Origin of the sequence: Ruminococcus flavefaciens 007c, from assembly GCF_000571935.1 — a bacterium.
GTDB classification, from domain to species: domain Bacteria; phylum Bacillota; class Clostridia; order Oscillospirales; family Ruminococcaceae; genus Ruminococcus; species Ruminococcus flavefaciens_F.
Genome location: NZ_ATAX01000028.1, coordinates 292,494 through 350,164, shown reverse-complemented (window position 1 = coordinate 350,164; position 57,671 = coordinate 292,494). Strand labels below are relative to the sequence as shown.

The following is a 57,671-nucleotide window of genomic DNA, read 5'->3' as shown; positions in this document are numbered from 1 at the left end:
GAAGTTTTCGTATCCGAATCTGTAATAGAAATTGCGGAATCTTTTTGTTGAGCCTGTAGTTGTATTTATCAGCCTGTATATATCCGAAAAGCCGCCGCTTTTTCTGCTTTGTTTTTCGGGGATATTACCGAGGTACATATTTTCGGTGCCTGTTTTTGTTTTGACAGCACTTATACCGCATTTTCTTGCGCAGATATAATCAGCCATTGCATCATTTCCGATATGTACCATTTCATCTGCACGGATACCGAGATCTTTCAGCACAAAGCCGTACAATCCGCCGTCACGCTTGGAAGCTCCGACATCACAGGAGACATAAAGCTTTTCATAACCTTTTATACCGCATCCGGCGAGTATTTTTTCCATCATTTCGGACGGAAGATACATATCGCTGACGAGTATGACCTTCTTATTTTTCAGGCATTTCTTGTATGTTCCGATAAGCGCGGGATTTGGCCGACAGACCAGCATTTCATATGAAAGCTCCTGCATACAGAATCGTTCGGCATCCTTTTCGGATATGCCTGCAAAGCTCCTGTATATATCCCTTATATTTACTTCTCCGCCGTTTTTTTTCTTCCTTGCTTTTTGTTCGGCTTCGATACGCTTTCTGCTGAAATCAGGGAATTTTAGCTGTTTTCCCATAAGTCTGAAAACATCTGTCGGTTTAGCAACGTCCCTTACGATCAGCGTATCAAAAATATCAAAAGAAATATATTCTGCCGACTCAAGAAGCTGAGCAGAGCGTCGGCCGCTGCTTCTTGTCTTTTCGTCAAGGAAGGATTTGACGGCCTTCTTTGCTTTACTCATTTCAGTTCATCTCCGTTATTGCGCAGAGCCCGTATATAAAAATACGGCAGCTCTTTCCTTTCCTGTTATGCGAATATTAAAATTACTGTTTCAAACAGTCCTGCAGAGCTGATATCAGATGCGGATATGGTCTGCGATCTGCCGTATAATAGCCAAAATACTTTCTAATATTTTATCATAGAAGACGCAGTATGTCAACCGAAAGAGGTGTACAGCAGGCACGTTGTTTATACTATTTCAGATTACATCTGTTGTTTTCATTTCTGTTCTTTCTGTTTGTCAGTGGGTACCTCGTAAAAGAACAAGCCCTCGGAACAGGCAAGCTGAGAAAGCATATCCTTCAGCTTGCCGCTTACGTTGTAAGCTGTCATATACAGGTCGCTGCTGCTGAGTGAGAGCATTGCATCACACTCCGGCATTATGATATTGATGTATCCGATGTCTCCGCCGAAGCACTTTTTCAAAAGGACAAGCAGTTCTTCTGCCTGAGGATTTTCGGCCGCAGAGTCCTCTGTAATTACAGTGAAGTCATAGTAGCAGTATAGTTTCAGTATGATAGCAGTCAGTTTTCGCTCAAGCTCAGACCTGTTTTGCTGAAAGTATTTCTCAACGGCAAAATAGCGGTTATCAGCCTTCCGTGGAACTGTCTTCGGGAATATGTCTATCAGATATGTATTCTTATCTATGAGAGCGTCAATTCTGTCTCTTAACTCCATTGCTATGCTCCTTTCATTTTTCCATATACACGAATTCCAGTTCATCATTCACGGCTTTCCGTGCAAATATCGTGTAGCCCAACTTCTGATACAGACGGATATTATCAAGACTTCTCGTACTTGTGAAAAGCTCATACCGCTTATTCGGAAAACATTTCTCTATTTCTGACAGTAGCATTGTACCATAGCCTTTATGTTGATGGTCTGGGTGCACCATGAGCTTGCCGATATAAACCGTTCCGTCGATTTCTTTTGCACGAACTGAGCCGATAATAGTATTTGTATCGTCAACTATTTTAAGTATTACTCCGCTATTATATTCTTCAACAACTTCATCAAGAGTTTGTTTCAGCGGAGGAATGTCCCTGCTTCCGAACAGGTATGCTTCGCTCTGATAGGCAAGGTATTGAAGCTGTAATATCTCTTGAAGGTCGCCGCGTTCAGCTCTTTTAATTTCGCACATAACATATCCCCTCGAAAAATGTATTTACAAGATTATACCATATTTCGCTTTATTCATCAATAGTATTTGCAAATAAATACGTATTTTTGCAGCAAATATATAATACGCAAAAAGAGCCTGCAAGCTCCGGTGTGACCGGGCATACAGGCTCTGTTCTTGTTTTTTGTTATTTTCCGCTTTCGCCGTAGTTTGAAAGCACACGGGCAGAGGGATCGTTTACGTTACAGCCCTCCCATTCCTTGTTCGGCATCCAGAAATCAACAACCATTTCACTGTTGTTCGGATAATATTTCTCGAATATTTCACGGTAGAGCAACGACTCCTTGGTGAAGGGCTTTGCGTGAGAATACTTTGTACAATCCAGCTCGAATTCCTCGTCCAGATAATAGTTTTCGGCGTATTCCTTGAGATAATCCACCATTGAATGACCTACCGCATCGGAGAAAGCAGCCTTTTCACGGTAAAGAATATCGTGGGGGAGATAATCTCCTTCAAAAGCCCTGCGGAGCAGATACTTGCCCTTATTGTACTTGTTCAGCTTCATTTCGGGATCGACAGCCATTACATATTTCACGAAATCAAGATCTCCGAAGGGCACTCTTGCCTCCAGTGAATTTACGGATATACAGCGGTCTGCACGGAGAACGTCATACATATGGAGCTCGCGGACTCTCTTGACGGACTCCTTCTGGAAGGCCTCTGCCGAGGGAGCGAAGTCAGTATATTTATATCCGAAAAGCTCGTCGGAGATCTCGCCTGTGAGAAGCACACGTATATCGGTCTGTTCGTGTATTGCCTTGCAGAGCAGATACATTCCCATGCTTGCGCGGATAGTAGTTATATCGTAAGTTCCCAGGAGCTTTATGACTTCATCAAGAGCAGCTATAACATCATCTTTTGTGATTATGATCTCTGTATGGTCGCTGCCGATGTAGTCTGCGACCTGTTTTGCATATTTAAGGTCGATGGCGTCTGTGTTCATGCCGATAGCAAAAGTCTTTATGGGCTTATCGCTTTTTTTCTGGGCGATAGAGCATACAAGAGAGGAATCAAGTCCGCCCGACAATAAGAATCCCACCTTTGCATCGGAGTCAAGGCGCTTCTCAACTCCTGCCACCAGCTTATCGTGGATATTCTTGCATACCGTATCTATATCGTCGTGTATCACACTGTCAACGGCAGTTATATCGCAGTAACAGTGGAATTCGCCGTCCTTATAGTAATGTCCTGGAGGGAACGGCATTATCTTTTTGCATATCTTTACAAGGTTTTTGGGTTCGCTGGCAAAAGCCATCGTACCGTCGTCGGACCTGCCGTAATAAAGAGGGCGTATGCCTATGGGATCTCTTGCGGCAATGAATGTCTTTTCGGTGCTGTCGTATATCACGCAGGCGAATTCCGCATCGAGCATAGCGAACATATCTGTGCCGTATTCCCTGTACAGCGGCAGAAGTATCTCGCAGTCGCTGTCGCTTCTGAAAACATAACCCATATTTTTAAGACGTTCGCGGAGCTCGCGGAAGCCGTACAGCTCACCGTTGCATACCGCAAAATCTCCGTCCAGTTCAAAGGGCTGCATTCCTTCGGGGGTAAGTCCCATTATGGACAGACGCTGAAATCCCAGTATGCCGTCGGGCACCTTTACTATCCTCTGATCGTCAGGGCCACGTGAGACCGTAGCCTTTAATCCTTCCATTACTTTTCCTGTACCGCCGCTCAAGCCGCAGTATGCCATTATAGTACACATTTTCTTTTCCTCCGGATCAATGTAAATAAAAAAGACGTTTCAGCAGACAGATAGCCTGATGAAACGTCTTTGTTCTTGAATAATATATTAGCACTTTAAAACTGCATTGTCAAGAGGGATTAAAAAAAATCCTTGAATTTCGGATAAAAAAAGTGATTTTGTCATTTGCTCAATGCTTTTGGTGTTTAAATTGAAAAATTATGTTGATTTCTGACAAATTTCAAAAAAGCTATTGACAAATGCTGTGGCAGGGGCTATAATGGCATTGTAAACAGCAAGGGCGCTGCGGACGATAAGTCTGCGGCGCTGTTTTTGGTTTATAGCGCTAATTCCATACACAATGGGGTGTATGAAGTCTCTGTACTTCTGCACCCCGTTTTTTATACAATCTGATAACAAAGGCGTTTGAGGAAGCGTATAAAATGCTGTATATATATTAAGGAGGTATTTCTATGGACTCTCAGACAATCTTACAGCAAGCCATGGACGAAACAGGCGGACTTGTCTTCGGCGTATGGTTTCTTATCGGTGCCGCACTCGTATTCTTTATGCAGGCGGGTTTTGCAATGGTGGAAACAGGTTTCACCCGTGCGAAGAACGCAGGCAATATCATTATGAAGAACCTTATGGACTTCTGTATCGGTACAGTAGTTTTCATCCTCATAGGTTTCGGTCTTCTCTTCGGTGAAGATCTGGTAGGTATAATCGGACAGCCCGGATTTGACATCTTCACTTCCTACGGCAGCTTCGACTGGTCAAACTTCGTATTCAACCTTGTATTCTGTGCAACAACAGCTACTATCGTTTCAGGTGCAATGGCTGAAAGAACCAAGTTCCTTTCATACTGCGTATACTCAGCTATCATCAGTGCAGTCGTTTATCCTATCGAGGCTCACTGGGGCTGGGGCGGCGGCTGGCTCAGCCAGTGGGGTTTCCACGATTTCGCAGGCTCGGCACATATCCACATGGTCGGCGGTATCGCAGCTCTCGTAGGCGCAGCTATCCTCGGTCCGAGAATCGGTAAATTCCACAAGACAAAGAGCGGTGAGATAAAGGTAAACGCTATCCCCGGCCATAACCTTACAATAGGTGCTCTGGGCTGCTTTATCCTCTGGTTTGGCTGGTACGGATTCAACGGCGCAGCTTGTACATCAATAGATCAGCTCGGTTCGGTATTCCTTACAACAACAGTTGCTCCCGCTATCGCAACAGTAACCTGTATGATATTCACATGGATAAAATACGGCAAGCCCGATGTATCAATGTGTCTTAACGCTTCACTGGCAGGACTTGTTGGTATCACAGCTCCCTGTGATGTAACAGACTGTCTCGGTGCTTCAATTATTGGTATCGTTTCGGGACTTCTCGTATGCTTCGGTGTATGGTTCCTTGATTATAAGCTCCACATCGATGATCCTGTCGGTGCAGTAGCAGTTCACATGATGAACGGTATCTGGGGCACTATCGCAGTTGGTCTTTTCGCAAATCCCGAGGTTCCCGGTTATTCACTGGCGGATCAGAACGGCAATCAGCTTGCAGGTCTGTTCTACGGCGGCGGCTTTGACCTCCTGGGCAGACAGCTCACTGGCTTCGTAGCAATCGCAGTATTCACAGCTATCTCAATGGCAATAGTATTCTATGCTATTAAAAAGACAATCGGTCTCCGTGCTTCAGAGCAGGAAGAGATCATTGGTCTTGATGTTACAGAACACGGTCTTATATCCTCTTATGCAGACTTCGCTCCTGCACTTACAGATATCGGCATGAAGGGCTACACAAAGGACGACGCAAAGAGCGTAAAGAAGGTAGGCACTCCCGAGGCTCCTGCTGTTACAGTTGATGAAGCAGTAGAAGTAAAGAATTATTCCGTACCTGCCGCCGACGGCAGCACAAAGCTCACAAACATCGTAGTTATATTCAAACAGCAGAAGCTCCAGCAGTTCATCGAGGCTATGGAGGCTATCGACGTAAAGGGTATCACAGTGACCAACGTTCTCGGCTGCGGTATGCAGAACGGACAGACAAACTATTACCGTGGTACTACTGTTGAGATGAATCTGCTTCCCAAGGTAAAGGCTGAGATAGCAGTATGCGCTGTACCTGTGGAGAAAGTAATAGCTGCTGCAAAGGCTGCTCTTTACACAGGCAACTTCGGTGACGGCAAGATGTTCATTTACGACATTGAGAATGTAATTAAGATCCGTACAGGCGAGGAGGGCTACAACGCTCTTCACGATTCTGCGGAATGGGAAAAAGCATAAGCTGAAGAGGGCGTCTGCGGGCAGTACAATGGGTGACCGTCCGCAGACCGCCTGAAAAATCCAATATCAGGAGGTCATTATAATGGAAAAGATTACAGATTTTTTTGGTTCAATGGTATTTGATGACAGGATAATGAAAGCAACGCTTTCAGATAAAGTATACAGATCACTGAAAAGAACGATAGACAAGGGAACTCCCCTGGATATATCCGTTGCCAACGCCGTAGCGGCTGCTATGAAGGAATGGGCAGTTGAAAAGGGCGCTACACACTATACACACTGGTTCCAGCCAATGACAGGTGTAACGGCAGAAAAGCACGACAGCTTCATCTCTCCCGCACCTGACGGCAGGGTTATCATGGAGTTCTCGGGCAAGGAGCTTGTAAAGGGCGAGCCCGATGCTTCGTCATTCCCTTCCGGCGGACTTCGCGCCACATTCGAAGCAAGAGGATATACAGCATGGGATCCTACCTCATACGCCTTCATCAAGGACGGCACTCTCTATATCCCCACGGCATTCTGCTCATACACAGGTGAAGCACTTGATAAAAAAGTTCCGCTCCTGCGTTCAATGGCAGCTCTGAACAAGCAGGCGCTGCGTATCCTTAAACTCTTCGGCAATGACAAGGTAAAGAGCGTAAAGACTTCTGTCGGTCCCGAGCAGGAATACTTCCTCGTTGACCGTGAGATGTGGAAGAAGAGAAAAGACCTTATTATGACAGGACGTACACTCTTTGGTGCTATGCCTCCAAAGGGACAGGAAATGGACGATCACTACTTCGGTTCTATCAAGCCGAGAGTTGCCGAGTATATGGCTGATCTCGACAAGGAGCTTTGGAAGCTTGGTATCCTTGCTAAAACAAAGCATAACGAAGTTGCTCCCGCACAGCATGAGCTTGCTCCGATTTATGATACAACAAATATCGCTGCTGACCACAACCAGCTCACAATGGAGGTAATGCAGAAAGTCGCTCTCAGACACAATCTCGTATGCCTGCTCCACGAGAAGCCTTTTGCAGGTGTAAATGGCTCAGGCAAGCACAATAACTGGTCTATTTCCACGGATCAGGGTGAGAATCTCCTCTCTCCCGGCGAGACACCTGCCGAGAACGCTCAGTTCCTGCTGTTCCTTGTGGCTGTCATCAAGGCAGTTGATGATTATCAGGATCTGCTGAGACTTTCCGTTGCTACCGCGGGCAACGATCATCGTCTCGGTGCAAATGAAGCTCCTCCCGCTGTTATATCCATATTCCTCGGTGACGAGCTTTCGGCAGTTCTCGACGCCATAGAGTCCGACAAGCCCTACGGCGGAACAAAGAAGGAGAAGATGCAGCTTGGTGTTGATGTTCTTCCCAAGTTCAGCAAGGACTCCACCGACAGAAACAGGACCTCGCCCTTTGCGTTCACTGGCAACAAGTTCGAGTTCCGTATGCTCGGTTCTTCCAACAGTATCTCCTGCGCAAACATTCACCTCAACGCAGCTGTTGCAGAGGAGCTTAAACAGTTTGCCGACAAGCTTGAAAAGGCAAAGGATTTCAATAAGGCACTCCATGACCTTATCAGAAAGACAATAAAGGAGCACAAGCGTATCATCTTCAACGGCAACGGCTACGATGACGCATGGATCAAGGAGGCAGAAAAACGCGGCCTGATGAACCTTAAAACCACTGCTGACGCAATGCCTCATATCTGCGACAAGAAAAACGTGGATATGCTCACCTCTCACGGAATATTTACCGAAGCAGAGATACAGTCACGCTGCGAGATCATGCTCGAGAACTACATCAAGACGGTAAACATCGAAGCTGTCACCATGGTAGATATGGCACGCAAGGAGATAATCCCCGCTGTTGCGAAATTCGCTGCTGATACTGCTTTTGCGGTATCCGTAAAGAAGAGCGTATCAAAGGCTGCCTGCAAGTATGAGACGTCCGTGGTCACAGAGCTTTCGGAGCTCATTGACGAAATGGATGCGGCAACAGGCAAGCTCGAAAAGGCAATAGCTGATTTCAAGAAGCAGAGCTCTATCATCAAGGCTTCCGAATTTGTCCGCGACACCATGCTTCCCGCAATGGATAAGCTCCGCAGCGCTGCCGATAAGGCAGAGACAATAACAGCCGAGACATACTGGCCGTTCCCTGCATACGACAAGCTCCTTTTCGGAGTATGATATTATAAGAGTCCGAGAAAAGTCTTTTATATAGACATACCCTTGATATACAGCACACCCGCAGAGCCGGCAGCATCATGCAGCCGGCTCTGCGGCTTTTTAGCTTCAGGGCGTTTTTCATTCATAAATAAATATTGAAAATTTACAGTTTTTCGGTTATAATGATTGAAAGAGAGGTGAAGAGTTTGAGCAATATAGTAATACTTGTAGGCAGCGTGAGAAAAAACGGCAATACCGCACTTCTGGCGCAGAGCTTTGCCGAGGGCGCTGCCCTGCACAATAACGTGGAGACAATATCTGTAGCCGATCATAAGACAGCCCCATGCACAGGCTGCAACGCCTGTTTTGTGCGTGAGGGAAATGCCTGCTTTCAGAAGGACGATATGACGCAGATATACGAAAAGCTGCGCAGTGCGGATATTGTCGTTATCGCTTCACCTGTTTATTTCTACGGTGTCAGTGCGCAGCTGAAGGCTGTTATAGACAGGCTGCATAATCCCATAAGGAACACCTTCCGCCTGAAAAAGCTGGGATTGCTGCTTGTGGGAGCTGCTGATCTTCCGAACCTTTTTGATTCCATAATCATGCAGTACAGGATGACCATGGACTATTTCGGACTTGAAAGCATAGGCTCTGTCCTTGTGCGCGGAGTCAAAAATATCGGAGATATAAAAGGCGCTCCCGAACTGAAGGAAGCGTATGAGTTGGGAGCTTCGTTAAAGTAAGTCATACAATGTCAGGGGCGGAGGTGCAACTATGAGCAGATGGATCGCAGAATGCCTTATATTGTCGGCACTGGCGGCAGCAATGCCGGCTGCTGTGCCTTTTGCTGTCACTGCTGCGGAGCCGTCGGCGGAGCTTCCGAAAGGCTGGCTTCTGTGGCACAGCTACAGTGATTACTCAGCTCTTGACAGTCAGCTGTATCTGCGTGATCCTGACGGCAGGACGGAGAATATAAGCGGTGATTTTATTCACCCTATGAACGGCAGCTTCGGCACATCTCCCCATCAGATAACCTTTATGGCTATCGACAAGGAGACTGACGAGTGGGACATCTACATAAGAGAAAACGGCAGTATCACAAACCTCACGAAAAACAGCGGCTTCCGCAATGAGGATCCGAAATTCTCTCCAGACGGCAGGACTGTGGTTTTCAAGCGCGGCCGCTGGGACAATGAAAAAAACGATTTTGTGTACGATCTTGCTCTGCTTGAGCCGGAAACAGGAGACATCAGTATGCTTACTGCGGACTCCGACGAGGAAGCTATGCCCTGCTTTGACAGTGACGGCAGCGGCATATACTATGCGGATTATTCAGGCGGTATGAGCTCCATACGTTACTATGACACCGAGCGGCATGACACCTGTATTATTTATGGAAATAACAGCGTTTCTGCTTATTATCCCGTTGTCAGCGGTCAAAGGCTTTATTTCACAAAATGGTATTCTGCGGATGACCGCTGCGATCAGATAGTGTATTTTAACGGCACAGATGCGGTGCCTCTGCCGTTTGATTCGGCCGATTATGACTGCTCCGATGCCTGTCCCGTTGATGAAGACAGAATGATATTCAGCAGCACCATGAGTGGCGGCTATGATCTGTATTATTATGACGGAAGCAGCGTCTTTGCGCTGTCGGAGCTGAATTCCGACAAGAACGAACTGGGTGCGGACTTCTATTCCTATGAGGAGTATCTCGAAAACAGCTTCGTCAGAGGTGATGTGAATGATGACGGCGAGTTCGGTGTGGCGGATCTGGTGATATTTCAGAAATGGCTGCTTGCGGATAAGGATACGAAATTGAAGAAATGGCGGGCTGCCGACCTCTGCAGGAACAACAGGCTTGACGTATACGACCTTGTCCTTATGAGAAAAGAACTGCTGATGAAATAATATATCAAAAGCCTCGGGAGTAAGCTTCCGAGGCTTTGCTTTATTGTTCTGTTCACTGCTCTTTGGTGATGTTCCTTACCCACTTGTATTTCATATAGTGCCTGTAAACTGCGGGTATCTTAACGAATTCATCCAGAGTGAGGATGAAAGCGACCGCAAGCACGGGCAGCTTCAGCACAAAAGCGCCTATCATTCCCATGGGGACCACCACTACCCAGAGTGTTATCACATCACACCACATACCGAATTTAGTATCTCCGCCCGAGGGGAAAATACCTCCTATTATCGTGGAGTTCAGCGAATTGCCGATAATGTAGTATGCCGCCATGAACATCATGTATTTCAGATAGTGCTGAGCCTGAGGTTCCAGGTGTATGAAGTACAGGACGATAGGAGTTATTGCAAGAATTACGATTCCTGAAGCTGCGCCTATAAGTATGGAAAAGCGCACAAAGCTGCCGCCTGCCTTTCTGGCTTTTTCAAGCTCATTCCTGCCGAGCATACCGCCGAGGATGATGCCCACACCCGAAGCTATGCCCCAGCACAGGCTGGCGATGATACTGCGGACAATACTCGCTATGGAATTGGCAGCTACCGCGTCAGAGCCGAGATGTCCCATTATCACCGAGTACATGGTAACACCTCCGCCCCAGCCCAGCTGGTTTATCAGCAGCGGTACGGTATACTTCCAGTAGTCCTTATGGAGCTCCCTGTTTTCCGAATGTATCACAAGTCTCATATGGAGCGGAGGACAGTGTTTCCTTGCAACAGAGACCGCGACCATGACCGTTTCAAACGCCCTTGCAAGAACGGTTGCGAGGGCAGCTCCCTCTATGCCCATTTTTGGGAAAAAGCCGATACCGAAGATCAGCAGGGCATTGAGGATTATATTCAGTACCACCGAAAGAGAACCGATGACGGAGCTGAGCTTTGCCTTGTCGCAGACCTTCATCATTCCGAAGTAAGTCTGAGTGAAGGCTCCGAGCAGATAGGAAGGCGAGACGGCCCGCAGATAACGCGCTCCCGCCTTTATAAGCAGCCTGTCAGAGGTGAAGATGTGCATTATCAGATCGGGTATCAGAGCGGCGCTCAGTGTGAATACAAGCCCAGTAAGAAGAGAATAGCGCATTGTCACAGCCAGGACTTCCTCGGCTGTTTTTTTGTCGCCCTTGCCCCAGTACTGAGCTGCGAGGACAGTCAGTCCGAAGACGAAGGCTCCGAAAAACAGACTGACAACAAAAGAGGTCTGTCCTGCAAGAGACGATGCGGAAAGGGAATCCTGATCAAGGAATCCGAGCATAAAAGCATCACTGGCCGTAACAAGTGATGACATAAGGTATTGGAACGCTATCGGAGCAACTATGCCTGACAGCTTCTTGTATATTGCTTTATCGTAAGTCATATTTCTCCTTTTTCTTTGTAACTGTTATACTGTTATCTAATTGGCGGATAAGCAGTATTACTATAATAGCACAGATCATACGAAATGTAAACAGATTTTTTGCGGAAATGCTTTTCCCTGCGTAAAAAACAGGTACCAGCAGGCCATGATAAAGAAAGCTCCCCCGCAGGGAACAGCCTTCGGGGGAGCTTTCTGTACAGTATTATAAATATATTTCACAGCGGCAGTGAGACAAAGAAGGTATTGTATCCGTTTTCACTTTCGGCCCATATTTTACCGTTATGCTCACTGATGATACTGTCGGCTATGGAAAGTCCGAGACCGTAGCTCTGACCGTCATTCCTTGCTTTATCCACGCGGTAGAAACGTTTGAAGATATTCTGACATTCCTCTCTGGAAAGAGGAGTTCCGAGTCCTGTCACCGACAGCACGCAGTTAGCGGACTGACGCTTCAGCTTTATTGTTACCTTTTCGGCGGGATCGGAATACTTCAGGGCATTGTCGAGCAGGATATTAACCACCTGTCTGAGCTTGTCCTTGTCGCCCTCGATACCTATACCCTTGTCTATATCTGCCGAAAGCTCCGTATCGTTTTCATAGAACAGCGGCTCAAATGGCAGTATACTGTCATTTATCAGCTTGCTGAGGTCGATGCTCTCCTTCTTTACGGGAGTTCTGTTATTATCGAGCCTTGCCAGCTCAAGAAGGCTTTCCACCAGACCTCTCATACGCTTTGACGTAGAGAGGATATTTTTTGCGAAGCTGTTCCTGTCTTTTTCGGAATAGCTCTTATCGTTCATCATTTCAGCATTTGTCATGATGACGGTAAGAGGAGTTTTCAGTTCGTGGGAAGCGTCCGCTATGAACTGCTTCTGTTCGTTCCATGTTTTCTCGACGGGCTTTGTTACCCATTTTGCAAGGAGCAGGCTTATTAGGAAGAATATGACATACCCGATGAGCCCGATTATTACGGAGTTTCTTACGAGGCCTTTTATCATGGCTTTTTCGCTTGATACGTCGGCAAATACGATAGCCTTTCTGAATTCGCTGTAGGATTTGAAGTATCTGAGGTTATAGTCCGTCAGCACTCCTGTTTCCTTTGATGTTTCATCGGCCTTATCAACGAGCTTCCTGAGCATATCCTTGTCCGTGAGATCGAAATAATCACTGCCGAAGGCAGTTATCTCACCGCTTTCCGATATATTTACGGTGAAGAAAGGCAGCCTTATATTATCGGGGATATTGTCGGGCTTGTGCATGGGTGCCGAGGCAGGCGGACGGAACGCCATTGTTCTCATCATCTGTACGCTCTCTCTTTCGATATTCTGCTTTGTAAGGTGGAGCAGAAGACCGAATATCACAATAAACAGCACAGTGACGATACTCATGATGACAGCAATGAATTTTATTTTCAGACGTTTCAGCATTTTTCTTCACACTCCAGATGATATCCGAGTCTCCTTACCGCTTCTATTCTGACATCCGAGCCTATACTTGCCAGTTTTTTTCTCAGGAAGCCCACATACACCTCAACATGGTTTTCGACCGCATTCGAGTCATATCCCCAGACCTTTGTCAGCAGAGCTTCTTTTGAGATGTGATTTGTACCAGAGGTCATAAGTATTCGCATGACCTCAAATTCTCTTGCGGATAAGCGTATACTGTTCTCGCCGCATATCAGGGAAGCCGACTCCAGATCGAGACGGGTATTCCCGAAAGCCAGCTCATTCACCTGTGAGCCCTGTCTGCGCAGAAGAGCATTGACGCAGGCGAGGAGCTCCCTTGCGTCAAAGGGCTTTGTGAGGTAGTAGTCTGCCCCCGAATCGAGCCCCTGGACCTTGTCTTCAACATCAGACTTTGCGGTCAGCATAAGTATGGGAGTGGGATTGTGTCCCGCTCGGACTGCCTTTGCTACCTGATAGCCGTTCTTCTTCGGGAGCATTATGTCAAGGATAATAAGGTCGTATATACCGAGCATGGCGTACTGCTCTCCGCTTTCGCCGTCGTAGACTACCTCCGCCTCGAACCCCTTTGACTGAAGCATGAGCTTCAGAGAATCCGCCAGCACCTTTTCGTCCTCTATTATAAGTATTTTCAAGTCGATACCCCCTTATTGCTTTTATATTATTATAATACATCATATAACTGAATTCAAGCTGAAAAACAGGCATAGCTCTGTTTTTTCACTCAACTTTCACTTTGATGTTACATCATTCACACTTGTTTTCAGCGTCAATTCAGCGTAGAAATGTATAATTGAAGCATAGAAGGGAACAAACACGAAAAGAGGTGAAACTATGGATCTCAGACACGAGATAAAGCATGAGATCAACTATTCCGATTTAATTACCATCAGACAAAGACTCAGTGCAGTTGCTTATCCGGATCCTCACACCATAGACGGAAAGTATTTTATACGAAGTCTTTACTTCGATAATATTGCGGACAAGGCTCTGATGGAAAAGATAAACGGACTGAGCCGCCGCGAAAAATTCCGTATAAGATATTACAACGGAGATACCTCGGTGATACATCTTGAAAAGAAAAGCAAGATCGACCATCTCGGCAATAAGCAGAGCGCACCGCTGACGGCACAGCAGGCACAGAGTATAGTTGACGGTGATACGGAGTGGATGCTCAGCTCGGAATATCCGCTTGTCCGCGAGCTTTACTCAAAAATGCAGACGGAGGGCATTGCCCCGAAGACTATCGTGGATTACACCAGAGAGCCGTTCATTTATCCTGCGGGAAATGTCCGCGTGACTCTTGATTACAACATCAGGAGCGGTATGAGGTGTACGGATTTTCTCGATCCCCACTGTGTGACGATTCCTGTATCGGATTCCATTATCCTTGAAGTCAAATGGGACGGTTTTCTTCCCGATATAATCAGGGACGCAGCAGCCCTTGCAGACAGGCGCGAGGGAGCTTTTTCAAAATATGCAGCCTGTCGTATTTACGGATAAAACATAAAGGAGTAATTTATTATGAGTTTCAGTGATATTTTCAAGTCTAATTTTATAGACAATGTGACCAGCGTCAGCATTCTCGATATGGCAATAGCACTTGCTCTTGCCTTTGGTCTGGGAATGTTCATCTTTCTGGTATACAAAAAGACCTATTCGGGAGTAATGTATTCGGCAAGCTTCGGCACTACTCTCGTGGCACTTACCATGATAACAACTGTTGTTATCCTTGCAGTCACAAGCAATGTAGTTCTTTCACTTGGTATGGTCGGTGCGCTTTCCATCGTCCGTTTCCGTACAGCTATAAAGGAACCTCTTGATATTGCGTTCCTGTTCTGGTCCATCGCAGTAGGTATCGTGCTTGCGGCAGGAATGATACCGCTGGCAGTTATCGGCAGCGTTATAATCGGAATCATACTTCTTGTATTTGTCAACCGCAAGGCTCATAAGAACCCTTATATCGTAGTTGTACGCTGCGACGGTCACGACAGCGAGACAAAGGCAAAGTCATTCCTTGACGGCAAGGCAGAGAGATGTGTTGTCAAGAGCAAGACCGCTCAGAAGGGCGCAGTTGAGCTGAATATGGAGATCAGGCTGAAGGACGACAATACCGATTTCATAAATACACTTGCGGATATGGAAGGTGTACAGAGCGCAGTTCTCGTAAGCTACAACGGCGATTATATGGGATAAGGGTGTGATATAATGTCAGCACATAAGAACATAGACAGGATATGCATAGCCATTACAGTTCTGACTCTTGTTATAGCCTTTATTTTCTGCAACGGACAGGTGCTGGGCATAAAGAACCTAGCACACGCTGCGGGCTATGAGGACAGGATCTTCGATCATTCAAGGGTACATACAGTTGATATTGTCATAAACGACTGGGACAGCTTCATCGAGGGCTGCGAGAGCGAGGAATACTCAGCCTGCAGTCTTGTTATCGACGGTGAGGCTGTAAAAAATGTGGGTATAAGAGCAAAGGGCAATACCTCTCTCAGCTCCGTAAAGAACATGAACAGCAGCCGTTACAGCTTCAAGATAGAGTTTGACCAGTACGAAAACGGAAAGTCCTATCACGGACTTGACAAGCTCTGTCTCAACAATATCATTCAGGATAATACCTACATGAAGGATTATCTTGCGTATACTCTTATGAACGATTTCGGCGTGGACGCACCGCTTTGCAGCTATGCCTATATCACAGTCAACGGTGAGGACTGGGGACTGTATCTTGCTGTTGAAGCTGTTGAGGAGTCCTTCCTTGAAAGGAACTACGGCAGCAATTACGGCGACCTCTACAAGCCCGACGCTATGAGCTTCGGCGGCGGCAGAGGAAACGGCAAAGACTTTAGTATGGGGAATTTTATGAATAAAGACGGAGAAGATAGAGACAGCTCCGACAAATCAGACGATAAAAACAACAGTCAGCCCACACCTCCTGATTTCGGCGGCGGAATGCCCGACTTCGGAGGAGAGATGCCCGACTTTGGCAATATGCCGGACTTCGGCGGAGATATGCCGGATTTTGATCCCGAGAATATGCCCGAGGACTTTGATCCCTCAAAGATGTTCGGCGGCGACGGAGAAAACTTCGAAAAAGGCGGCAAGGGCGGTTTCGGTATGGGCAGTGAGCACCTGCGGAAAGAGCCTTTCCGCCGTCGTCGAGAGTTTTAAGGCCGCTCTGTAATGCAGCAGAGCCGTTCTGTGCAGCCTCAAGACCGCTGCTGAGCTGACCGAGGCCTCCTGATAACTGCTGAGCGCCCGTGCTGACGGAAGCTGCGCCTGCATTGAGAGCGCCTCCCTCTGCCATTGAAGCGGAGATCTGTTTCTGACCGTCTATGGTCTGCTGTAATGTGCCTATTGCCACAGCCAGCTCCTGTGAAGGAGACTGCTGATATAATGCCTGCAATGCTGCCAGAGCCTGTTCATTGGCAGCGATAGTGATATCAAGTGAAGAACTTGCCTGAGTGAGGCCTGCGGACAGCTGAGAAGCGCCGTCGTTAAGTGCGGCCGCACCGCCTGCCAGTGTATCTGCGCCTGTTTTTGCAGCGGTAATGCCCTCTGCCAGTGTATCTGCGCCGCTTTTAGCCGAGGTTATGCCCTGTGAGAGCTGACCTGCCGAGGCGGAGAGCTTTTCAGCGCCGCCGTTGAGAGCAGCTGCTCCCTCCGAAAGCTTTGATGAGCCGTCCTTGACCTGCCTGCTGCCGTCTGTGAGAGCTCCCATGCTGCCTGTGAGAGTATTCACCCCTGTCTGGAGAGCGGCCGAGCCCTCGTCCAGCTTGGTGAAGCCTGCGGTGAGAGCGTCGGAGCCTGTCTTGGCGTCCTGAAGGCCGCTGCTGAGAGCATCCGCGCCTGCCGTAACCTGTCCGAAGCCGCCAACCAGTGCAGCAGAGCCGTCCTTTGCGCTGTTTATGCCGTCAGAGAGCTGCTGAGCACCGCTGCTGACCTGTCCCAGACCGTCCTTGATCTTGGACGAGCCGTCTTTTGCGCTGCCCAGACCGTTTTCAAAGGTGCCTGTGGAGTCTGAGAGCGTCTTCGCGCCGTCAGCCAGCTTCTTAGCGCCGCCGTCCAGTTCGGAAGCACCGTTTTTCAGCTCCAGCGAGCCTGCAAGCAGCTTATCTATGCCGCCCGTAAGGTCGCCTGCACCGTTGTTGAGCTTCTTTATGCCGTCATAGAGTGCAGCTGTGCCGTTTGTTAGCTTCTCGGCGCCGTCGCTGAGCTCCTTCAGCTTATCCTTCAGATCTCCGAAGTCTGCGGCGTTGTCCACATCGAGCTGTGAGAATATCTCGTTGGATACCACCGTAACGGAGGTATTCATCTCGAAGTTGGTAACGTCTGCGGAAAGCTCGAAGCTCTCGGGTATCTCTATATCCAGACCTTCTATCCTGCCAAGGTCGAGGCTCTTTCCGAGTCCGGGGAATGCCATGCCTACTGATATGAGCTTTTCACCGTCAGAGATGACCTTTCCGTTGGTGACCTCAACATTGACGTAATGCTCTGTACTGAGAACCGCTGCACTTGCAGCGAGGAAGGGCACGTATATGTCCTTCTTCACGCCGCCGATCTCCTTTGTGACCTTCTGCTTGTTGGTATATGTCCAGCGAATGACCAGATGGCCGCTTTTGCCCTTTATACTTTCGGGAGTGACCTTCTTGCCGTCCAGGAAGTATTCCATATCCACCTGAACAGGGAGCTCCTTGTCGGTAGTGCCCTTGTAGTAGATATCATCGCCGTCGGCCTGCCAGCTGACCTTGTCGCCGCTGATGTCAAAGGTCTCGTCGCCCTTGACGTTAACTATATCGCTGAGGTCTGATATATCCTGTATGCTGCTGAGAGCGGGAGCATTTTTCAGCCAGTCGCTGACAACAACGTTTTTTACGGAAGAATCGCTGTTGCAGAGTACATAGACCGTCTCGTCCTTGTAAGCGTTATCTCCGTTACTCTTTCTTGATCCTGTTTCGGCAGCAGCCTCAGCGCTTTCGGTCTTTTTTTCGTTCTGGGATTTGCTGCTGTTATTTGCATAGGCGATAGAGCCTGTTGCACCTGCGGAAACTGTGACAGCGACCATGGCTGCCATGATCTTTGTAAGCTTTTTCATATCTGTCTCTCCTTTGATCACACTGTACCGAATATATGGCGGCGCTTTCCATGCGCCTTGTCCTTTGGGATGAAGCCTGCGCTGGTCCTACAGATGATCTTGTCAAAGACCATGAAAATGGACGGGAGCACGGTTATTACTATGAACATCGAGATGAGAGCGCCTCTTGCAAGGAGCATACACAGCTCGGATATAAGACCTATATCGGAGTACAACGCAACGCCCACAGTAGCTGCGAAGAAGCCCAGAGCGGAGGTTATTACCGACTTTATCGAAGCGGCAAGAGCTGTACTTACCGATTCCTTCTTGGTTTTGCCGCTGCTGCGCTCCGTGCGGTATCTTGTGGTCATCAGGATAGCGTAGTCAACGGTGGCGCCCAGCTGGATAGTACCTATAACGATAGGTGCTATGAACGAGAGCTTTGAGCCTGTGAAGTAGGCTGTGCCGAGGTTTATCATTATAGCCAGCTCTATTACCGATACGAGTATAACAGGCAGCGATAACGACTTGAAGGTTAAGGCTATAATAAGGAATATAGCGCCTATGGACAGGAGGTTTACTATCTTGAAGTCCCTGTTGGTTATGCTTATAAGATCCTTTGTGGCAGGAGCCTCACCTATGAGCATACTGTCGGGATCGTATTTAGCAGCTATGCTGTTGAGCTTGCTCACCTGTTCGTTGACCTCGTCGGAAGCAACCTCGTACTCGGAGCCTATGAGCATCAGCTGCCATTCATCGCTTTTGAGTATGCTTTTGATCTCCTCGGGTACTGCCTCCTCGGGGATAGCGGGACCGATGAGAGTATTGAGACCCATTGAGAACTGTACGCCGTCAACCTTTTTCATTTCGCCGAGCATTTTATTTGCGTCCTTGGGGCTCATATCAGCTCGTACCATGAGGATATGGGTGCTGTTCATATTGTAATCCTCTGCGAGCTTGGTATTTGCGATAACGCTGTCCAGTGTCTTGGGAAGGGTGCTGTCCAGCTTGTAGTATACATCGTAGTGGTTGTTGCCGAAGGCGGCAGGTATAAGAAGGACTATGCCCAGGGTAAGGAATACCCATGAATGTTTTACTATGAATGAAGAAGTGCGGCTGAAGGCAGGCAGGAAGTCCCTGTGAGAAGTCTTTGATATTGCCTTTTCAAATATGAGTATCATTGATGGGAGCACTGTTACGCAGGCGATAACGCCGCATACAACGCCCTTTGCCATTACTATGCCCAGGTCAAGACCCAGGGTGAATGTCATGAAGCACATTGCCAGGAAGCCTGCCACAGTGGTGAATGAACTTCCCACCACAGAGGTTATGGTCGCTGCTATGGCGTGAGCCATAGCCTCCTGCTTATCCTCATAGTATCTCAGCTGTTCCTTATAGCTGTGCCAGAGGAAAATGGAGTAGTCCATGGTAACGCCCAGCTGTAGCACCATAGCCAGAGCCTGAGTTATGAAGGAGATCTGACCGAGAGCGATATTCGAGCCCAGATTCCACACCACCGCGAAGCCTATGCTGAGCATGAAGAATACGGGTATCAGGAAGGAATCCATAGTTACTGTAAGGACTATGCTTGTGAGGATCACTGCGATAACAGCATATATAAGCGTTTCCTTCTGGGTTATGTTCTTCATATCCAGGGTGATAGCGGACATACCGCTGACGAAGCATTGCTTTGACGCTATGCTCCTCATCTCCTCCACAGCGGCAAGAGTACCGTCGCCCGAGGTGGTATCGTCGAAGAATACAGCCATCATGGTATTGTCTCCGCTGTTGAAGAAATCGTATATATCCTCGGGGAGCACTTCCTTGGGGATAGTGCAGTCCGTCATGGACTGATAGCATATAACGTCGGAAACATGGTCTATAGCCGCTATCTTATCGGCAGTGGCCGCCACGTCCTTGTCATTCATGCCCTCCACCATGACCAGCGAGAAGCCTCCCTGACCGAAGTCCCTGAGGAGAATATCCTGTCCCACCATCGTATTTATATCCTTCGGAAGATAGGAGAGGATGTCGTAATTGACGCGGGTATTTATGTACCCTATTGCAGAGGGGATCATCAGAACAACTGCCACTATGAGTATAAGTACGCGGTGTTTTGCGATCCATTCACCGAATTTCAGCATCATATCATCCCTTTTCATGTATTTTGCGTCTGAGTATATCTGACTTTGTATATAGTATATTACAAAAATGACCGATAGTCAACCATTGTGGAACAAGAAAATGACTTTCAGTCAATTTTTTGTATACCTGCACAATTCAAAACCTTCAAAGGCTTGACTGTTGGTCATTTTTACTGCCTTGACAGAGCCTGTTTTTCGGGATATAATAAGAATAAACCACAGCTTGCATTTGCATGGTACACAGTGTGTGCCCGCCGCGCAGGATAGCTGCGCAAGAAAGCCGCTCCGGACGGCAGGAAATTAAAAGCTAATGGCACAGGAAAGGTGTGTAGAAAATGGGAAAGGTGGACATCAACAAGAAGCATAAGGAAAGCTCACTGCTGAAAACAGCTTTTGAATTTTTCACAACAAAGGGCTTCAGCAAGACATCTATAACCGATATAGTAGAAAAGGCAGGAGTGGCAAAGGGAACCTTTTACCTTTATTTCAAGGACAAATACGATATACGCAACAAACTCGTATCGCATAAATCGAGTCAGCTTTTCAAGAACGCCATAAATGATCTGGGCGACAAGCTGAATGAACTTCCCTTTGAGGAGAGGATAATCAGTCTGATAGACAATATAATCAATCAGCTCAACAACAACCAGTCACTTCTCACGTTCATATCCAAGAATCTGAGCTGGGGCATATTCAAGAATGCCATAACCACGCCAATATCAGACGACGATGTGGATTTTGCCGAGATATACCAGAAGATGCTCGAGGACGCCCCCAACGGGCTGCGTGATCCCGAGATAATGCTGTTTATGATAATCGAGCTTGTGAGCTCTACCTGCTATTCGGCCATACTCTACAAGGAGCCCTGCACTATCGCGGAGCTGAAGCCTTATTTGTATGAGTCTATAAGGCTTATTATTGCGCAGCATGAGGGAAAAAGAAAATAATGCCAGAATAAAAAGGCGCTGTAATTGTGGATACTTACAATTACAGCGCCTTTTTTTGTATAAAACGCAGAAGCCGAAAATATATTTTTTGAAATTCAATGGTTTTCCGTTGAATTTCAGTCCGTTTTCGTCCCTTTACAGAGGGGCTTTTGTGCCGGGAATAAAAAACTGCCGCACATAAGTGCAGCAGTTATAATGCTTATTAAACAGCGGCCTTGTCGTTTTCGGGCTTTTCTTCGGCTTTATCGGGAACGCTGACCTTCTCGATGTCTGCGCCCAGTGCACGGAGTTTGCCTTCCATGCAGTCGTAGCCTCGTTCGATATGGAAAATATCCTCGATCTCGGTAACACCGCTGGCAGCAAGACCTGCAATGATAAGAGCTGCGCCTGCTCTGAGGTCGCAGGCCTTAACGGGAGCGCCCATGAGCTTGCCGGTGCCCTCTATAAGAGCCACCTTGCCGTTTACGGTTATATCGGCGCCCATTCTTCTGAGCTCGTCAACGTAACGGAAGCGCTGCTCCCAGATATTTTCTGTGATGATGCTTGTACCCTCTGCCAGACAGAGGAGAGTAGCGATCTGAGACTGCATATCCGTAGGGAAACCCGGATGAGGAGCTGTTTTTACGTCGGTCTTTACGAGAGGACCGTCTACCCATACTCTTATGCTGTCGTCGAACTGCTCTATATTCACGCCTATTTTTTCAAGCTTTTTGGTGATGGACTCAAGGTGCTTGGGGATAACATTCTTTATGAGAACATCGCCCTTTGTAGCAGCAACAGCTACCATGAAGGTACCTGCCTCGATCTGGTCGGGGATCACTGCGTAAGTAGCTCCGTGGAGGTGTTCAACGCCTCTGATCTTGATAACGTCGGTACCTGCGCCCATGATATTTGCGCCCATAGAGTTGAGGAAGTTTGCGAGATCAACAATATGCGGTTCCTTGGCGGCGTTCTCAATGACAGTAAGGCCTTCTGCCTTAACAGCTGCAAGCATGGCGTTCATAGTAGCGCCTACGGTAACTACATCGAAGAAGATCTGGTTGCCGCTGAGCTTGTCTGCGGTAAGGTCTATCATACCCTGGCTGAGGGTATACTTTGCGCCGATGGCTGTGAAAGCCTTCAGATGCTGATCTATGGGGCGGTCGCCGAGAGGACATCCGCCGGGCATGGATACTCTTGCCTTATTGTACTTGCCGAGGAGCGCTCCGAGGAAGTAGTACGAAGCACGCATTTTTCTTGCATACTCATAAGGAACGCAGAACTTATTTATAGTTGTGGGATCGATCCTGTAAGTATCCTTACCTAAACTTGTTACCTCTGCACCCATCTCTCTGAGTATCTTGATACAGATCCTCACGTCGCTGATGTAGGGGACATTTTCGATAACACATGGTTCGTCTGAAAGGATCACAGCGGGAAGTATGGCAACAGCCGCATTCTTGGCTCCGCTTATGGTAACTTCACCCTCAAGGCGTCTGCCGCCTTTAATAATAAACTTATCCAAAGACTTTCTCTCCTTATTTTTCGGGTTATTTATATCTGCTCCCGAATTTCTTTCTTTTGTTCCTCGGCGCATTACGCCGACATATAAATTAATAAGCACATGGCTTAAAAATCATCACTTATAATCGGAAATATTCCAGTGTATTTCCTCATTGCCGTAAGTAGTTACGGTCATTTTCTCGACAACGATGTCCTTCAGCGGTTTGCCGCTGCTGTCGGTTTCGGCGTTCTGTATATCGAAAACGATATCCAGACCGTCAAAGACCTGTCCGAAGACTGTATAGCTGCCGTCGAACCAGGGCAGGCCGCCGTATTCCGAATAGATCTTCTTTTCATCGTCGGTAAGGGCATAGCCGCCGTCCTCCAGCTCCTTCAGTTCTTTTTCGTCCAGCTTTTCACCTGTAACGATGAAGAATCTGCTTCCGTTTGTATTGGTAGAGCCTTCATTGGCGTAAGCAACAGCACCTGCGGCGTTTATAAGATGGGGATCGGCGTCGGCCTCGTAGCCCTTTTCAAATATAGAGCTGCCGCCTGTGCCTTCACCTGTGGGATCGCCTGTTTCCACCAGTTTGTCCTTGCGAACCTTATGGAAGATGAGATTATCATAATACCCCTGCTGTGCAAGAGTAATGAAGCTCTCGACGCCCTTTTCGGCATACTCGGGGAAAAGCTTTATCTTTATTTCGCCGTCGTAGCCCTTGACCTTCATGGTCACTATAGTTTCGCCCTCTCTCGGGGCAGTGAAGTTTTTGATGTCGATACTGTCCTTTGCGGAGGCTTCCTTTATCGCCTCGGGATCAAAGGCTTCGTATTCGCTGATGTACCAGTGTATATCCTCGCCGTTGTACTCGCCGACCTTTACGGAGTTGATAACAACATCCTTGAGGGGACTGTCGTTCTGCGGATCCACGGATACATTCTGTATCCTGAAGATCACATCAAGTCCGTCTATGACCTGACCGAAAACGGTATAGCTGCCGTCGAGCCACGGTGCGCCGCCCGCTGTCTTGTATACCTCTCTGGCATTGTCCGTGAGGACATAGCCTTTTGCAGCCAGCTCGTCCAGCTTGCTGTCGGTATACACAGTGCCTGTGACCACATAGAACTGGCTTCCGTCAGTGGACGTACTGCCGCGGTTGGCATAGGCAAGAGCGCCTGCTGCATGGATAAGGTGAGGATTGGTGCCTCCGTCGAACTTTCCGCCCCAGATGCTTTCGCCGCCGGTGCCGTTTCCGAGAGGATCGCCGCCCTGTATCATAAAGTCGCTGATGACTCTGTGGAACTTCAGACCGTCGTAGTAGCCTTTTTTAGCCAGCTCTACGAAATTCTCCACGCCCTTGTCCGCATATTCGGGAAAGAGCCTGAATTTAACGATGCCGTAGTCCTTTATATCCATTTCGATGATGGTATCGCCCTTTTCGGGGTCTGTGAAATTTGCAATGTCAACATTTTCGACAGTGGGAGACTGAGTTGTTGCCTGTTCTGTGGTGGTAACAGCCTCTTCTGTCACGGATAAGCTGCTTTTTTCAGTGGCAGAGCCGCCCTTTTTGTCTGTACATGAGACCAGTGCGGAAGCTGCAACAGCTGTGCAGACTGCGCCTGCCAGCATCTTTCCGAGCATAAATATCCACTCCTCAGAATAGATTATCATGTTGTTATTATGAGCAATTATACTTCAACTTATATATTATACATCAAAAAAACTGATTTGTAAATAGTTTCCGTGATTTTTTGTTATTTTAGGACAAAGGGTTTCTACGGTAAGATGATAAAAATCTGGAATATAACGGAAGAGAGAGTCTTATTTCTTTCCCGTATCTTCGTCCTTTTCGGAGTAGGTGCCTATGGTCACTGACTTTATAATAACGTCCTCTTTCGGGAACTTGTATATGCCTGCGTTGTTGGTTTCGAGGGAGGCCAGCTTCTCCACAACGTCCATGCCGCTGTAGGTCTGTCCGATAACGGTCATTTGCTGTGAGAAATTAGGCACGCCGCCGTGCTTGATAAAAGCTTCTGCCAGAGCCTCGCTTTCGGAGGACTCTCTCAGCTCCTTCTGGAAATCCTCGTCGAAGGTCACTGTATTCAGAGTAAGGAAGCGGCTTCCGTTATAATAAGTGCCGCCGCCGAAGCATTTTTCCTTGAAGGACTGCTTCAGGGTAGTGGTCATTACGCAGACAGCGCCCTTGAAGGGCCAGAGGTTCTGGTTGAGCTCGCGTTCCACCAGCTCATGGGAACTGTCGTTGGCGGAGCCGTCCTTGTTGGGAGCGCCTGCGGCAGAATAGACTCCGCTTTCCGAATGGAACACATAAGTATTATTATAGTATCCCGAGTTTGCGAGCTCGGTGAAATTTGCCACTGCATTGGGAGAATACTGGGGATAGAGCACGAATCTGTACTCGCCGAGAGAGGTGTCCACGACAGCGATGGGATCGCCTTCCTTGGGGGCATTGAGCTGCACCAGCTCGATAGTTTCGGGATCTATGGTGATGTAGCTGTTGTTTCTTGCCCTCATAGTGCCGCCCAGCATTACTGCCAGGGAGCTGACTCCCATAATGAGCGTGAATATCAGGACGAGCCTTACTACGTGGTTTTTCTTGAACATGGTATTATCCTTTCCGTTGCATACTATTTTCATTATACATACTGTGTCCTAATTTGTCAATATATAAATAAAAGGACTTTTTCGCAAAGCAGCGTAAAAAATAAAAAGGCTGCTATAAAAGCAGCCTTTTTATATTAGGTATAGAACCGGAACTGGCAAAATAATAACGACCTTCATTGACACCCTCTCAAAAGCCAATCAAGGTCGCTATTGAGTTGGCTTCTGCGCACCCTCTATACGCAGTTGCCTTACGGCAGGCACAAGATCCGTAGTGCCATATATCCCTTTGCATTGCGATCACTACTGTCAAAATGTTTTAAGCGTTAAGGAAACTGCCTTAGGCGATTAAACATATTATAGGCATTAATGTTTAATAACAGTTGTGAAAAGTAAGAAGTTTGCTTGGACTGGTTAACACATATACATACGGTGGAGTTTGAAACCGTATTGAGCAAATCAGGATATAATTGCCGATTTTGTTACAGGACACATAATATATCTAATTGTAATTATGTGGTGGGGAGAAGTCGATTTATCGACTTTTTCTCTTCCAACAATTGTATTATAAAACATAGAAGCGGGAAGTTCAATTGATTATATTGCTGAAAATTAGCACTATATTGCTAAAAATAATTCAATTATTTATATTGATAATATATGAACAAAATTGCTGATTTTGCTAATTAATAATTCAGAAATATGGCGTAATTTTTTAGGCGATTTGTACTGGTAGTATAATTTCGCCAAAAATGAAAATGCGGGAAATACGTTATTTTCGAGGATGTGCGGGTGTTCGTGGCCTAAAACGACATTTTTTAACGATAACCAAAAATTGCGCACCTCATTTTTGAAATGTTCTGAGGTTAAAAGATATACAAAATTCTTTGTGAAAATTTTTAGAGATTTTTTTGAATATTTTTCATATAATTTTTTGTTTTAACGATTTTTGTGCTGTCGTGAACACAGAAAAGCTCTGAAGCAGCAGCCCCAGAGCTCGTTATCATATTATTCCGTTGGCAGCATCTTCTATACGCTGATGGTAGTAGTCCGACTGCCACGGGAAGTCGAACTGCTTGAACAGCCCGAGACAGCTCACGGCATTCTGCAAAGCCCCCTCAAGGCCTTCCTCATCTTTGGCTTTGGCAAAAATATAGACTACAGTAATAAATATCTCCAGCAGGGTTGTGTCCTTTGCTCCCTGGGGCTTATATCCGAATTTCAGCAGCTTCAGCGCAGGGGGATAGTCCTTTGCCGCGCAGTCTGTCAAAGCCAGAGCCATATACAGATCCGCCTGTCTCTGCAATGAGACCTTGCTTGTCTGTTTCTGAAGGAAATTGATATTTTTGGTACGGAAATCCACGGCCTCGCGCCAGTTGCCGATCTTGCTTATTGTTTTCAGCATCTCTACGCAGAAAGCGAATTTTTCATCGCCGCTGAGTTTTTTATCTTCAAGTTTTTCGAGATAGAAATAGGAAGTCTTATAGTCGTGTATTCTGTCATAAAGCGAAGCAAGCTGGATAACATCAAAATATGAAGGCTTTTTGGCGTTATCTATAAATGCATCGGAATATGCCTCGCATAGATCTTTTGTATAACCCTTTTCGGCAAATAAATTATATACGTCAACGTACTTTTTCATGTCTGTTCCGGAGGACAGCAGAGAAAAGCCGATCTTTTTACGCTCCATAGGTGTTATCATATATCTTCCCTCCTATCATATGAGGATCATAATAACATAATATAATGAGTAAAAACAGTAAATTATTCTGTCCTGTTTGCATATTCAATTTTAACACAAATTTATTACTTAGTCAACATTTGTTGTCAGTTAAAAAATAAAACTGTTGATATGCACAAAAACGGCGCTGAATTTTTTCCTAATCAACATATTGAACTAAAGAATGTTTTAAGCTTATTTCAAGAATTTGTGGTATAATAATAGTAGAGTGGAATGGTATACGTTTATGACGGCCATTGTGTGGAACTCCTTTTCTGCGGATCAGCGCGGATAAGGTGCAAAGGGGGTAATTTTATGAGACTTCTCGTGGTTGAGGACGAGATGCAGCTTGCCGACGCTCTGTCGGAGATACTTAAACGTAATATGTACAACGTTGATACTGTATATAATGGGATAGACGGACTTGATAATGCAATGACAGGTGTTTATGATTGTATCATACTTGATATAATGCTTCCGGGAATGAACGGAATCGAGGTTCTCAGAAAGCTAAGACAGGAGCATATCAGCACTCCCGTGCTGCTGCTCACTGCCAGAAGTGAGATCGAGGACAAGATAAACGGTCTCGACTGCGGTGCGGACGACTACCTTACAAAGCCCTTCGTTACGGGAGAGCTCCTTGCAAGAGTGCGCGCTCTTACAAGGCGCAAGGGCGAGATCGTGGACGAGGCAAGGCTGGACTATAAAGGCCTTGAGCTCAATAAGAATACCTGCTCTGTTATGTGGCAGGGCAACGATGTGAAGCTTTCCCTCAAGGAGTACCAGATAATGGAGCTGCTTATCTCCAATCCCCATCAGATACTCCCCAAAGAGCGTATAATCGAGAAAATATGGGGCTATGAGAGCGACGTGGAGTACAATAATATTGAGGTCTACATATCCTTCCTCAGAAAAAAGCTTTCCGTCATCTCAGCCCCCATACAAATAAAGACCGCTCGCGGTATCGGATATTCACTGGAATAAAAAAGGAGGAATGCGGATATGTTCAAAAAAGCACATGATCAGATGTTCAGAAAAGCTCAGATGAGACTCTTCTCCATGATCGTGAGTATTCTCCTGGCAGTATTCTTGGCCCTTGTAATCTCTATCAACGTCATCACAAAGGCAGTTATGAGAGGACAGTCAAAGGAAGTCCTGCATCAAATAGCTGCGGGTATCGAATACACCGATAAGGAATTCAAGTTCACTCCGCCGGCTAACGGATTGGAGGTTAAGGTGGAAAAGTCTACATCTCCTCCCAAGCCTACAGATCCGCCCGCAACGGACGAGAGCACTACCGCTGAGGATGTCACCACCACAGGCAAGCCTGCAACTACTGCCAAGCCTACGGAAACCGATCCGGCCACCGAGGCTGAAGATAACAGGGATTACGACGAGCCCGAGAGATATGATGATTCTCAGGAGGATCAGCAGGATCAGGAGCAGGATCAGGAGCAGGATCAGCAGGAGCAGCAGCGTCAGGAACAGCAGCGTCAGGAACAGCAGCGTCAGGAGCAGCAGCGTCAGGAGCAGCAGCGCCAGGAACAGCAGCGTCAGGAGCAGCAGCGCCAGGAACAGCAGCGTCAGGAGCAGCAGCGAAAAGAGCAGGAATCAACCTCTTCTGCCACTAATCCCAATGGTGACTGGAACTACTGGGGCGCATGGGGGCAGAACGGCGATAATAACCAGGGCTGGGGCAACGGCGGTCAGGCCTGGGGCGCATGGGGGCAGAACGGCGAAAATAATCAGAACTGGGGCGACGGTCAGTATTACGGATACGGCGTATATCCTCCCGTAAATCCGTGGGCAGTCTGGCCATATGTTCCCTGGGGACAGTGGAACGGCGGCGCTCTCAAGGCATACAGCGATGAATATGAGAAAAGAAACTTTGATACAGAGGCTTACCGCAGGGAACACGGCGGCGAAGTAAATGACATCGCCGACGAAGAGGCAGATGAGGACACAGCCGGGGAAGAAAACGAGGAATTCGATGAACCGAGGCTTGAACTTACTGCATATGTTGACGGTACCGCTTCTCAGGGACTGGTGCTTCTTTCAAACAAAAAAGATGATAATACCAAAACTGTAAAAAATTCGGAGGATCCTGTGCCCATGAGCGATCAGAAGATAGAGCGCATACCCAAGAACTTCGGTTCTATCGACTATTTCGTTATCATGGCAGACCTGAACGGCAAGTACCTTGCAAAGCTCTACAATGAAGATCTTGACGCCGATAAGGCTCAGGACTACATAAACAATATTATCAACAAGGACCGCGATACAGGTATGTTCCATTCGTATCAGTTCTATCAGGCAGACAAGCCCAACGGAACCATAATGGTATTTACCGACAAGAGCGGCGAGATGGATATGCTCAGACAGCTCAGACGCACAACCATAATCATTGGCGGCATCGCAATGATTATACTTTCCATTCTGGCATATTTCCTCAGCAAGAAGAGTATCCAGCCTATCAAGGTCGCATTCTACAAGCAGAAGCAGTTCGTATCCGACGCAAGCCATGAGCTCAAGACTCCCCTTACGGTAATCTCCACCAATGCAGATGTACTGTCGGGAGAGATCGGAGACAATAAGTGGCTGGACTACATTAAGGCGCAGACCGACCGAATGAGCGTCCTTGTAAATGATCTGCTCAATCTTACCAGACTTGAAAACAATACCGAAGAGCCCGAGCACAAGTACTTCAACCTGAGCAAGGCCATAGAGAATACGGCTCTGCCCTTTGAGTGCCAGGCCTTCGAGAGCAATAAGAAGTTCGAGGTTAAGGTCGACGAGAGCATAATGCTTTGCAGCTGCGAAAAGCATATCAAGCAGATGGCTGCTATCTTCATCGATAATGCCCTGAAGTATTCCAACGAAGGCGGTACTATAAGAGTTTCCCTCCAGAAGATGGGAGATAAGAAGGTATTGTCCATATTCAATACGGGACAGGGTATCAAAGAAGAGGATACAGAGAAGATCTTCGAGCGCTTCTACCGCAGCGACGAGTCGAGAAACAGAGCTACGGGCGGCTACGGTCTGGGACTTGCCATTGCTAAATCCATAATAGACAGGAATAAATTCAAGCTCAATGTAATAAACCAGCCGGGCAAGAGCATATGCTTCGTTATTACGATGTAAACGGCGGAGCTGCTGTTCCCGTGGGGAATCAAACAGTCATTTATCGGGGGAAGCCTTTATTGCAGGGCTTCCCCCGAAATCGTTTCCCCTGCATTGCCCTTGATTTGACATTAGTGACAACGTACATTATAATAAATATAGTGTAATAAGATCCGAAAGGAATTGATGTATGGAAAAAATATTCGGTGTAAAGCTCGGCAGTGCAAAATGTGCTGTTGACCTCGGCGACGGCAGCGAGAGGGGTGAGTACGTCTGCCAGGACTATATACTCAATAAGCTCGGCAGACCTCACCGCAGCATCAGTCTGATGTACTGCTATTATCCCTTCGACAAGGAGTGGCCTGCGCGTATCTCGGAGGCTCACAGCGATAATGAGATCTCATTCCAATGGGATTATCCCTATGACGACTATTTCCCGTATCTCGGAGGATTAGGCGGAAATACCGATGGCGAGCCCTTCAGCTTTATGTGTGATATACGCCGCCACGGTCAGGACGTCACCCTTACCGTTACAATGGATCCGGCGGTCACCGATGAACAGCTTGCCGCCATAGGCAGGGATCTCAGGCCCTTCGGAAGGCTGTTCCTCAGGATAAATCACGAGGCCACGGGAAACTGGTTCTCCTTCAACCGCCGCGCAGGTTATCAGGAGGTGGCGGACTTTTACTGCCGTGCCGCGCGTATAATAAAGGAGCAGGCTCCAAATGTGCTTACAGTGCTTTGTATCGGCGGCATAGAGGATCCCGAAAGCGAGAAAATGGTCAGGGAGAAGGAGTTCGCACAGGCTGTCAGAGAGACGGATATATGGTCCGTGGATAAGTATATGTCCCTTAACTGGGGCTGGCCCTATGAGGTGGCCGAGAGGGGCGGCACCAAGTTCAGGAGGAGCTCTGTCCGTGAGATATATGAGCTTACAAAAAAGAGCTTCGATCGCTTCTGCCATCTGAACGGCGGAGCACCGAAGCCTATGGTGATGTCGGAGATGAATTCCGACGGAGATGTTACAGGTCCTTTTGATCAGGCAGAGACGGTCAGACGCTTCTGCGATATGCTCAGCGAAGAAAATGCCGACTGGTTCTCGGCGTTTACCTTCTATCAGTTCCGCGACAGGGGCAGGCTGGGGCTTGAAAGGCAGGATCCAAACAACGCTGATGTAGGTATCGAGCAGCCTGTTATGCAGACCTACAAGGAGATAATACACGAGGAGCGCTTCATGCCCGGGCTCGCTGTGGGGGGCGAGGTGAAGCTGCCCGTTAAACTGCGCTGGGGAAGCTCCGAGGATGCCGACGGCATAGCTGTGCCCCTTCATTTTGACGCTCAGCCCCATTTCTGCGAGCTTTACTTCGATGATGACAGCAATCTTATGATAGAGCTCAACGGGCGATGGTTCTACAAATCTCCCGGGGCAAAGGTGCTGGACCTTATGTCCGCATTCTTTGAAAAGCCTCTGGAAGGGTCTGCGGATATGACGATGAAGATATTTGCGCCTCCCGCAAGCGGAGAAAACGATCTTTCCGCCGAGGACGGTCTGTATAATTACTATTATACCCTAGAGAAGCTACCTGTGATAAGGATAAGGACAGCTCCCATACTGCCTGAGCCATGATCCCGAAACAATGTATACGTAAAGCTTTGCCAAGAGAGGAGACAGTGTGAGAAAGATTGCTGATATATTTAAAAAGGTAGGGCCTTTGCGGCTTCTCATGCTTACGGCGGCGGGAGTTGTCAATGCCTTTGGCATAACCTTGTTCCTTACCCCCGTGAAGCTCTATGACAGCGGAATCTCGGGCACATCCATGCTTCTGTCCCAGGTGACGCCTCAAGGTCTTTCACTTTCTGTATTTCTTATTATTCTGAATATACCGCTGTTTCTGTATGGCTTGAAAAAGCAGGGCGGAAGCTTCACATTTTCGGCTATATATACCGTGGCGGTGTATTCTATGACAGCATGGCTGATAACCGATGTGCTTCCTGTGGATGTCAGCATAGCCTCTCCCCTTGTAGGCACGGATCTCCTTCTATGTGCTCTTTTCGGCGGAGTTATATCAGGCATAGGCAGCGGTCTTGCCATACGCTTCGGCGGAGCTATGGACGGTATTGAGGTCATGGCTGTGATATTTGCGAAGCGTATGGGGCTGTCCGTAGGTACCTTTGTGATGATATACAATGTATTGCTGTATATCATATGCGGAGTAGTCATCCACAGCTGGATACTGCCTCTGTATTCCATAGTGACCTATGCAGCTGCCCTCAGAACTGTAGATTACATAGTGGAAGGCCTGCAAAGAGAAAAGGCAGCGATGATAATCACTGCCAGACCTGATGATATAAAAGAGCAGCTGATGAATGAATTCGGCTGCGGAATGACGCTTATAAAAGCTGTGGGCGGGTATTCGGGCGAGGAACGCACCGTGCTTTATTTTGTTGTGAACCGCTTTCAGGTGATGAAGATGAAGGGGATAGTCCAGAGGATAGATCCCTGTGCATATATAACCCTTACCGAAGTAGCGGATATATTCTCCATAAATCAGGACAGGACTTAAAGAGGCTTTTTCTCGAAAAGCAGTACGGGATAGCCCTCGTAGTAGGGCTTGACTATCTCGGGGTGCAGGTCTGCATAGGCGAATATGGTATCCGCCAGACCTTCCTTCAGAAGCCCCACCAGTTGGGAGAGTGGCCTGTTGTACAGTTCCTCGCATATGGAAGCGAAGGTTATGGCACGTCTGCCGCCTACCTCCATAATGCGGTAGGGCCAGATGCGGCAGTCGAAGGGCTTATCGTCCCCGAGCATACAGCCCTTTTCCGTAAGGGCGGGACATGAGAAAATCTGGTCGCCCTGCAGCTCGCCTACTCTGAATATGTAGCCGCCGTCCTTGGTGACGAAGCGCGTATCGGGGCGCAGCGATTTTATCCTTTCGCAGAGCTCCTCGGTAAATACGGGAGTCTCCCAGACGTCATAGCGGTCGAAAATACAGCACAGCCTGCATTCTGCGCAGGCTTCGCTGCTGAGTATCTTTTTCAGCATCATAAGCTCCTTTCGTACAAAAAAGGGGCATTTCCTGTTGAAAATGCCCCTTGCGCGATCACTTCTTGATCTTCTCGACGATGTCCTCGACCTTGTCCTTGACCTTTTCGATATTTTCCTTGGTAGCCACCTTGCTTATCATATCTTTAGCCTTATCGATATTTTCTTTTGTGGCAACCTTTGAAACTGTCTTTTCGATCTTTTCATCGGGGAGGTCGATTCCTGTTTTCTTTTCGACCATTTCTACTGCTTTTTTGATCTCCATAGGGGATACCTTCTTTCGTAAAAATTTGTACTTATATTATAGCACATTATATCTGAAAAATCAATAACTTTTTGACGCTTGCGGCATTGCAACCTCGGAATGTGCGGAATATCGGCAATTGCAACCGCCGATTGACAAATTGTAAAGCCCGCTTTCTTGTGTGTAACTGCGGAAAATGATACAATAAAGACACAGACCGAGGGAGTATTTCCACGGAATAATTATACAGGAGGGCAAGAATATGATCCTTGCAGATAAAATAATAGAATTAAGAAAAAGAGCAGGAATGTCACAGGAGGAGCTGGCTGAAAAGCTTGGCGTCAGCCGCCAGTCAGTTTCAAAGTGGGAGGGCGCACAGTCAACTCCCGACCTTAACCGTGTGCTGCAGCTCTCGGAAATATTCGGTGTAAGCACGGATACATTACTTAAAGACACGGAGGAGATACCTGCGGCAGGCTCTGATGTATCACAGGGGGCTTCCGTTGAGACCGAGCCGCCTCTCCGAAGAGTATCAATGGAGGAAGCAAATGAATTCCTTGAAGAGAATCGTCAGCGCTCCATGCGCACTTCACTGGGAGTTGCGCTTTGTATACTCAGTGTGGTGCCCATGCTGCTCTTTGAAGGATTTGCACCCTTTGAAAAATCGGACGAAATCATAGGTCTGCCTTTGTTATTCATTATTATTGCGGCTGCAGTGGGACTGTTCATTATCTCGGGAATGAGAATGAAGCCCTACGAGTACCTTGAAAAGCAGGGCATAGATACGGAGTACGGCGTTTCGGGTATGGCCGTTGAGAAGATGAAGAAGTATATGTCAAGACACAATACCCTGCTTATTTCAGGCATAATGCTGCTTATCGTGTCATTTGTGCCGATAATCCTGACTGATGCCTTATTCCCGATGTCCGAGCAGATAAATGGAGCAGGTCTGGCTCTGTTCTTCGCCCTGGTCGCTCTCGGTGTAGGAATGATAGTTCATACCTCCATACGCATGGGCGGCTATAAGAAGCTCCTTGAAATGGGCGATTTCTCAAGAGAGAAGAAGCTCAATACACAGAAGGGCGATCCTGCCGTAATGATTTTCTGGTGCATAATCATAGCAATATACCTGGGCTGGAGCTTTATGACAAACGACTGGCACAAAACATGGATAGTATTCGTAATAGCTGCTGTGCTTACACCTGTGGTCAGAATGATATCATCAAATATTTCAAAGCGTTGATTTATGGGGGAATATGTGGTATAATCAGTTCATAGGGGGTGTTTTCATGAGAAAAGATGAAAACGAGCAAATGAATTATGATGAAAACGGATATTATCCCGATGAGAAAAAGCAGGACACCAATGAAAATGAGCCTATCCTGTTCGACAAAATATTCGGCAAGATTATTATCGTATGGTTTTTTGTGACTATTTTCCTTATCTACAAGCTGGCGGGGACACCTAACGGCGGTTATAAGGCGCTCATAATGTTTATACAGCTGTTTGCTGTTTTTGGCATTGCAGGCATGATCTCCGACGGTATAAAGAAGCGTAAGCTGATGATACCGTGGCTGGTAGTGACCGCTTGCAGTGTTGCCGGCATGATAGCGGTCTACGCATATCAGATCGGTTCGGAGGATCTTAGGCATTTTCTGCGCAGGCTGGGACTGTTCCTGTTCTTCATGCTGTTCATTGTGATAGGATTGGGTGTGGTAATAACATCTATATGCGGTTCAAGGGGCAATCCTCAGAGATGTACGTTCGCCGTAACGGCAACCTGCGTCAAAGCAAGCACCTCTACCGAGACCGCAAACGGCGGAGTGATCGTATACTATAATCCCACATATGAATACACATACGAGGGCGAGACCTACAAGTCGACTGTGCTGAACGTCAGTCAGCTCCGTGAAAGCGGTATGAGCTACGATATATTTATAGATCCCGACAAGCCGAAGATAGTATATGATCCCGATTCGGTAAAAAGTTACCTGTTTCCCGTATTATTCGGTGCATTATTCGTGGCGATGCCCCTTATAATGATGATACTGATATTTAAATTCGCAGATATCTGAAAAAACTGCACCTCAGGAATATTATACCATATATAAGGACATAATAAAAAGGCAGACGCTTTGCGGCGTCTGCCTTTGATCGTTTTATCAGAGCTTGTTCTTCTCTTCCTCGATGAGCTTGAGGAGGTCGTCAACGGACATATCCGCAGCCTTCTTTTTACGCTCATTGTGGGCTGTCTTGCTGATAATATCCGAAATATCGGGAGTGCTGCTCTTCTTGGGAGCCTTGGGAGCTGCTGTGGAAGGAGCAGACTGGCTTCTCAGAGGAGTTGTCTTGGGAACGTCGTTTCTTGACATCTCGGCAAGCTGACTCTTGGAGAGTATTCCTGTATTATCGCTTATAGGCTCGGAAGCAGCGGACTGCTGAGGAGTGCTTGTGGTCTTGATATTGAAGGTGCCTGTGCGCTCTGCCTCTGCGGTCTTGCGGAGCATTTCCTCTCTGAGGGCATCAGCTGTGGGAGCTGTTGATGAAGAACCGCCTACATTTCTTGCGGCAAAGGTGCTCTCGGCACTGCGCTGAGCCTTGAACTGCATGGTGCGCTCCCTCTCCTTCTGGTATGGAGAATCGGGATTGACCTTTTTCTGGCTGAAATTCTCTGCAATGGACATCTTTTTGCGCTCAAACTCATTGCTGGGCTGGATCTCCTGAGAAGGTTCAAAGAGAGGATTTGCAGTTTTATCGTGGATATTCTTTCTGCTTTCGGAAATAGCCCTTTCCTTTTCCTTCTCGTCGTACTCATAGAATCCGAACTCGTCGTCATCGTCGTCCTTTGCGGAAGCGATCTTTGCAATGAGGAAGATCACCAGGAGTACACAGGGGAGAACGAGGAGTGAAAGGATTCCCCATACGCCCGAAGCGAATCTGATGAAGGAGCCGAGCTCCTGACTTTCGGTATGACCTGTGCAGAGAGCTGCAATCTTGTCCTTGGTTATCGACTCTTCGCTGCCCACATTGGAAGCGTCAGAGGTAGTGAACTTCTGAGAACCGTCCTCTGCTGTGACGATGTCGTATATGCTGAGGACATGGAGCTTGTCGGGATCGGCTGCGGGATAAGCGAGAACGATGTCTCCTCTTGCTATGGAGAGATCCGCTGCATCTGGAGCGATAAGAGCTGCGCCCTTGGTAACATTGGTCCCCATATTGTCCGATTCCTTGACTATATAGATATAATTGCCGAAGATCTTGGGTGTCTTTCCTCCCGAGAATGCAATGTTGACGATGATCGAGATAACGATCAGGATTATGCAAAGTACGATAAGAACGAATTTAAGTACTGAAAAACGTTTTTTCTTTTCCATAAACATCACCTTTTCAATTTCTTTTGTTGTCTTTTTTCTACACTGGTTTTAGCTGCGGCTCTGTTTTTCGGAAACCGCTTTATTTATTATATCACATAATAATACAAATTTCAAACATTTTCTAAGTTTTATCTTTTAAAAATATCGAAATATTTTCCAAAGTAAAATATTTCGTGTTTGTGCACAAATCTGAGAACAAATTTTCTGCTGATTGGTCACTGTGCACAATGGACAAACGGTGCTTCGGGAAGGGTAACAATGGTTTTTGGCGAAATCCCGCAATATATAAATTTAGTGGACAAATATTTGTTGAATTATGCACTTGAAATCTATTATAAATCATAGTATAATTAAGATATATACCGCTTGTAGAATAATTTCTCCCGATTTACCGACGCAGTTCCGTGATATATGGGAGCGATTATACAAAAGGTAATAAAGCCGCTTCTGCGGCAGAATGGAGATCACATATGGCTACAAAAAAAGCAAACCCTCTAATGGACAGGATCAAAGAAGAGTTCCCGAGGAAACTTCAGCTTTTATACAGCGTTTCTCCCGAGGAAGCATCAGACAAGCAGGTTTACCATGTTCTTTCCTCGATAATCGTGGAAATACTCGGTGCCAAGAGGCAGAGCTTCATAAACCACACCAATTCGGTGGGCGGCAAGCAGATCTACTACCTTTCTATGGAGTTCCTTATGGGACGTTCCCTGAAAACAAGCATTTATAATCTCGAACTTGCTGACGGCATAAAGACTATGCTCAAGCAGTACGACATCAATCTCGATAAGATTTACGAGCATGAGCCCGATGCAGGTCTGGGCAACGGCGGTCTGGGCAGACTTGCAGCCTGCTATCTGGACGGCCTTGCTACTATGGGCTTCCCTGCTATGGGCTATTCGATATGCTATGAGTACGGAATCTTCCAGCAGAAGCTGGAGGACGGCTGGCAGACAGAGCTTCCCGACAACTGGCTTCCCGGCGGTTCGGTATGGCTCGTCCCCAAGCCAGAGCTCTCGATAGATATACACTTTGAAGGAGATCTTCAGGAGTACTGGGACAATCAGTATCACTATATCTCCCATGTCAACTACAATACCGTTGTGGCTACTCCCTATGACCTTTATGTATCGGGTTACGGCGGCGACGGAGTTTCCGTGCTCCGTCTGTGGTCGGCAAAGGCTCCCAACTTCAATATGGAAATGTTCAACAAGGGCAGATACGAGGAAGCTCTTGCACAGAATTCCATTGCAAACGCTATATCCAAGGTGCTTTATCCTAACGATAACCACCTTGAGGGCAAGAGCCTCCGACTCCGTCAGCAGTACTTCCTCTGCGCAGCTTCCATAGGCGATATAGTAAACAGCCATATGAACGTTTACGGTACCCTTGAGAATCTTGCAGACAAGGTAGCTATCCACATTAATGACACCCACCCCACACTGGCTATACCCGAGCTCATGCGCATACTCCTTGACGACTGCGGCTACAGCTGGGAAAAGTCATGGGATATCGTTATCCGTACCTTTGCCTATACGAACCATACAGTTATGGCCGAGGCTCTGGAAAAATGGGACGTCAACCTTGTCAAGACCGTTATCCCGAGAATATTCTCCATAATAGTTGAGATAAACAACCGCTACTGCCAGTCACTCATGGAGAGAAACGGCGGAGACAGCGCAAAGACAACACGTATGTCCATAATCAAGGACAACCAGATACACATGGCTACACTCTGCGTGGCTGCTTCACACAGCGTAAACGGCGTATCAAAGCTCCATTCGGAGATAATCAAACAGTCAGTGTTCCATGATGAGTATGAGAATACTCCCGAGAAGTTCAAGAACGTTACCAACGGTATCGCTTACAGAAGATGGCTCTATCAGTCAAATCCTGAGCTCACAGCTCTTCTGAAGGACACTATCGGACCGAAATTCATCAAGGACGGTTCGGAGCTTGAAAAGTTCAGACAGTTCCAGGACGATGAAGAGATACTCACCAGACTGGCAGAGGTAAAGAAGGCCAACAAGGAAGCCTTTGCAAAGTATGTCAAGAACAGCTCCGACATCATACTAAATACAGACAGTATCTTCGACGTTCAGGTAAAGCGTCTCCACGAATACAAGAGACAGCACCTCAACGTTATGAATATCCTTACGGATTACGCATATCTGCTCAATAATCCTGATGCTCCGTTTACTCCCAAGACCTATATCTTCGCGGCAAAGGCAGCTCCGGGATATTATCTGGCAAAGCAGATAATCAAGATGATCTGGGCAATATCCGAGGAGATAAGGAAAAATCCGAGGATCAGCCAGAAGCTCTCGGTAGTATTCCTCGAGAACTACTGCGTTACACTTTCCGAACACCTGATGCCTGCTTCCGATGTTTCCGAGCAGATCTCTCTGGCAGGTACAGAGGCTTCGGGTACAGGAAATATGAAGCTAATGCTCAACGGCGCTATCACTCTGGGTACTCTTGACGGCGCCAATATCGAGATCAAGGAGGCCTGCGGTGACGATAATATCGTTATCTTCGGCATGACAACTCCCGAGGTCAACGATCTCAGGGCAAGAGGCTACAATCCTGTGGACTATTACAATAACGACGGACGCATACGCGAGGCTATCGACCGTATGTACCATGGCATTAACGGCTGTACCTTCCATGATGTGGCAAATTCACTGAAGGACAGGGATCCTTATATGGTCCTTGCGGATTTCGACAGCTACAGAAATGCTCAGCAATATATCACCGAGTGCTATAATGACAAGCTCAGATGGGCAAAGATGTCTCTCAATAACATCGCAGGCGCAGGTATTTTCTCTGCTGACCGCGCTGTTACGGAGTATGCTGACAACATCTGGTATTTAAGGTGATAAGATCATAAAATAAGGGGGCGTTGGTTTTTCGTCCCCTTTTTTCACGGTATACAGTATATCAGAAAACGGAGTGTTTTATATTATGAAACCTATCTATGATACATGGAATCTGGGGTATAAATCAATATTCGGAGCTGTAAGACAGTTCGAGACCTGCCGCTTCACCATAAGGCTGCCAAAGGACATAAATCCCGACTTTGCACCTGTGCTGGTGCTCTTCCGAACAGGCTTCAAGGAGCGCTTCATAAGCATGAACGAGGTTACGGAGGAGGATGACTGCTTTGCGTATTCCGCGGAGTACAATGCACGCTATACCGATGTGCATTACTACTACTTCTCCTATACCGAGGGAGGTATTCGCCGTTATATCAAGAAAATAAACGTCCATGAGGGCGGACTTGATCACGGCGAGATGTTCCAGCTGACGGTATACAAGAACCGCTATGAGACTCCCGATTTTCTGAAGGGCGGCGTGATGTATCAGATATTCCCCGACCGTTTCTGCAGAAGCGGCAAGCCGAAGGAGAATATCCCTGACGGCAGAGTACTCCGCGATGACTGGGACGGAACGCCCTTCTATAAGCCCGATGAGCACGGTCATGTATGGAACAATGACTACTTCGGCGGCGATTTTGCGGGAATACAGTCCAAGCTCCCCTATCTCAAGAGCCTCGGCGTTACCTGTATATACCTCAATCCTATATTTGAATCCCATGAGAACCACCGTTATAATACTGCCGATTATATGAAGGCCGATCCCCTTCTCGGCACCAACGAGGAGTTCGAGGAGCTCTGCGTAGAAGCCGAAAGTATGGGAATTTCCGTAATACTTGACGGTGTATTCTCCCATACTGGTGCGGACAGCGTTTACTTCAACAAGTTCGGACGCTATCCGGAGGCAGGTGCCTTCCAGTCAAGGGAGAGCAAGTATTACGACTGGTACTCCTTCATAGATTATCCAAATACATACGAGGCGTGGTGGGGCATTGACACCCTCCCCAATGTATGCGAGAACAACGAGGACTATACCGAATTCATCTGCGGTGAGGAGGGAGTTCTCCGCTACTGGCTGGACAGAGGCGCGGCAGGCTGGCGTCTTGATGTGGCAGATGAGCTTCCCGACCAGTTCCTGAATAACCTCAGAAAGTGCGTAAAGGGCTACGACAAGGACAAGATAATCATTGGCGAGGTCTGGGAGGACGCTACAAACAAGGAGAGCTACGGCGTAAAGCGCCGCTATCTTCTCGGCGATCAGCTGGATTCTGTTATGAATTACCCCTTCAGAGAGGCTATAATCAGCTTTATGAAGGGTGGAAAGCCCATAGACTTTATCAACTCTGTTATGACTATCGTTGAAAACTATCCCAAGCCGACAATAGATGTGCTTATGAATTTTGTTTCCACACACGATATTGAACGTGCGATAAACCGTCTCGGCGGCGAGAACTGCGACGACAAGAGCAAGGAATGGATGGCTGAAAGATGGCTCTCTCCCGAGCAGTACGCTCACGGCAAGGAGCTTCTCAAGGCTGCTATGGCATTGCAGTTTTTCCTCCCCGGCGTACCGAGCATATACTACGGCGACGAAGCAGGACTTCAGGGCTACAAGGATCCCTTCAACCGCCGCTGCTATCCCTGGGGACATGAGGACACGGAGCTTATCTCCTATGTTTCGGAGCTCAGCCGTGTAAGAAAGTCCATACCCAACATGAAGGACGGCAGGGTATACTTTGTCATAAACGAGAAAGAGGTACACGACAGCCGCCTTATCGGCTTTACCCGTCAGGGACAGAAAATGGACTATATCATCTTTGTCAACAGAAGCGGAGATACGGTCAAGCTGGGCAATATGAGCGCGATACTGTCAAGATTCGAGGAGCTTCAGCCCTTCTACGGCGAATTTATGGACGATACTATCACAGTAAAGCCCTACGGATATACCATTATAAAAGCAAGATTTGTGAAGTAGATCGTTATCGGCGCTCCGAAAGCGTCAGTAGTGAAGGCTGCTGCGGGGCGGCTGCCTGTTTTCAGGCGTTATATATATTGCAGGCGTGTGAAATACGCTCCCGAAAATATTGGATATGATTTGTTGACATAAGTCTGCCGCTGTGGTATACTGTTAAAAAACGACCGAAAGGATTCCATTATGAATCAGCCAGAAATACTGTATATGGTTGTTCCGTGCTACAACGAGCAGGAGGTACTGCGCGAAACTGCGGAACAGCTTAAAAATAAATACTCTGCCCTTATGTCGGAGGGGCTTATCTCCAGGGAAAGCAGGATAGTCTTTGTAAATGACGGCTCAAAGGATCAGACCTGGGGCATTATAAAGGAGCTTCACGAAAAGGCTCCCGAATTGTATTCGGGTATCGACCTTGCCCATAACAGCGGCCATCAGAACGCTGTCCTTGCAGGTCTTATGACCGTAAAGGATATCTGCGATATGTGTATTACCATGGACGCCGACCTCCAGGACGACGTCAATACCATCGATGAGATGGTCAAGAAGTACTACGAGGGCAATCAGGTAGTCTACGGCGTAAGAAGCGCAAGAGATACGGATACCTTCTTCAAGAAATTTACCGCCGAGAGCTTCTACAAATTTATGAAGCTCATGGGCGCAGATGTGGTTTATAATCATGCGGATTTCAGGCTTATGAGCAGAAGAGTCCTTCAGGAACTGGCAAATTTCAAGGAAGTTAACCTCTTCCTCCGAGGTATGGTGCCTCTTATTGGCTTCCAGAACTGCAAGGTGTACTACGAGCGCCATGAGAGACTGGCAGGCGAGAGCAAATATCCCCTAAAGAAAATGCTTGCCTTTGCGGTAAATGGTATAACCTCATTCAGCACCAAGCCACTTAAACTCATAACTACACTGGGCTTTGTAATGTCGGTCGCCAGCATACTGGCATTCATATGGGCATTCATTGCCAAGATAGGCGGCTTTACCGAGCACGGCTGGTCCAGTACAATGTGCTCAATATGGCTCATAGGCGGTCTGCAGCTGTTCTGTCTCGGTATCATAGGCGAGTACATAGGCAAGATATACGCCGAGGTCAAGCAGCGTCCCAGATATATCATAGCAGAGTTTCTCAATGATGCAGAGAACAAACAGGAAAAGAACTAAGATAAGGAGTTTTCAAGATGGAATCTATAATTGATCAGATAACAGGATTTCTCTCACAGTACTGGGCTATTATTCTGTTCGTTGTCGTACTGATAATACTGCTGAAAATAAAGCACAAGATTAAAAAAGCGATTTTCTTTGGCGTTCTTATCGGAGCTGCCCTGTTTGCATCGGGCATTACGGTCTTTAATATAAAATAGGCATATACCTCAGCGCAGGTTATCTGCGCTGTTTTTATTACACTTCAGTCACTTTTATTGACTATGCCATCTCCGAAAAGCTATAATAAAAGCAGAAAAACAATAGGAGGGAACAGTTATATGCTAATTTGGGAAACGGCTTTGCTTTTGGGGTTTTACTATGTAGTGCCTGCACTGGTAATTATAGGCTCGATAATTGCACTTATAGTCATAATAAAGAAAAAAGGCAAACAGGTATTTTTACCCTATGCCGTATTACCTGTGATATCATTATTGTGTATGTTTGTCTTGGGATTGCATATCAAAGAAGGCGCACCATATTCAAGAGAACCTAATGCGGAAAATGTTGAACTGGTAGCCGAAGAAAGAAACAGGGCGGAATATCCGATAAGCGATGATGATCTTAATGCTGTTTTTGAAACCTGCATTGATTATTTCAAAAACAGCGGAGAGTATGATTTTTGCGAATTGACCGGACTCAGGTATTTGTATATGTACTCCCCCGGAGGAAATGATGTAGCCATGATAGAAGCAAGCTATAAGAGTGGTTTTTTCAGTAATGTAACCCATTATGGAAAATTTTATGCGCTCAAACGCGAACAGAACAGTAACAAATGGGTGTTTGAAAGTGTCAACACAGGTCCTTGATATCGCACAGCGCAGTTTATCTGCGCTGTTTTGTTATTTTTTATGAAAGGCATACAAGGGCGAGCGGAATTCCTCCCTGCCAGACAATGCACTAATAACTAATCACTTGCGGACTGCCAGAGGCAGCCCCTACAGGCTAAGTCCTAAAAGGTCTTGACTTTTTTTCGCGTTTGAGTTACAATATAATGTGACTATTAATAAATAAAAGCGAGGTTGCTCATTATGCTTAAAAACAATGAAAAAGTAATGGATAAGATCGTTGACCTTTGTAAATCCAAGGGTTTTGTATATCCCGGCTCGGAGATCTACGGTGGTCTTGCAAATACATGGGACTACGGCCCCCTCGGCGTTGAGCTGAAAAACAACATCAAGAGAGCATGGATGAAGAAGTTCGTACAGGAGAACAAGTACAACGTAGGTCTTGACTCTGCTATTCTCATGAACCCCCAGACATGGGTGGCTTCAGGCCATATCGGCGGCTTCTCGGATCCTCTTATGGACTGTAAGGAGTGCAAGACCCGTCATCGTGCAGATAACCTCATCGAGGACTTCGACGGTACAAATGTTGCAGGCTGGTCCAACGAGCAGATGATGGACTACATCAAGGAAAAAGGCATCACCTGCCCTAACTGCGGCAAGCAGAACTTCACTGATATCCGTCAGTTCAATCTTATGTTCAAGACCTTCCAGGGTGTAACAGAGGACAGCAAGTCCGAGCTCTATCTCCGTCCCGAGACTGCACAGGGTATATTTGTAAACTTCGCTAATATACAGAGAACCACACGTAAGAAGGTGCCTTTCGGCGTTGCTCAGGTAGGTAAGTCCTTCCGTAACGAGATAACTCCCGGTAACTTCATCTTCCGTGTACGCGAGTTCGAGCAGATGGAGCTTGAGTTCTTCTGCAAGCCCGGTACAGACCTTGAGTGGTTCGACTACTGGAGAAGCTACTGCCGGAACTTCCTTCTCTCTCTCGGTCTCAAGGAGGAGAATATCCGTCTCCGTGACCACGATAAGGAGGAGCTCTGCTTCTATTCAAAGGCTACAACAGACTTCGAGTACCTTTTCCCCTTCGGCTGGGGCGAGCTCTGGGGCGTTGCCGACAGAACAGACTACGACCTCACACAGCACATCAATACCAGCGGAAAGTCACTGGAATACTTCGATCCCGAGACCAATGAGAAGTATATCCCCTACGTTATCGAGCCTTCTCTCGGCGTAGAGAGACTCTTCCTCTCTGTTGTTACAGAGGCTTACGACGAGGAGGAAATCGTTTCCACAGACAAGGACGGCAAGGAGAAGAGAGAGACAAGAACAGTTATGCACTTCCACCCTGCACTTGCTCCTTTCAAGGCTGCTGTACTTCCTCTCGTAAAGAAGCTCACACCTAAGGCTGAGGAAGTATATGATATGCTTTCCAAGAAGTTCATGGTAGACTTTGACGAGGCAGGTACTATCGGTAAGAGATACCGCCGTCAGGACGAGATCGGTACTCCCTTCTGTATCACATACGACTTTGATACACTTGAGAAGGATAACTGCGTAACAGTTCGTGACCGTGATACAATGCAGCAGGAGAGAGTCAATATCAATGACCTCGTTGCATATCTTGAAGCAAAAATGACATTCTGAGGCTGACTGTAAACCTCGCGGCACAGCTGCATTAATGAATAAAACGATAACCGGGTCCGTAATTACGGACCCGGTTTTTTCGGTGCATTTTCCTTATAAAAATAAAAATGCGGTGATTATGGGGATCACCGCATTAACTGAACACACTATTTTGCTTTGGTTTGGTTAATTTTGATTAATCTTCTGATGCAGCTGAGCTGCTGTCGTCATCAGTCGAGAAGTTGAATGACATTTCCATGTCATCGGGAATGGGCTTGAATTCGTCTACCTTTTCAAGGTCGGCCTTGAACTCGCTGGATTCATCAGAGAGGTCCAGGAGCAGACCGCTGCCGTTCTTTGTGAGCTTGAATGCATCTTCGTCAAAAATCTCTGACTTGCCCTTGATTATAACGGAACCGTCATCCTTGAGCTCCCATGTGATATTCTCGGGCTTGTTTTCATCGCTGAACAGGAACGAAAGGAATGTGCCGCTGTTGTCGTCCTTGAGCTCGATCTGGAACAGAGAGAAGGCATCCGCACCCCAGAGATTGTCTTCTTTCTTGCCGTCGATGGTAAGGCTGCTGCACTGCCACTTTCCTGCGAAAGCGGAAGCATCTGCCTCGGACTTTTCAGCTGCTGTTGTGTCTGCTGCTGTTGTCGTTGCCGCTGTTGTTGCAGCAGGTGTTGAAGTCTCTTTCTTAGTTTTCGCTTCTGCTTTACTGCAGCTCATAAGAGCAGCTGAGAGGCAGATGATGGCTGTTGATAAACATAATGCTTTTTTCATGGTTAAATCCCTCCTGATAATTTGCCGATAGGTTCATCGCAACCTGCTATGTGGTCGCCTGAACTTCTGACAAGCATATTATAGCACATGGTTTTGAAAATGTCAAGTTTTTCACAATTATTTTTTATGGCTGTATTTCGCCTGTAACAGGTTGAATTCTCAATTGTGGTTTTATAATGCTAACGATTTTATATTTCCATTTCAGTCTCACGGCATGAAAAAAGGTCCCGAGGCAATGCCTCGGGACTGAATTGTTTATTGGAATAATTTGTTTAAGTACGTATTATTATTCGTCTCCGCTCTCTGAACTGTCTCCGTTATCCTCGGTGTTGTCCTCGTCGGACTGTTCATCGATGTCTTCAAAGCTCTTGGTGGGATTCTCCTGCACAATGGGCTTCTGTCCCTTATATACTGTAACTATGAAGCCGTCAACGTTATTTCCCGATATTTCATATCTTGTACCTGTGGGGACAGGGACGTTGGTATTCTTTTCGCCGTCGTCCGAGGGAACGAAGTATACCTCGTATTCGTGGCCGTCAAGGTCAGTAAATTCCAGATGCTTTTCGTTATAGGGGTACTCGCGTAAGAGGTCGATGTACTCCTCAAGGCAGAGGTCGTTGCTGTCCATATAGTAAGCATGAGGTACGCCTACATAGCGGAAGTGCCAGGGCTCGTCCTGGAACTTGGTTATCTTTTCCTTGGCCGATGTATAGCGGACGATAAAGCCGTACTTGAAGCAGTTGGCATTGATCCATGCGAAATCGCCGGTGCCTCTGTAATCGTAGTTTTCGGTCTCGGAGAAGTCAAAGGCAAGTCCTGTTTCGTGCTCGCTGAAGCCTGGCTTGGCAACCTTTGTAGATTCACCTTCCCCTGTCTCAGAAAGGTCGTTTTCATAGAGCTGCTGCTGGAAGTCAGTATCTCTGTACGAGCCATATATGATAAGGCTGCCGTTATTGTACTTATCGTAGAAATCCTGTATCATCTTTGCCATAGGCTCGTAGACCTGTCTGAGGATGGTATATGTGGAGTCTACCGCAGTAAAGCAGCTGCAATCATTTTCGTTGTTCATTTCGATGATGCTGACAAGATCCTCATTGCCGCTGAAATACTGATGCTCTGAGTTTACGAGGATGAGGTCTCCGCGGTACTTGTCCTTTGTAGCGACCGAATGAGATTCAAAAATGAGCTGATTGGGATCGGGCAGAGTCGTTTCCTGCTCTATGTCATATTCTGTGGCTTTCTGTTCGAAATAGGACGAGGGTTCTACGATCTTTGCGTTGTTGAATGCATTTTTTACAAGAAAAGCGCATGAGCCCAGAAGGACAAGGCTTATGACCGCCTCTGTCATATTCTTGGTGCGCCTTATGCTCTTGGCTTTGCTAATATTCTTTTTCGACATACGTCTGCTCCATTCCGCTGCTGTGTACGCAGCTTCATCTTTCGGGAGTACCTATACTCCGATTGCTTTTGTTCTTTTTTCTATTTTTCTTGTTATCGGAACACTAAATCATATTATAACATATTTTTTTGTGAAAAAACAGGGGTTTGAAGGCATATTTGTAAAGCTGTAAAATATAGATTTACATAAAACAGGGCAAATTGTGCGGTTTCGACAAAAAAGTACTGCCCGTATGCAAAACACGAAAAGTATATATAATATTACTTTTCCCCTATAAATCGACCATATGAGGTTAATCTGTACAATGAGGCGACGGTTTTTAAAGCGCTATTGCACAATTTTTTATCAAAGCCCTTGAAAATATAGTTAATTAATGATATAATGTATATTGTGAAAGTATAGTAGGAGCTGTAAGGGGATAGTTTACTGTATGATTATTCTTTTCGTTTACAGCTCATTGTCTTCTTTATTTTCACTTTTAAGGAGTGATTTCTATGAAATGTCCCAATTGCGGAACTGAAAACGAAGCGGGTTTCAGATTCTGCGTTAAATGCGGCGTCAATCTTGAAAATCCGCAGGATGTCAATATTGAACAGTTAGAGATGGGCGGATTTCATTCTGAGGAGGATCCTGCTTCGGGAGGCTATGTCTTCGGAAGCGGTACTTTTACTATCAGCGATACACCTTCAAGGGAGTCTTCCTCTGATCTGTATACCGCCGATGAGCTGAACGATTCCGATGAGGAGTTCGACTTCAGCAGCTTCGATGAGCCCTTTATTCCCAAGCTTGATCCGGGAAGAGTAGCTCTGCCAGAACAGTCAAGAGCCGTCAGACAGGCTCAGATCAATAATATGAACGGCGGCTTGCGCCCTCAGGGCGGTATGGCCTCCATGCCTCAGCAGGGGCTTATGCAGGGACTTGCACCACAGGGCGGTATGCCATCCATGCCTTCTCAGCAGGGCATGATGCAGGGACTCCCACCTCAGGGCGGTATGGCCTCCATGCCTCAGCAGGGGCTTCCCCCCCAGGGCGGTATGCCATCCATGCCTTCTCAGCAGGGCATGATGCAGGGACTTCCACCTCAGGGAGGTATGCCTTCCATGCCTTCTCAGCAGGGTATGATGCAGGGGCTTCCCCCCCAGGGCGGTATGTCATCCATGCCTTCTCAGCAGGGTATGATGCAGGGACTTCCACCCCAGAACGGTATGCCCGTCTACGGCCAGCCTGTAATGTATGGTCAGCCTCCCGTTGTTGGCTACGATCAGAATGGTATGCCGATATACGGTCAGCCGGTGATGTACGGTCAGCCTCAGATAATAGGCTACGACCAGAGCGGTATGCCTGTTTACGGCCAGCCAATGATGTACGGTCAGCCTCAGATAATAGGCTATGACCAGAGCGGTATGCCTGTTTACGGCCAGCCTGTAATGTACCCTCAGGGCGCTGAACAGTCTGTAGGTATGCCTGTTCCGAATCTGCCCCCGTTGAATCCGCTGCCTCCCGCAGAGGATAAGGAGAAGGTCGAGGTCCCCGACGATTTCTGGGAGTTCTTTGACGGCGGAAAGGCTACGGAGCACGCCGAGGTGGATACAGGCGACTTCTTCGGAAAGCGCGGCGACGAGATCGACGGTATGAAGCGCTTTGAAAAGAAGAAGGACGCTTATATGAACGATACTCCTCTTGTTGATGCAAGCAAGCTCAGAAAGAATGAGCCTGCAAAGTTCAACAAGATGTACATGAAGTCGGCAGGTACTGCAAATCCGGAGGAGCTTGAAGCAAAGAGGCAGGAAAAACACGTTGACTATATGCGTGCCACCAAAAATGTTGACGCGGATAAGCTCAGGGTACGTGAGGAGAGTAAGGCATGGAATATTATGGGCAAGACCGATATGGCCAATGCCGATGATCTGGAAGTCAATGTAAGAGAGCATACCCAGGCTATGATGGCTCAGGCAGATCATGCTGTTGAGGCTATGCCCAAAAAGCCGAAGACCTATAACGATGAGATCGATGCTATTGAGCTTCCCGAGTCTATGAAGGCCAAAAAGACCAATAAACAACCGAAAATTCCCGGCTTGCCGGAAATTTAATAAACTATTTTTATATCACATTAAGGAGATGTTGTAAAAAATGAAGAAGTTTTTACAGGAATTCAAGGAATTCGCACTCAAAGGCAACGTAATGGATATGGCAGTCGGCGTTATCATAGGTGCTGCTTTCGGCAACATCGTAACTGCTCTCACAGAGGATTTCATCAATCCCCTTATTGCTTGTATCGGCGGTGCTGAAGTTGCAGGCAGGATTAAGCTCGGTGATACAGGACAGTATCTCAACTGGGGACATTTCGTTACAGCTATCATCAACTTCCTCATCATGGCATTCTGCATTTTCCTTATGGTAAAGGCTGTAAACAAGGTTATGACTATAGGCAAGAAGAAGGAAGAAGAAAAGCCTGCTGAGCCTCCGAAGGAAGAAGTTCTTCTTACAGAGATCAGAGATCTTCTCAAAGAAAAGAAATAATTACTTTTTCAGTTATAACATCAAAGCCCCCGTGCAGAACGGGGGCTTTTCGTATTATAAAGCTGTTAATAGATCAGATCGTATACTCTGATCTCTGCGGGAGTTGTATTTATCTCGCAGCTGTAGATGCCTTCCTTGAATGCTGTGATCTCGGGAGCGTTGATACCGATGTAATAGCCGTTCCTGATCCAACGGTGCAGAACCGCTGTTTATTGCTGTGGAGAGGGTATAGCCCTTGCCGGCGCCGAAAATGTTCTGAGTTCTTTGGTATGCTATCATTCTATCATATTTACGGGAGTTTTTGACGATGTCGTTTGTCATTACAGTAGTTACAATCCTTCTTTTCTGTGTGACAATCATCATTTTCCGGAGGAAAATGCACAAAAAAAGCCCCGAAGCAGCATTTGATTCCTGCTTCGGGGATAATTTATACGTTTTTTATCTGAGTCTCAGTATAACACCTGCAATGGAATTTATAAGCGATAAGCCAAGACCGATACTACTCATAACTATACCTGCAATAGCCATACCCCTGTTAGATGAATCCTTACTCTTTAAACCGAGAGTAAGACCTACTATAGAGCAAGGAATTCCGAGGATAGGAAGGCACCATGCAATAAGACTGCAAATGCCGAGCACCATTGAAGCGGTTGCTTTGCCTTTATTTGTGTCGTTTATGAACTGATTATTATTTACATTGCTGTAAAAATCCGGAGCGTTATAAGGGTTGTTGTAACCGTTCTGAGCGTTGCTGTAGCCGCTCTGAGCATCGCTGTAGCCGCTCTGCTCACCGTTGTTATTCTGTCCGTTATAATTATTTCCGGGATCGCTGTTGTAATTATTATCCATTTATACGTACTCCTTTACATTTGGATGAGTTTTACCGGGCGTTTTACCTGTTAAGGTCATATTTCCCTGATCACACCAATAATGAATGCGATAAAGAATGCTACGGCAGCGGCAAGGGAGATGCTTGATATTACTACACCTGCAATGCCCATTCCTCTTTTTGAGCCTTTCATGCCTCTTATACCGAGTATAAGACCTATAAGACTCATACAGATGCCTAAAACAGGTATACAGAAGGTCAGGCAGCTTATTATGCTGACCACAAGTGAAGCAATGGCATTGCCGCCTGTCGTATCGGGCATGGGCTGAGCGTAAGGATCGTTCAGCTGGCCGCCATAGTTGGGCTGACCGCCATAGTTGGGCTGTCCTCCGTAGTTAGGCTGACCGCCGTAATTGGGCTGTCCTCCGTAGTTAGGCTGACCGCCGTAATTGGGCTGGCCGTCGTAGTTGGGCTGTCCGCCGCTGTAGGGATCATTGTAGCCGGACTGGCTGCTGTTGGGATCGTTATAAGTATTCTGTCCGCCGAAGATGTCAGGATTGTTACCGTAATTATTGTCCATTTCCAGGTACTCCTTTTACTTTATATCAGCGTGATGTGCCTGAAGTGACTTTACTCCGAGATGTGTATTGTTCTTGATAGCCTTGATACCCTCTGCGCTTGCCTTTGCAGCAGCCATGGTTGTCATGTAAGGAACTCTGTGCTTGATAGCAGCCTTTCTGATATAGCTGTCGTCATGGGCACTGGTCTTGCCCGCGGGAGTATTGATTATCATCTGTATCTCACCGTTTGCGATCTCGTCTGCGATGTTGGGACGTCCCTCGTACATCTTGAAGATCTTGTCGCAGGGGATGCCTGCTTCCTTTATCATTTCGTAGCTCTTGCCTGTTGCGATTATGTGGAAGCCAAGCTCGTTGAATGATCTTGCAATATCTATAAGCTCGGGCTTGTCTCTGTCGCATACGCTGAGGAGAACAGTGCCTTCAAGAGGAAGCTTGTTCTTGGTAGCTTCCTGAGCCTTGTAGTAAGCCTCACCGAAGGAGGGGGAGATACCCAGAACTTCGCCTGTTGAACGCATCTCAGGTCCGAGGAGAGGATCTACCTCCTGGAACATATTGAATGGGAATACAGCTTCCTTTACGCCGTAGTGACCGATCTGCTTGTCGCGGAGCTCGGGAACGGGTGAGGGTCTGCCTGTAAGTGAAGACGTGATAATATCTGTAGCGATCTTTACCATGTTGATGTCGCATACCTTTGATACCAGCGGAACAGTTCTTGAAGCACGGGGATTAGCTTCGAGAACGTATACTGTATCGCCCTCGATAGCGTACTGCATATTCATAAGGCCGCATACGTTCATTTCTACTGCTATCTTCTTTGTGTACTCCTTGATAGTAGCGACCTGCTTCTCTGTCAGGTTCTTTGAGGGCAGGATACAAGCGGAGTCGCCCGAGTGAACGCCTGCGAGCTCGATATGCTCCATAACAGCGGGAACGAAGCAGTTTGTGCCGTCGGATATAGCGTCAGCCTCGCACTCTGTTGCGTGGTTGAGGAAACGGTCGATGAGGATAGGTCTGTCGGGCGTTACACCAACAGCAGCGTTCATGTATACTCTCATCATCTCGTCGTCGTGAACGATCTCCATGCCGCGTCCGCCGAGAACGTAGGAAGGACGAACCATAACAGGATAGCCGATCTTGTTTGCGATGGCGATAGCCTCGTCAGCGTTTACAGCCATGCCTGCCTCAGGCATCGGGATACCCAGCTTGTCCATCATAGCACGGAAGTGGTCGCGGTCCTCGGCAAGGTCGATGGTCTCGGGAGTTGTACCGAGGATATTTACGCCGTACTTCTTGAGGTCGTTTGCAAGGTTGAGAGGAGTCTGTCCGCCGAACTGAGCGATAACGCCCACGGGTTTTTCCTTCTCGTGTATAGCGAGAACGTCCTCGAGAGTAAGGGGCTCGAAATAGAGCTTATCAGATGTATCATAGTCAGTAGAAACTGTCTCGGGGTTGCAGTTTACGATAATGGACTCGAAGCCGAGCTTCTTGAGAGCCAGTGCAGCGTGAACGCAGCAGTAGTCGAATTCGATACCCTGACCGATTCTGTTGGGGCCGCCGCCGAGGATCATTATCTTTGGCTTGTCTGTATTTACAGGGCTCTTGTCCTCGTCAAGATGATATGTGGAATAGTAGTAAGCTGCATTCTGAGTGCCGCTTACGTGAACGCCTTCCCAAGCTTCCTTAACGCCTATAGCTGTACGTGCATTTCTTATCTCTTCCTCGGTAACATCGAGGATAGAGCTGAGGTAACGGTCACTGAAGCCGTCAAGCTTAGCCTGCTTTAATACATCGTTTGCGGGAACGCTGCCCTTGTTCTTGAGAAGAGCCTCTTCCTCGTCAACGAGCTCCTTCATCTGCTCGATGAAGTACTTCTTTATCTTTGTAAGGTCGTAGAGTTCATCTATTGTAGCGCCCTTGCGGAGAGCCTCGTACATAACGAACTGTCTCTCACTGGTGGGGAAGCGGAGCTGTGAAAGGAGCTCCTCCTTTGTCATATCATTGAAGTTCTTTGCAAAGCCGAGACCGTAGCGGCCTGTTTCCAGTGAACGGATAGCTTTCTGGAAGGCTTCCTTATAGGTCTTGCCGATGCTCATTACCTCGCCGACAGCTCTCATCTGAGTGCCAAGCTTGTCCTCAGCGCCCTTGAACTTCTCGAAAGCCCAGCGGGCAAACTTGATAACGATATAGTCTCCGTCGGGAACGTACTTGTCAAGAGTGCCGTACTTGCCGCAGGGGATATCCTTCAGTGTGAGACCGCAGGCCAGCATAGCCGATACGAGAGCGATGGGGAAGCCTGTTGCCTTTGAAGCAAGTGCGGAGGAACGTGAAGTTCTTGGGTTGATCTCGATAACAACGATGCGTCCTGTCTCAGGGTCTCGGGCAAACTGGCAGTTGCAGCCGCCGATAACTTCGATGGATTCGATGATCCTGTATGACATCTCCTGGAGCTCCTTCTGAACGTCCTCGGGGATAGTGAGCATAGGTGCAGAGCAGAAGGAATCGCCTGTATGAACGCCTATAGGATCTATATTCTCAATGAAGCATACTGTGATCTTGTTGTTCTCTGCGTCGCGGACAACCTCCAGCTCCAGCTCTTCCCAGCCGAAGATACATTCCTCGACCAGTACCTGTCCTACGAGAGAAGCCTGAAGACCTCTTGCGCATACTACCTTTAATTCATCTACATTGTAAACCATTCCGCCGCCTGCGCCGCCCATGGTATAGGCTGGACGGAGAACTACAGGATATTTAAGCTTTTCAGCTATCTTTACAGCCTCGTCAACAGAATATGCAACCTCACTCTTGGGCATACCGATACCGAGAGCGCTCATAGCGTTCTTGAACTCGATACGGTCCTCACCGCGCTCGATAGCGTCTACCTGAACGCCTATTACCTGAACGTTGTACTTTTTGAGTACGCCTTCCTTGTCCAGCTCGGAGCAGAGGTTAAGGCCTGACTGACCGCCGAGGTTGGGGAGAAGAGCATCAGGACGTTCTTTTTCGATTATCTGGGTAAGTCTTTCGAGATTGAGGGGCTCGATGTAAGTAATATCAGCAACATCGGGATCTGTCATGATAGTAGCGGGGTTGGAGTTTACGAGAACTATCTCATAACCGAGCTTGCGAAGCGCCTTGCAAGCCTGAGTACCTGAGTAGTCGAACTCACAGGCCTGTCCGATGATGATAGGTCCCGAGCCGATTATCATGATCTTGTTAATATCCTGTCTTTTTGGCATATTATTCTCCTGACTCGTACACTGAAAATGTACGTTGATATATTTGCCATGAAACGTCATGGCGCAACTTCTTACCTTATATAATAACATAAATCGCGACAAATTGCAATATAGAAAAAATCTTTTACGACCAGTACAATTTTAGGAAATATGCCGTAACCACCTGAGCCGTTGGCTATCAGCCTGTAGGGGCTGCCTTAGAAGTGTGGCGATAAAGAAGTGCTGTAAGCGATGTGTGATTATCAACACAAACGGTAATGTCCGGACATCGATGTTCTTCCTTACAAATCAGTATCAGGGCAGAGCAAAACGGTGACTATTTTATAACAAATATTTACATTTTTGCTGTTTTTGCAATAATCACTTGACAATATTTGAAAAGAATTATATAATATACTTGCCTTGGTGATACAGGGCGTTTAAATTTCGCGAGTTTAAACAAAAAGTAATCAAAAAGGAGTATGATTATGAAAAAAACAAAGATTCTTAGCGCATTGATGGCACTCACACTTGTATCTGTTCCCGCAACAGGCATTGCAGGCAGCACATTATCTTTCAGCAATAACGCTATAGTAGCTGATGCAGCATATGCACCGTCTTCAAGAAAGGTTGACGGCTCATATCTGGTCTTCAGATCCAACCCTGTTGTTCCTATTCTCTCCACAGGCGAAAACGGTTACAATCTGTATTATAGAAACGGCTATATGGTGATAACAAAAGCCTATTATGCACAGGGCAGAAGATATGAGTACAATGTAAAAATGTTTTATGTAGGCGGAAATTCCCTTTTATTGCAGGGAGATGGAAATCTTGTAGCATATAACTGTGCATCACCGAATGATTTTTCACGTCCTACTGCACATTCAAACACCTGGATGTATAATCAGCCTGATGTATATTTCTTATATGAATTATCTACAAGCGGTGTTTTGCATATATACCGCGTTCAGAAGAGCGGACAGTTTAAAGGCATGAAAGAGCCTCTCTGGAACAGCACAACAGGCAAAATGTATAGAATATGATCTGATGATCGGAGTAATGAAAAGGGACTGCACGAAGCAGTCCCTTTTGTTGTTATGTGAATCAAGCAGCTCAATTAGCATTGCATCTTGCAAGCATTGCAAGAGTGAGCGATATATTCTCGTTATGCACCGTAACGCCCTTGGGAGCATTGAGGTGTACTGCGGCGAAGTTGAGGATGAATCTTATCCCCGACTCTGCCATTCTGTCGCAGACCTCCTGTGCAGCGGTCTCCGGCACTGTTATAATGCCTATGCGTATATCGTTTTCTGTGCAGAAGCTTTCCAGCTCGTCGATATGACGGACGGGCTTGCCGTTTATTGAGCTGCCTACCCGCTTTTCGTTGCAGTCGAAGCCGCAGACTATATCAAAGCCATAAGCCTCAAAGCCGTTATATTCCAGCATGGCTCTGCCGAAATTGCCCATACCTGCAACAACTACCCTGTCATGGTTCTCAAAGCCGAGGAATTTGCCTATATCGCTTATGAGCTCGGAAGCAGCATAGCCTACCTTGGGTCTGCCGCCGCTGCTGACCGAGGCCAGATCCTTCCTGACCTGAACATCGTTCAGCCCGAGAGCTTCCGCGATGGCTGTGGCGGAGATATTCCCCTTTTTCCTTTCGCTGGAAAGGGACATGAGATAATTGAAGTACATGGGCAGCCGCAAAAGCGTCTGTGAGGTAATATTTTTTTCCATATTATACCTCCGTCAGAGGGCTTATTTGTTCTGCATATATTCGTCCATAGCTGCGGCAGCCTTCTTTCCTGCGCCCATAGCGAGGATGACCGTAGCAGCACCTGTTACAGCGTCGCCGCCTGCGTAAACGCCTTCCTTTGAGGTAAGACCGTCCTCGTCGGCAATGATGCCGCCCCACTTCTGTGTATCCAGTCCCTCAGTGGTGGACTTGATAAGGGGATTGGGTGAAGTACCGATAGACATGATAACGCAGTCAGCCTCGATGTCGATGAAAGCCCCATCTATCGGAACGGGCTTTGCTCTTCCCGAAGCGTCAGGCTCGGAGAGCTCCATCTGCTGACAGTGAACGCTCTTTACCCAGCCGTCATCTGTAGCCTGTATCTCAACAGGGTTTGTAAGGAATTTGAAGATGATGCCCTCTTCCTTGGCGTGCTCTACTTCCTCTGCTCTTGCGGGAAGCTCAGCCTCTGTACGTCTGTATACTATGTATACCTCAGCGCCCAGTCTCTTGGCACAGCGTGCTGCGTCCATAGCAACGTTTCCGCCGCCTACGATAACAGCCTTTGTGCCTGCCTTGATAGGAGTAGCACTGTCTTCCTTATAAGCCTTCATAAGATTGATACGTGTGAGGAACTCATTTGCGGAGTATACGCCGTTGAGGTTCTCACCGGGGATATTCATAAATCTGGGGAGACCTGCACCCGAGCCGATGAATACTGACTCGAAGCCTTCCTCCTTCATGAGCTCGTCAACGGAGATGGTCTTGCCTACGACTGTATTAGTCTCTACCTTTACGCCCAGAGCCTTGAGGCCGCCTATTTCCTTCTGAACGATGGACTTGGGGAGTCTGAACTCGGGGATACCGTAGGAGAGAACTCCGCCTGCAACGTGGAGAGCCTCGAATATAGTAACGTCATAGCCCTTCTTTGCAAGGTCGCCTGCGCAGGCAAGACCTGAAGGACCTGAACCGATAACTGCTGCCTTGTGGCCGTTCTTTGCGGGCACCTCGGGAGCTGTCTCGGGCTGTGCGTTGTGCCAGTCGGCAACGAATCTTTCAAGACGGCCGATAGCAACGGGCTCGCCCTTGATTCCTCTTACGCACTTGCTCTCGCACTGTGTCTCCTGGGGACATACTCTTCCGCATACAGCAGGGAGAGAGCTGGACTTTGTGATTATCTTGTAAGCCTCTGCGAAATTGCCCTCAGCCACCTGAGCGATGAAAGCGGGTATATCTATCTGTACGGGACAGCCTGTAGAGCAGGGCTTGTTCTTGCAGTTAAGGCATCTTTTTGCCTCATCTATGGCCTGTTCCTCGGTATATCCGAGAGCTACCTCGCTGAAATTCTTGTTTCTTACATCGGGAGCCTGTACAGGCATTTCGTTTCTTTTAGCAGACATATTAGGCATATCACTTTACCTCCTTGAACAGA

General features: G+C 47.2%; 46 protein-coding genes and 1 pseudogene (2 of these 47 cut by a window edge). 23 read left to right on the top strand and 24 right to left on the bottom strand.

The window, feature by feature from the left end; all coding sequences use genetic code 11:
* The 4 genes from RF007C_RS16635 to asnB all read right to left on the bottom strand — a co-directional run.
* Window positions 1-810: the 5' portion of an HAD family hydrolase gene (locus RF007C_RS16635; protein ID WP_051456660.1), read on the bottom strand. It extends 1,191 nt beyond the left edge of the window; 810 of the gene's 2,001 nt are visible here — the first part of the coding sequence; the start codon lies at window positions 808-810; its stop codon lies off the left edge, out of view.
* Between the two features lie 257 nt (window positions 811-1,067).
* Window positions 1,068-1,526: a hypothetical protein gene (locus RF007C_RS12430; RefSeq protein ID WP_037300203.1), complete on the bottom strand. Its 459-nt coding sequence runs from the start codon at window positions 1,524-1,526 to the stop codon at window positions 1,068-1,070.
* 13 nt (window positions 1,527-1,539) lie between these two features.
* Window positions 1,540-1,989 carry a GNAT family N-acetyltransferase gene (locus RF007C_RS12425; protein WP_037300200.1) on the bottom strand — a complete coding sequence of 150 codons (450 nt, stop codon included), beginning with the start codon at window positions 1,987-1,989 and terminating at the stop codon, window positions 1,540-1,542.
* A 166-nt stretch (window positions 1,990-2,155) separates the two neighbouring features.
* Window positions 2,156-3,736 (bottom strand): asparagine synthase B, encoded by a 1,581-nt coding sequence (gene asnB, locus RF007C_RS12420; protein WP_037300198.1) that lies wholly within the window; start codon window positions 3,734-3,736, stop codon window positions 2,156-2,158.
* A 452-nt stretch (window positions 3,737-4,188) separates the two neighbouring features.
* On the opposite strand from asnB, the gene RF007C_RS12415 reads away from it, so the two are divergent.
* The 4 genes from RF007C_RS12415 (at window position 4,189) to RF007C_RS12400 (ending at window position 10,060) form a co-directional block, all read left to right on the top strand.
* A complete protein-coding gene (locus RF007C_RS12415) occupies window positions 4,189-5,997 on the top strand; it encodes an ammonium transporter (protein WP_019679835.1) in 1,809 nt (602 codons plus the stop codon).
* Between the two features lie 82 nt (window positions 5,998-6,079).
* Window positions 6,080-8,167: a glutamine synthetase III gene (locus RF007C_RS12410; protein WP_019679836.1), complete on the top strand. Its 2,088-nt coding sequence runs from the start codon at window positions 6,080-6,082 to the stop codon at window positions 8,165-8,167.
* Between the two features lie 185 nt (window positions 8,168-8,352).
* Window positions 8,353-8,892 (top strand): flavodoxin family protein, encoded by a 540-nt coding sequence (locus RF007C_RS12405; RefSeq protein WP_173908384.1) that lies wholly within the window; start codon window positions 8,353-8,355, stop codon window positions 8,890-8,892.
* A gap of 31 nt (window positions 8,893-8,923) precedes the next feature.
* Window positions 8,924-10,060 (top strand): dockerin type I domain-containing protein, encoded by a 1,137-nt coding sequence (locus RF007C_RS12400; protein WP_037300194.1) that lies wholly within the window; start codon window positions 8,924-8,926, stop codon window positions 10,058-10,060.
* Window positions 10,061-10,112: 52 nt separating this feature from the next.
* On the opposite strand, the gene RF007C_RS12395 is transcribed toward RF007C_RS12400, so the two are convergent.
* From RF007C_RS12395 to RF007C_RS12385, 3 genes are all read right to left on the bottom strand, one after another.
* Complete coding sequence (locus RF007C_RS12395) at window positions 10,113-11,462, bottom strand: MATE family efflux transporter (protein ID WP_019679839.1); 1,350 nt, start codon at window positions 11,460-11,462, stop codon at window positions 10,113-10,115.
* A 215-nt stretch (window positions 11,463-11,677) separates the two neighbouring features.
* The gene (locus RF007C_RS12390) at window positions 11,678-12,889 is read right to left on the bottom strand and encodes a sensor histidine kinase (protein ID WP_037300193.1); all 1,212 of its coding nucleotides are present in this window, start codon (window positions 12,887-12,889) and stop codon (window positions 11,678-11,680) included.
* Window positions 12,883-13,560: a response regulator transcription factor gene (locus tag RF007C_RS12385; protein WP_019679840.1), complete on the bottom strand. Its 678-nt coding sequence runs from the start codon at window positions 13,558-13,560 to the stop codon at window positions 12,883-12,885. Before RF007C_RS12385 ends, RF007C_RS12390 begins: the two co-directional genes overlap by 7 nt.
* A gap of 199 nt (window positions 13,561-13,759) precedes the next feature.
* Between RF007C_RS12385 and RF007C_RS12380 the strand changes: the two genes are divergently transcribed.
* The 3 genes and pseudogenes from RF007C_RS12380 to RF007C_RS18250 all read left to right on the top strand — a co-directional run.
* A complete protein-coding gene (locus RF007C_RS12380) occupies window positions 13,760-14,428 on the top strand; it encodes a polyphosphate polymerase domain-containing protein (RefSeq protein WP_019679841.1) in 669 nt (222 codons plus the stop codon).
* Between the two features lie 21 nt (window positions 14,429-14,449).
* Window positions 14,450-15,121, top strand: a complete 672-nt coding sequence (locus tag RF007C_RS12375; protein WP_019679842.1) for a DUF4956 domain-containing protein — start codon at window positions 14,450-14,452, stop codon at window positions 15,119-15,121.
* A gap of 12 nt (window positions 15,122-15,133) precedes the next feature.
* Window positions 15,134-15,781 (top strand): annotated as a pseudogene (locus tag RF007C_RS18250) (CotH kinase family protein); the annotation flags it as partial.
* 16 nt (window positions 15,782-15,797) lie between these two features.
* Here RF007C_RS18250 and RF007C_RS12370 read toward each other — a convergent pair.
* Together RF007C_RS12370 and RF007C_RS12365 are read right to left on the bottom strand one after the other, a co-directional pair.
* The gene (locus tag RF007C_RS12370) at window positions 15,798-18,032 is read right to left on the bottom strand and encodes a hypothetical protein (RefSeq protein WP_037300191.1); all 2,235 of its coding nucleotides are present in this window, start codon (window positions 18,030-18,032) and stop codon (window positions 15,798-15,800) included.
* A gap of 17 nt (window positions 18,033-18,049) precedes the next feature.
* Window positions 18,050-20,155 (bottom strand): MMPL family transporter, encoded by a 2,106-nt coding sequence (locus tag RF007C_RS12365; protein WP_037300643.1) that lies wholly within the window; start codon window positions 20,153-20,155, stop codon window positions 18,050-18,052.
* A 335-nt stretch (window positions 20,156-20,490) separates the two neighbouring features.
* On the opposite strand from RF007C_RS12365, the gene RF007C_RS12360 reads away from it, so the two are divergent.
* Entirely contained in the window at window positions 20,491-21,102 is a 612-nt protein-coding gene (locus RF007C_RS12360; protein ID WP_037300190.1) for a TetR/AcrR family transcriptional regulator, read from the top strand.
* 202 nt (window positions 21,103-21,304) lie between these two features.
* Here RF007C_RS12360 and RF007C_RS12355 read toward each other — a convergent pair whose 3' ends face one another.
* The 4 genes from RF007C_RS12355 to RF007C_RS12340 form a co-directional block, all read right to left on the bottom strand.
* Window positions 21,305-22,606 carry a UDP-N-acetylglucosamine 1-carboxyvinyltransferase gene (locus RF007C_RS12355; protein WP_019679861.1) on the bottom strand — a complete coding sequence of 434 codons (1,302 nt, stop codon included), beginning with the start codon at window positions 22,604-22,606 and terminating at the stop codon, window positions 21,305-21,307.
* Window positions 22,607-22,720: 114 nt separating this feature from the next.
* Window positions 22,721-24,226 carry a peptidylprolyl isomerase gene (locus RF007C_RS16630; RefSeq protein ID WP_051456659.1) on the bottom strand — a complete coding sequence of 502 codons (1,506 nt, stop codon included), beginning with the start codon at window positions 24,224-24,226 and terminating at the stop codon, window positions 22,721-22,723.
* A gap of 180 nt (window positions 24,227-24,406) precedes the next feature.
* Window positions 24,407-25,240 (bottom strand): peptidylprolyl isomerase, encoded by an 834-nt coding sequence (locus tag RF007C_RS12345; RefSeq protein WP_037300189.1) that lies wholly within the window; start codon window positions 25,238-25,240, stop codon window positions 24,407-24,409.
* Between the two features lie 967 nt (window positions 25,241-26,207).
* A complete protein-coding gene (locus tag RF007C_RS12340) occupies window positions 26,208-26,906 on the bottom strand; it encodes a hypothetical protein (protein WP_037300187.1) in 699 nt (232 codons plus the stop codon).
* Between the two features lie 333 nt (window positions 26,907-27,239).
* On the opposite strand from RF007C_RS12340, the gene RF007C_RS12335 reads away from it, so the two are divergent.
* The 4 genes from RF007C_RS12335 (at window position 27,240) to RF007C_RS12320 (ending at window position 32,608) form a co-directional block, all read left to right on the top strand.
* Entirely contained in the window at window positions 27,240-27,908 is a 669-nt protein-coding gene (locus RF007C_RS12335) for a response regulator transcription factor (RefSeq protein WP_019679866.1), read from the top strand.
* A gap of 18 nt (window positions 27,909-27,926) precedes the next feature.
* Window positions 27,927-30,065 carry an ATP-binding protein gene (locus tag RF007C_RS16625; protein ID WP_051456658.1) on the top strand — a complete coding sequence of 713 codons (2,139 nt, stop codon included), beginning with the start codon at window positions 27,927-27,929 and terminating at the stop codon, window positions 30,063-30,065.
* Window positions 30,066-30,234: 169 nt separating this feature from the next.
* A complete protein-coding gene (locus RF007C_RS12325; protein ID WP_037300186.1) occupies window positions 30,235-31,671 on the top strand; it encodes a hypothetical protein in 1,437 nt (478 codons plus the stop codon).
* Between the two features lie 46 nt (window positions 31,672-31,717).
* Window positions 31,718-32,608 carry a YitT family protein gene (locus tag RF007C_RS12320; RefSeq protein ID WP_343203238.1) on the top strand — a complete coding sequence of 297 codons (891 nt, stop codon included), beginning with the start codon at window positions 31,718-31,720 and terminating at the stop codon, window positions 32,606-32,608.
* On the opposite strand, the gene RF007C_RS12315 is transcribed toward RF007C_RS12320, so the two are convergent.
* Window positions 32,605-33,090, bottom strand: a complete 486-nt coding sequence (locus RF007C_RS12315; RefSeq protein ID WP_037300184.1) for a hypothetical protein — start codon at window positions 33,088-33,090, stop codon at window positions 32,605-32,607. The genes RF007C_RS12320 and RF007C_RS12315 overlap by 4 nt on opposite strands.
* Before the next feature lie 58 nt (window positions 33,091-33,148).
* Window positions 33,149-33,355, bottom strand: a complete 207-nt coding sequence (locus RF007C_RS12310) for a hypothetical protein (protein ID WP_037300183.1) — start codon at window positions 33,353-33,355, stop codon at window positions 33,149-33,151.
* Between the two features lie 241 nt (window positions 33,356-33,596).
* Here RF007C_RS12310 and RF007C_RS12305 point away from each other — a divergent pair, with 241 nt between their 5' ends.
* Together RF007C_RS12305 and RF007C_RS12300 are read left to right on the top strand one after the other, a co-directional pair.
* The gene (locus tag RF007C_RS12305) at window positions 33,597-34,577 is read left to right on the top strand and encodes a helix-turn-helix domain-containing protein (RefSeq protein ID WP_037300182.1); all 981 of its coding nucleotides are present in this window, start codon (window positions 33,597-33,599) and stop codon (window positions 34,575-34,577) included.
* A gap of 46 nt (window positions 34,578-34,623) precedes the next feature.
* Window positions 34,624-35,409, top strand: coding sequence for a DUF3592 domain-containing protein (locus RF007C_RS12300; protein ID WP_037300180.1), 786 nt, complete (start codon window positions 34,624-34,626; stop codon window positions 35,407-35,409).
* An 87-nt stretch (window positions 35,410-35,496) separates the two neighbouring features.
* On the opposite strand, the gene RF007C_RS12295 is transcribed toward RF007C_RS12300, so the two are convergent.
* Window positions 35,497-36,708: a hypothetical protein gene (locus RF007C_RS12295; RefSeq protein ID WP_037300178.1), complete on the bottom strand. Its 1,212-nt coding sequence runs from the start codon at window positions 36,706-36,708 to the stop codon at window positions 35,497-35,499.
* Between the two features lie 470 nt (window positions 36,709-37,178).
* Here RF007C_RS12295 and RF007C_RS12290 point away from each other — a divergent pair, with 470 nt between their 5' ends.
* The 6 genes from RF007C_RS12290 to RF007C_RS12265 all read left to right on the top strand — a co-directional run bounded on the left by RF007C_RS12290 (window position 37,179) and on the right by RF007C_RS12265 (window position 45,197).
* Entirely contained in the window at window positions 37,179-39,587 is a 2,409-nt protein-coding gene (locus RF007C_RS12290) for a glycogen/starch/alpha-glucan phosphorylase (RefSeq protein WP_051456657.1), read from the top strand.
* An 85-nt stretch (window positions 39,588-39,672) separates the two neighbouring features.
* Window positions 39,673-41,559, top strand: coding sequence for a glycoside hydrolase family 13 protein (locus RF007C_RS12285; protein ID WP_019679875.1), 1,887 nt, complete (start codon window positions 39,673-39,675; stop codon window positions 41,557-41,559).
* 180 nt (window positions 41,560-41,739) lie between these two features.
* Entirely contained in the window at window positions 41,740-42,720 is a 981-nt protein-coding gene (locus RF007C_RS12280; protein ID WP_037300177.1) for a glycosyltransferase family 2 protein, read from the top strand.
* A 17-nt stretch (window positions 42,721-42,737) separates the two neighbouring features.
* Window positions 42,738-42,920 carry a hypothetical protein gene (locus RF007C_RS12275; RefSeq protein ID WP_019679877.1) on the top strand — a complete coding sequence of 61 codons (183 nt, stop codon included), beginning with the start codon at window positions 42,738-42,740 and terminating at the stop codon, window positions 42,918-42,920.
* A gap of 120 nt (window positions 42,921-43,040) precedes the next feature.
* Window positions 43,041-43,568, top strand: a complete 528-nt coding sequence (locus RF007C_RS12270; RefSeq protein ID WP_037300174.1) for a hypothetical protein — start codon at window positions 43,041-43,043, stop codon at window positions 43,566-43,568.
* 222 nt (window positions 43,569-43,790) lie between these two features.
* The gene (locus tag RF007C_RS12265; RefSeq protein ID WP_019679879.1) at window positions 43,791-45,197 is read left to right on the top strand and encodes a glycine--tRNA ligase; all 1,407 of its coding nucleotides are present in this window, start codon (window positions 43,791-43,793) and stop codon (window positions 45,195-45,197) included.
* A gap of 175 nt (window positions 45,198-45,372) precedes the next feature.
* On the opposite strand, the gene RF007C_RS12260 is transcribed toward RF007C_RS12265, so the two are convergent.
* Both RF007C_RS12260 and RF007C_RS12255 read right to left on the bottom strand, forming a co-directional pair.
* On the bottom strand, window positions 45,373-45,960 hold the full coding sequence (locus RF007C_RS12260) for a lipocalin family protein (protein ID WP_037300170.1): 588 nt from the start codon (window positions 45,958-45,960) through the stop codon (window positions 45,373-45,375).
* Window positions 45,961-46,246: 286 nt separating this feature from the next.
* A complete protein-coding gene (locus tag RF007C_RS12255) occupies window positions 46,247-47,359 on the bottom strand; it encodes a M15 family metallopeptidase (RefSeq protein WP_019679881.1) in 1,113 nt (370 codons plus the stop codon).
* Window positions 47,360-47,853: 494 nt separating this feature from the next.
* Here RF007C_RS12255 and RF007C_RS17775 point away from each other — a divergent pair, with 494 nt between their 5' ends.
* Window positions 47,854-49,449: a DUF7577 domain-containing protein gene (locus tag RF007C_RS17775; protein ID WP_051456656.1), complete on the top strand. Its 1,596-nt coding sequence runs from the start codon at window positions 47,854-47,856 to the stop codon at window positions 49,447-49,449.
* Window positions 49,450-49,489: 40 nt separating this feature from the next.
* Window positions 49,490-49,879, top strand: coding sequence for a large conductance mechanosensitive channel protein MscL (gene mscL, locus RF007C_RS12245; protein WP_037300167.1), 390 nt, complete (start codon window positions 49,490-49,492; stop codon window positions 49,877-49,879).
* Window positions 49,880-50,317: 438 nt separating this feature from the next.
* Here the strand turns inward: mscL and RF007C_RS18090 are convergent, their stop codons facing one another.
* From RF007C_RS18090 to carB, 3 genes are read right to left on the bottom strand one after another with little or no spacing between them, the layout of a single operon-like run.
* Window positions 50,318-50,728 (bottom strand): DUF4190 domain-containing protein, encoded by a 411-nt coding sequence (locus RF007C_RS18090; RefSeq protein ID WP_242836304.1) that lies wholly within the window; start codon window positions 50,726-50,728, stop codon window positions 50,318-50,320.
* A gap of 56 nt (window positions 50,729-50,784) precedes the next feature.
* Window positions 50,785-51,288 (bottom strand): DUF4190 domain-containing protein, encoded by a 504-nt coding sequence (locus RF007C_RS17770; protein ID WP_037300164.1) that lies wholly within the window; start codon window positions 51,286-51,288, stop codon window positions 50,785-50,787.
* A gap of 15 nt (window positions 51,289-51,303) precedes the next feature.
* The gene (gene carB / locus RF007C_RS12230; RefSeq protein ID WP_037300162.1) at window positions 51,304-54,525 is read right to left on the bottom strand and encodes a carbamoyl-phosphate synthase large subunit; all 3,222 of its coding nucleotides are present in this window, start codon (window positions 54,523-54,525) and stop codon (window positions 51,304-51,306) included.
* 467 nt (window positions 54,526-54,992) lie between these two features.
* Here carB and RF007C_RS12225 point away from each other — a divergent pair, with 467 nt between their 5' ends.
* Window positions 54,993-55,547 carry a hypothetical protein gene (locus RF007C_RS12225; RefSeq protein WP_037300159.1) on the top strand — a complete coding sequence of 185 codons (555 nt, stop codon included), beginning with the start codon at window positions 54,993-54,995 and terminating at the stop codon, window positions 55,545-55,547.
* 70 nt (window positions 55,548-55,617) lie between these two features.
* Here RF007C_RS12225 and RF007C_RS12220 read toward each other — a convergent pair whose 3' ends face one another.
* The 3 genes in view from RF007C_RS12220 to RF007C_RS12210 are tightly spaced (at most 21 nt apart) and all read right to left on the bottom strand, a layout consistent with a single transcriptional unit that may run on beyond the window.
* Entirely contained in the window at window positions 55,618-56,241 is a 624-nt protein-coding gene (locus RF007C_RS12220; protein WP_037300156.1) for a redox-sensing transcriptional repressor Rex, read from the bottom strand.
* Between the two features lie 21 nt (window positions 56,242-56,262).
* Window positions 56,263-57,648: an NADPH-dependent glutamate synthase gene (gene gltA / locus RF007C_RS12215; RefSeq protein ID WP_019679887.1), complete on the bottom strand. Its 1,386-nt coding sequence runs from the start codon at window positions 57,646-57,648 to the stop codon at window positions 56,263-56,265.
* Between the two features lies 1 nt (window position 57,649).
* Window positions 57,650-57,671, bottom strand: the 3' end of a protein-coding gene (locus RF007C_RS12210) for a sulfide/dihydroorotate dehydrogenase-like FAD/NAD-binding protein (RefSeq protein WP_037300154.1). 818 nt of this gene lie beyond the right edge of the window; only the last 22 of its 840 coding nucleotides appear in the window; the start codon falls outside the window, past its right edge — the gene reads right to left on this strand; it ends in the stop codon at window positions 57,650-57,652.

What these genes read in the sequence shown, in the direction of transcription:
- RF007C_RS12430 (WP_037300203.1), bottom strand. Translation starts at nt 1,526, where the DNA reads ATGGAGTTAAGAGACAGAATTGACGCTCTCATAGATAAGAATACATAT.
- RF007C_RS12425 (WP_037300200.1), bottom strand. Translation starts at nt 1,989, where the DNA reads ATGTGCGAAATTAAAAGAGCTGAACGCGGCGACCTTCAAGAGATATTA.
- asnB (WP_037300198.1), bottom strand. Translation starts at nt 3,736, where the DNA reads ATGTGTACTATAATGGCATACTGCGGCTTGAGCGGCGGTACAGGAAAA.
- RF007C_RS12415 (WP_019679835.1), top strand. Translation starts at nt 4,189, where the DNA reads ATGGACTCTCAGACAATCTTACAGCAAGCCATGGACGAAACAGGCGGA.
- RF007C_RS12410 (WP_019679836.1), top strand. Translation starts at nt 6,080, where the DNA reads ATGGAAAAGATTACAGATTTTTTTGGTTCAATGGTATTTGATGACAGG.
- RF007C_RS12400 (WP_037300194.1), top strand. Translation starts at nt 8,924, where the DNA reads ATGAGCAGATGGATCGCAGAATGCCTTATATTGTCGGCACTGGCGGCA.
- RF007C_RS12395 (WP_019679839.1), bottom strand. Translation starts at nt 11,462, where the DNA reads ATGACTTACGATAAAGCAATATACAAGAAGCTGTCAGGCATAGTTGCT.
- RF007C_RS12390 (WP_037300193.1), bottom strand. Translation starts at nt 12,889, where the DNA reads ATGCTGAAACGTCTGAAAATAAAATTCATTGCTGTCATCATGAGTATC.
- RF007C_RS12380 (WP_019679841.1), top strand. Translation starts at nt 13,760, where the DNA reads ATGGATCTCAGACACGAGATAAAGCATGAGATCAACTATTCCGATTTA.
- RF007C_RS12375 (WP_019679842.1), top strand. Translation starts at nt 14,450, where the DNA reads ATGAGTTTCAGTGATATTTTCAAGTCTAATTTTATAGACAATGTGACC.
- RF007C_RS12370 (WP_037300191.1), bottom strand. Translation starts at nt 18,032, where the DNA reads ATGAAAAAGCTTACAAAGATCATGGCAGCCATGGTCGCTGTCACAGTT.
- RF007C_RS12365 (WP_037300643.1), bottom strand. Translation starts at nt 20,155, where the DNA reads ATGCTGAAATTCGGTGAATGGATCGCAAAACACCGCGTACTTATACTC.
- RF007C_RS12360 (WP_037300190.1), top strand. Translation starts at nt 20,491, where the DNA reads ATGGGAAAGGTGGACATCAACAAGAAGCATAAGGAAAGCTCACTGCTG.
- RF007C_RS16630 (WP_051456659.1), bottom strand. Translation starts at nt 24,226, where the DNA reads ATGCTCGGAAAGATGCTGGCAGGCGCAGTCTGCACAGCTGTTGCAGCT.
- RF007C_RS12345 (WP_037300189.1), bottom strand. Translation starts at nt 25,240, where the DNA reads ATGAAAATAGTATGCAACGGAAAGGATAATACCATGTTCAAGAAAAAC.
- RF007C_RS12340 (WP_037300187.1), bottom strand. Translation starts at nt 26,906, where the DNA reads ATGATAACACCTATGGAGCGTAAAAAGATCGGCTTTTCTCTGCTGTCC.
- RF007C_RS12335 (WP_019679866.1), top strand. Translation starts at nt 27,240, where the DNA reads ATGAGACTTCTCGTGGTTGAGGACGAGATGCAGCTTGCCGACGCTCTG.
- RF007C_RS16625 (WP_051456658.1), top strand. Translation starts at nt 27,927, where the DNA reads ATGTTCAAAAAAGCACATGATCAGATGTTCAGAAAAGCTCAGATGAGA.
- RF007C_RS12325 (WP_037300186.1), top strand. Translation starts at nt 30,235, where the DNA reads ATGGAAAAAATATTCGGTGTAAAGCTCGGCAGTGCAAAATGTGCTGTT.
- RF007C_RS12315 (WP_037300184.1), bottom strand. Translation starts at nt 33,090, where the DNA reads ATGCTGAAAAAGATACTCAGCAGCGAAGCCTGCGCAGAATGCAGGCTG.
- RF007C_RS12310 (WP_037300183.1), bottom strand. Translation starts at nt 33,355, where the DNA reads ATGGAGATCAAAAAAGCAGTAGAAATGGTCGAAAAGAAAACAGGAATC.
- RF007C_RS12305 (WP_037300182.1), top strand. Translation starts at nt 33,597, where the DNA reads ATGATCCTTGCAGATAAAATAATAGAATTAAGAAAAAGAGCAGGAATG.
- RF007C_RS12300 (WP_037300180.1), top strand. Translation starts at nt 34,624, where the DNA reads ATGAGAAAAGATGAAAACGAGCAAATGAATTATGATGAAAACGGATAT.
- RF007C_RS12295 (WP_037300178.1), bottom strand. Translation starts at nt 36,708, where the DNA reads ATGGAAAAGAAAAAACGTTTTTCAGTACTTAAATTCGTTCTTATCGTA.
- RF007C_RS12290 (WP_051456657.1), top strand. Translation starts at nt 37,179, where the DNA reads ATGGCTACAAAAAAAGCAAACCCTCTAATGGACAGGATCAAAGAAGAG.
- RF007C_RS12285 (WP_019679875.1), top strand. Translation starts at nt 39,673, where the DNA reads ATGAAACCTATCTATGATACATGGAATCTGGGGTATAAATCAATATTC.
- RF007C_RS12280 (WP_037300177.1), top strand. Translation starts at nt 41,740, where the DNA reads ATGAATCAGCCAGAAATACTGTATATGGTTGTTCCGTGCTACAACGAG.
- RF007C_RS12275 (WP_019679877.1), top strand. Translation starts at nt 42,738, where the DNA reads ATGGAATCTATAATTGATCAGATAACAGGATTTCTCTCACAGTACTGG.
- RF007C_RS12270 (WP_037300174.1), top strand. Translation starts at nt 43,041, where the DNA reads ATGCTAATTTGGGAAACGGCTTTGCTTTTGGGGTTTTACTATGTAGTG.
- RF007C_RS12265 (WP_019679879.1), top strand. Translation starts at nt 43,791, where the DNA reads ATGCTTAAAAACAATGAAAAAGTAATGGATAAGATCGTTGACCTTTGT.
- RF007C_RS12260 (WP_037300170.1), bottom strand. Translation starts at nt 45,960, where the DNA reads ATGAAAAAAGCATTATGTTTATCAACAGCCATCATCTGCCTCTCAGCT.
- RF007C_RS12255 (WP_019679881.1), bottom strand. Translation starts at nt 47,359, where the DNA reads ATGTCGAAAAAGAATATTAGCAAAGCCAAGAGCATAAGGCGCACCAAG.
- RF007C_RS17775 (WP_051456656.1), top strand. Translation starts at nt 47,854, where the DNA reads ATGAAATGTCCCAATTGCGGAACTGAAAACGAAGCGGGTTTCAGATTC.
- mscL (WP_037300167.1), top strand. Translation starts at nt 49,490, where the DNA reads ATGAAGAAGTTTTTACAGGAATTCAAGGAATTCGCACTCAAAGGCAAC.
- RF007C_RS18090 (WP_242836304.1), bottom strand. Translation starts at nt 50,728, where the DNA reads ATGGATAATAATTACAACAGCGATCCCGGAAATAATTATAACGGACAG.
- RF007C_RS17770 (WP_037300164.1), bottom strand. Translation starts at nt 51,288, where the DNA reads ATGGACAATAATTACGGTAACAATCCTGACATCTTCGGCGGACAGAAT.
- carB (WP_037300162.1), bottom strand. Translation starts at nt 54,525, where the DNA reads ATGCCAAAAAGACAGGATATTAACAAGATCATGATAATCGGCTCGGGA.
- RF007C_RS12225 (WP_037300159.1), top strand. Translation starts at nt 54,993, where the DNA reads ATGAAAAAAACAAAGATTCTTAGCGCATTGATGGCACTCACACTTGTA.
- RF007C_RS12220 (WP_037300156.1), bottom strand. Translation starts at nt 56,241, where the DNA reads ATGGAAAAAAATATTACCTCACAGACGCTTTTGCGGCTGCCCATGTAC.
- gltA (WP_019679887.1), bottom strand. Translation starts at nt 57,648, where the DNA reads ATGCCTAATATGTCTGCTAAAAGAAACGAAATGCCTGTACAGGCTCCC.